Origin of the sequence: Microcoleus sp. Pol7_A1 (assembly GCF_036701085.1) — a bacterium.
GTDB lineage: Bacteria > Cyanobacteriota > Cyanobacteriia > Cyanobacteriales > Microcoleaceae > Microcoleus > Microcoleus asticus.
In genome coordinates, this window is sequence record NZ_JAUBQD010000035.1 from 4474 (window position 1) to 62144 (window position 57671).

49 protein-coding genes (1 of these 49 running past the window's edge) are annotated in these 57671 nt (G+C 46.3%); 24 read left to right on the top strand and 25 right to left on the bottom strand.

All coding sequences use genetic code 11. The features are described 5' to 3' along the window. The 4 genes from QUA20_RS19255 to QUA20_RS19270 form a co-directional block, all read left to right on the top strand. Positions 1-185: hypothetical protein (locus QUA20_RS19255; RefSeq protein ID WP_333190670.1), on the top strand; the 185-nt coding region annotated here is incomplete at its 5' end. A 27-nt stretch (positions 186-212) separates the two neighbouring features. Next, positions 213-536, top strand: coding sequence for a hypothetical protein (locus QUA20_RS19260; RefSeq protein ID WP_333190671.1), 324 nt, complete (start codon positions 213-215; stop codon positions 534-536). Next, positions 530-820, top strand: coding sequence for a hypothetical protein (locus QUA20_RS19265; RefSeq protein WP_333190673.1), 291 nt, complete (start codon positions 530-532; stop codon positions 818-820). Before QUA20_RS19260 ends, QUA20_RS19265 begins: the two co-directional genes overlap by 7 nt. A gap of 155 nt (positions 821-975) precedes the next feature. Continuing rightward, the gene (locus QUA20_RS19270; RefSeq protein ID WP_333190674.1) at positions 976-1866 is read left to right on the top strand and encodes a hypothetical protein; all 891 of its coding nucleotides are present in this window, start codon (positions 976-978) and stop codon (positions 1864-1866) included. 80 nt (positions 1867-1946) lie between these two features. Here the strand turns inward: QUA20_RS19270 and hisB are convergent, their stop codons facing one another. Then, positions 1947-2585 (bottom strand): imidazoleglycerol-phosphate dehydratase HisB, encoded by a 639-nt coding sequence (gene hisB / locus QUA20_RS19275; RefSeq protein WP_333190729.1) that lies wholly within the window; start codon positions 2583-2585, stop codon positions 1947-1949. Between the two features lie 207 nt (positions 2586-2792). Beyond that, on the bottom strand, positions 2793-3569 hold the full coding sequence (fabI, locus tag QUA20_RS19280) for an enoyl-ACP reductase FabI (RefSeq protein WP_333190675.1): 777 nt from the start codon (positions 3567-3569) through the stop codon (positions 2793-2795). 329 nt (positions 3570-3898) lie between these two features. On the opposite strand from fabI, the gene ntcA reads away from it, so the two are divergent. From ntcA to QUA20_RS19295, 3 genes are all read left to right on the top strand, one after another. Beyond that, the gene (gene ntcA, locus QUA20_RS19285; protein ID WP_006634020.1) at positions 3899-4564 is read left to right on the top strand and encodes a global nitrogen regulator NtcA; all 666 of its coding nucleotides are present in this window, start codon (positions 3899-3901) and stop codon (positions 4562-4564) included. A gap of 77 nt (positions 4565-4641) precedes the next feature. Continuing rightward, on the top strand, positions 4642-6333 hold the full coding sequence (locus QUA20_RS19290) for a DUF3084 domain-containing protein (RefSeq protein WP_333190676.1): 1692 nt from the start codon (positions 4642-4644) through the stop codon (positions 6331-6333). Between the two features lie 281 nt (positions 6334-6614). Next, positions 6615-7010, top strand: a complete 396-nt coding sequence (locus QUA20_RS19295) for a pre-16S rRNA-processing nuclease YqgF (RefSeq protein WP_333190677.1) — start codon at positions 6615-6617, stop codon at positions 7008-7010. A 133-nt stretch (positions 7011-7143) separates the two neighbouring features. On the opposite strand, the gene QUA20_RS19300 is transcribed toward QUA20_RS19295, so the two are convergent. Together QUA20_RS19300 and QUA20_RS19305 are read right to left on the bottom strand one after the other, a co-directional pair. Further along, positions 7144-7614, bottom strand: coding sequence for a hypothetical protein (locus QUA20_RS19300; RefSeq protein WP_333190678.1), 471 nt, complete (start codon positions 7612-7614; stop codon positions 7144-7146). 707 nt (positions 7615-8321) lie between these two features. Beyond that, on the bottom strand, positions 8322-9902 hold the full coding sequence (locus QUA20_RS19305; RefSeq protein WP_333190680.1) for a photosystem II high light acclimation radical SAM protein: 1581 nt from the start codon (positions 9900-9902) through the stop codon (positions 8322-8324). A 376-nt stretch (positions 9903-10278) separates the two neighbouring features. Between QUA20_RS19305 and QUA20_RS19310 the strand changes: the two genes are divergently transcribed. Beyond that, the gene (locus tag QUA20_RS19310; protein WP_333190681.1) at positions 10279-10668 is read left to right on the top strand and encodes a DUF1830 domain-containing protein; all 390 of its coding nucleotides are present in this window, start codon (positions 10279-10281) and stop codon (positions 10666-10668) included. 237 nt (positions 10669-10905) lie between these two features. Next, a complete protein-coding gene (locus tag QUA20_RS19315) occupies positions 10906-11496 on the top strand; it encodes a hypothetical protein (protein ID WP_333190682.1) in 591 nt (196 codons plus the stop codon). A gap of 409 nt (positions 11497-11905) precedes the next feature. Here the strand turns inward: QUA20_RS19315 and QUA20_RS19320 are convergent, their stop codons facing one another. The 4 genes from QUA20_RS19320 to purL all read right to left on the bottom strand — a co-directional run bounded on the left by QUA20_RS19320 (position 11906) and on the right by purL (position 20472). Then, positions 11906-12991 (bottom strand): DUF3474 domain-containing protein, encoded by a 1086-nt coding sequence (locus tag QUA20_RS19320; RefSeq protein WP_333190685.1) that lies wholly within the window; start codon positions 12989-12991, stop codon positions 11906-11908. 734 nt (positions 12992-13725) lie between these two features. Continuing rightward, positions 13726-15192, bottom strand: a complete 1467-nt coding sequence (gene purF / locus QUA20_RS19325; protein ID WP_333190686.1) for an amidophosphoribosyltransferase — start codon at positions 15190-15192, stop codon at positions 13726-13728. Between the two features lie 731 nt (positions 15193-15923). Next, positions 15924-17654 carry a bifunctional serine/threonine-protein kinase/formylglycine-generating enzyme family protein gene (locus tag QUA20_RS19330; RefSeq protein ID WP_333190687.1) on the bottom strand — a complete coding sequence of 577 codons (1731 nt, stop codon included), beginning with the start codon at positions 17652-17654 and terminating at the stop codon, positions 15924-15926. Positions 17655-17865: 211 nt separating this feature from the next. Next, the gene (gene purL / locus QUA20_RS19335) at positions 17866-20472 is read right to left on the bottom strand and encodes a phosphoribosylformylglycinamidine synthase subunit PurL (protein WP_333190688.1); all 2607 of its coding nucleotides are present in this window, start codon (positions 20470-20472) and stop codon (positions 17866-17868) included. A 135-nt stretch (positions 20473-20607) separates the two neighbouring features. On the opposite strand from purL, the gene QUA20_RS19340 reads away from it, so the two are divergent. Then, entirely contained in the window at positions 20608-21213 is a 606-nt protein-coding gene (locus QUA20_RS19340; RefSeq protein WP_333190689.1) for a pentapeptide repeat-containing protein, read from the top strand. A gap of 160 nt (positions 21214-21373) precedes the next feature. On the opposite strand, the gene QUA20_RS19345 is transcribed toward QUA20_RS19340, so the two are convergent. Next, complete coding sequence (locus QUA20_RS19345; RefSeq protein ID WP_333190691.1) at positions 21374-22000, bottom strand: Uma2 family endonuclease; 627 nt, start codon at positions 21998-22000, stop codon at positions 21374-21376. Positions 22001-22114: 114 nt separating this feature from the next. On the opposite strand from QUA20_RS19345, the gene QUA20_RS19350 reads away from it, so the two are divergent. Next, entirely contained in the window at positions 22115-23869 is a 1755-nt protein-coding gene (locus QUA20_RS19350) for a DUF3352 domain-containing protein (RefSeq protein WP_333190692.1), read from the top strand. A gap of 153 nt (positions 23870-24022) precedes the next feature. Here QUA20_RS19350 and mrdA read toward each other — a convergent pair whose 3' ends face one another. Then, positions 24023-25849, bottom strand: coding sequence for a penicillin-binding protein 2 (gene mrdA, locus QUA20_RS19355; protein ID WP_333190694.1), 1827 nt, complete (start codon positions 25847-25849; stop codon positions 24023-24025). 553 nt (positions 25850-26402) lie between these two features. Between mrdA and QUA20_RS19360 the strand changes: the two genes are divergently transcribed. Next, positions 26403-26885, top strand: coding sequence for a hypothetical protein (locus QUA20_RS19360; RefSeq protein ID WP_172185671.1), 483 nt, complete (start codon positions 26403-26405; stop codon positions 26883-26885). Between the two features lie 222 nt (positions 26886-27107). Next, complete coding sequence (gene cysE / locus QUA20_RS19365; RefSeq protein ID WP_333190695.1) at positions 27108-27914, top strand: serine O-acetyltransferase; 807 nt, start codon at positions 27108-27110, stop codon at positions 27912-27914. Between the two features lie 91 nt (positions 27915-28005). Here the strand turns inward: cysE and QUA20_RS19370 are convergent, their stop codons facing one another. Then, complete coding sequence (locus QUA20_RS19370; protein ID WP_172185667.1) at positions 28006-28587, bottom strand: Npun_F5749 family FMN-dependent PPOX-type flavoprotein; 582 nt, start codon at positions 28585-28587, stop codon at positions 28006-28008. A 199-nt stretch (positions 28588-28786) separates the two neighbouring features. Here QUA20_RS19370 and QUA20_RS19375 point away from each other — a divergent pair, with 199 nt between their 5' ends. Together QUA20_RS19375 and QUA20_RS19380 are read left to right on the top strand one after the other, a co-directional pair. Continuing rightward, complete coding sequence (locus QUA20_RS19375) at positions 28787-29905, top strand: tocopherol cyclase family protein (protein WP_333190698.1); 1119 nt, start codon at positions 28787-28789, stop codon at positions 29903-29905. A 65-nt stretch (positions 29906-29970) separates the two neighbouring features. After that, complete coding sequence (locus tag QUA20_RS19380; RefSeq protein WP_333190699.1) at positions 29971-30447, top strand: biphenyl 2,3-dioxygenase; 477 nt, start codon at positions 29971-29973, stop codon at positions 30445-30447. 7 nt (positions 30448-30454) lie between these two features. On the opposite strand, the gene QUA20_RS19385 is transcribed toward QUA20_RS19380, so the two are convergent. The 4 genes from QUA20_RS19385 to QUA20_RS19400 all read right to left on the bottom strand — a co-directional run bounded on the left by QUA20_RS19385 (position 30455) and on the right by QUA20_RS19400 (position 33213). Next, positions 30455-31360: an MvdC/MvdD family ATP grasp protein gene (locus tag QUA20_RS19385; RefSeq protein ID WP_333190701.1), complete on the bottom strand. Its 906-nt coding sequence runs from the start codon at positions 31358-31360 to the stop codon at positions 30455-30457. A 203-nt stretch (positions 31361-31563) separates the two neighbouring features. Further along, positions 31564-31932, bottom strand: coding sequence for a hypothetical protein (locus tag QUA20_RS19390; RefSeq protein WP_333190703.1), 369 nt, complete (start codon positions 31930-31932; stop codon positions 31564-31566). Between the two features lie 136 nt (positions 31933-32068). Continuing rightward, a complete protein-coding gene (gene clpS, locus QUA20_RS19395; protein ID WP_172185659.1) occupies positions 32069-32362 on the bottom strand; it encodes an ATP-dependent Clp protease adapter ClpS in 294 nt (97 codons plus the stop codon). Between the two features lie 248 nt (positions 32363-32610). Next, on the bottom strand, positions 32611-33213 hold the full coding sequence (locus tag QUA20_RS19400; protein ID WP_333190704.1) for a superoxide dismutase: 603 nt from the start codon (positions 33211-33213) through the stop codon (positions 32611-32613). 489 nt (positions 33214-33702) lie between these two features. Between QUA20_RS19400 and QUA20_RS19405 the strand changes: the two genes are divergently transcribed. Beyond that, on the top strand, positions 33703-34242 hold the full coding sequence (locus QUA20_RS19405; RefSeq protein ID WP_333190705.1) for a phosphate-starvation-inducible PsiE family protein: 540 nt from the start codon (positions 33703-33705) through the stop codon (positions 34240-34242). Positions 34243-34602: 360 nt separating this feature from the next. Here the strand turns inward: QUA20_RS19405 and QUA20_RS19410 are convergent, their stop codons facing one another. After that, a complete protein-coding gene (locus QUA20_RS19410; RefSeq protein ID WP_333190706.1) occupies positions 34603-35154 on the bottom strand; it encodes a peroxiredoxin in 552 nt (183 codons plus the stop codon). 119 nt (positions 35155-35273) lie between these two features. Here QUA20_RS19410 and QUA20_RS19415 point away from each other — a divergent pair, with 119 nt between their 5' ends. Beyond that, the gene (locus tag QUA20_RS19415; protein WP_333190707.1) at positions 35274-36623 is read left to right on the top strand and encodes a peptidylprolyl isomerase; all 1350 of its coding nucleotides are present in this window, start codon (positions 35274-35276) and stop codon (positions 36621-36623) included. Positions 36624-36729: 106 nt separating this feature from the next. Here QUA20_RS19415 and QUA20_RS19420 read toward each other — a convergent pair whose 3' ends face one another. Then, positions 36730-37443: a tetratricopeptide repeat protein gene (locus tag QUA20_RS19420; RefSeq protein ID WP_333190708.1), complete on the bottom strand. Its 714-nt coding sequence runs from the start codon at positions 37441-37443 to the stop codon at positions 36730-36732. 590 nt (positions 37444-38033) lie between these two features. On the opposite strand from QUA20_RS19420, the gene QUA20_RS19425 reads away from it, so the two are divergent. Together QUA20_RS19425 and QUA20_RS19430 are read left to right on the top strand one after the other, a co-directional pair. Beyond that, complete coding sequence (locus QUA20_RS19425) at positions 38034-38750, top strand: pentapeptide repeat-containing protein (protein WP_333190709.1); 717 nt, start codon at positions 38034-38036, stop codon at positions 38748-38750. Positions 38751-39280: 530 nt separating this feature from the next. Then, a complete protein-coding gene (locus QUA20_RS19430) occupies positions 39281-40015 on the top strand; it encodes a cytochrome c biogenesis protein CcdA (protein WP_216670185.1) in 735 nt (244 codons plus the stop codon). Positions 40016-40181: 166 nt separating this feature from the next. On the opposite strand, the gene QUA20_RS19435 is transcribed toward QUA20_RS19430, so the two are convergent. Beyond that, positions 40182-40322, bottom strand: coding sequence for a hypothetical protein (locus QUA20_RS19435; protein ID WP_333190710.1), 141 nt, complete (start codon positions 40320-40322; stop codon positions 40182-40184). Between QUA20_RS19435 and QUA20_RS19440 the strand changes: the two genes are divergently transcribed. Next, complete coding sequence (locus QUA20_RS19440; RefSeq protein ID WP_333190711.1) at positions 40316-41728, top strand: cytochrome c biogenesis protein; 1413 nt, start codon at positions 40316-40318, stop codon at positions 41726-41728. The genes QUA20_RS19435 and QUA20_RS19440 overlap by 7 nt on opposite strands. A gap of 436 nt (positions 41729-42164) precedes the next feature. On the opposite strand, the gene queF is transcribed toward QUA20_RS19440, so the two are convergent. Continuing rightward, a complete protein-coding gene (gene queF / locus QUA20_RS19445; RefSeq protein ID WP_172185639.1) occupies positions 42165-42584 on the bottom strand; it encodes a preQ(1) synthase in 420 nt (139 codons plus the stop codon). A gap of 145 nt (positions 42585-42729) precedes the next feature. On the opposite strand from queF, the gene QUA20_RS19450 reads away from it, so the two are divergent. Beyond that, a complete protein-coding gene (locus tag QUA20_RS19450; RefSeq protein WP_333190712.1) occupies positions 42730-43329 on the top strand; it encodes a hypothetical protein in 600 nt (199 codons plus the stop codon). Positions 43330-43413: 84 nt separating this feature from the next. Here the strand turns inward: QUA20_RS19450 and speD are convergent, their stop codons facing one another. Next, positions 43414-43836 carry an adenosylmethionine decarboxylase gene (speD, locus tag QUA20_RS19455; RefSeq protein WP_333190713.1) on the bottom strand — a complete coding sequence of 141 codons (423 nt, stop codon included), beginning with the start codon at positions 43834-43836 and terminating at the stop codon, positions 43414-43416. A 533-nt stretch (positions 43837-44369) separates the two neighbouring features. Here speD and QUA20_RS19460 point away from each other — a divergent pair. Next, complete coding sequence (locus QUA20_RS19460) at positions 44370-49295, top strand: ATP-binding protein (protein ID WP_333190714.1); 4926 nt, start codon at positions 44370-44372, stop codon at positions 49293-49295. A gap of 166 nt (positions 49296-49461) precedes the next feature. Here QUA20_RS19460 and QUA20_RS19465 read toward each other — a convergent pair whose 3' ends face one another. From QUA20_RS19465 to QUA20_RS19485, 5 genes are all read right to left on the bottom strand, one after another. After that, on the bottom strand, positions 49462-50523 hold the full coding sequence (locus tag QUA20_RS19465) for a pentapeptide repeat-containing protein (RefSeq protein ID WP_333190715.1): 1062 nt from the start codon (positions 50521-50523) through the stop codon (positions 49462-49464). Positions 50524-50869: 346 nt separating this feature from the next. Further along, positions 50870-50992 (bottom strand): hypothetical protein, encoded by a 123-nt coding sequence (locus QUA20_RS19470; protein ID WP_333190716.1) that lies wholly within the window; start codon positions 50990-50992, stop codon positions 50870-50872. A gap of 1009 nt (positions 50993-52001) precedes the next feature. Continuing rightward, positions 52002-53210, bottom strand: coding sequence for a general stress protein (locus tag QUA20_RS19475; protein WP_333190717.1), 1209 nt, complete (start codon positions 53208-53210; stop codon positions 52002-52004). Positions 53211-53606: 396 nt separating this feature from the next. Beyond that, a complete protein-coding gene (locus QUA20_RS19480; protein WP_333190718.1) occupies positions 53607-54089 on the bottom strand; it encodes a BON domain-containing protein in 483 nt (160 codons plus the stop codon). A gap of 475 nt (positions 54090-54564) precedes the next feature. Beyond that, a complete protein-coding gene (locus QUA20_RS19485) occupies positions 54565-55110 on the bottom strand; it encodes a hypothetical protein (protein ID WP_172185625.1) in 546 nt (181 codons plus the stop codon). Positions 55111-55175: 65 nt separating this feature from the next. Here QUA20_RS19485 and QUA20_RS19490 point away from each other — a divergent pair, with 65 nt between their 5' ends. Together QUA20_RS19490 and QUA20_RS19495 are read left to right on the top strand one after the other, a co-directional pair. Next, positions 55176-56582 (top strand): S-layer homology domain-containing protein, encoded by a 1407-nt coding sequence (locus tag QUA20_RS19490; protein ID WP_333190719.1) that lies wholly within the window; start codon positions 55176-55178, stop codon positions 56580-56582. Positions 56583-57121: 539 nt separating this feature from the next. Next, positions 57122-57671: the 5' portion of a histidine kinase gene (locus QUA20_RS19495; protein ID WP_333190720.1), read on the top strand. 485 nt of this gene lie beyond the right edge of the window; the window shows 550 of its 1035 coding nt (coding positions 1-550); the start codon lies at positions 57122-57124; its stop codon lies beyond the right edge, outside the window.

Sequence of the window (57671 nt, forward strand, 5' to 3'; positions counted from 1 at the left end):
CCAACTCATCACTAAGGACTAAAGTCCTTACTACAAACCTATTCCACTTTTCCAACAAGTCTAGTCAATTCAATATAGAAAAAATTATGATCGAGGTTGCTACAATAGCATATAACAACGTTGCGATTCAGTTGTCGGTCGAAGAAGTAGAAGTTTTCCTGAAACTTGTTCAGGAAGTGCAATAGGTAATACCAAATAGTTTTACAACAAGAGTGGCTGTATCTCCCAGACAAGCTAGAGGTTTTTTTGAATCTATTCTTCAAGAGATTAAACAGTCCGGTGAAAGCTTGATGACAATTAGCTTTTTGTTTCAGGAAATGTTTCTATTACAGCATTTACTTAATGAAGCTTGTAACGGGATAGTCATCAATGATTTTGAAATAAAATTAGGGAAGTCTAAAGAAGAAGCAAAAAAACTTTTAGAGTGGGTGTGTAATGTGACAAAAGAGATGCAAGCTCTTAAGGAAGCCAGAAGAGCTTCATATATGCCCTCTCCTTCAAATCTACCGAAATTAAAGGAGGCCAATAAATGCTGAATAAAATTGGGGCGCCCGAATACCGACAAGTCAATATTGAGGCGCTGATGGAGTTGGCGGCAATTGGCCAGCGCAATCCAGAATTGCAAGTAGAAGAATACATCGTTTTAGATGTATTAGTCGGTCACGCGGTGCGGCTGAATTGGCTGGGTAAACACTTGGAAAGAGCAGATAAATACGACGAAGATAAAGCGACGGCTTGGCAAGCTTTTTACAATACTTCCCCTTACGTTTGTGCGAGTCATGTACTGGATGCTTTCCGATTCTTGACAAAGTTTGGATAGATGGAATGCGACTGGTTAGTAAAAGTCTTGATTAACTTGTTTGTAGTAAGGACTTCAGTCCTTTCTTTGCCAACTCATCACTAAGGACTAAAGTCCTTACTACAAACCTATTCCACTTTTCCAACAAGTCTAGTCAATTCAATATAAAAAAAATTATGATGAAGGTTGCTACAATAGCATATAACAACGTTGCGATTCAGTTGTCGGTCGAAGAAGTAGAATTTTTCCTGAAACTTGTTCAGGAAGTGCAACAGGTAATACCAAATAGTTTTACAACAAGAGTGGCTGTATCTCCCAGACAGGCTAGAGGTTTTTTTGAATCTATTCTTCAAGAGATTAAACAGTCCGGTGAAAGCTTGATGACAATTAGCTTTTTGTTTCAGGAAATGTTTCTATTACAGCATTTACTTAATGAAGCTTGTAACGGGATAGTCATCAATGATTTTGAAATAAAATTAGGGAAGTCTAAAGAAGAAGCAAAAAAACTTTTAGAGTGGGTGTGTAATGTGACAAAAGAGATGGAAGCTCTTAAGGAAGCCAGAAGAGCTTCATATATGCCCTCTCCTTCAAATCTACCGAAACTAAAGGAGACGAAGAAATGTTGCCTTGAGGCTGACGGATACCTGATTACTTTTTATATAACAAAACTTATGTCTTCTAAAAATGTTGTTAATCTATTTATCGTCTTAAACATTGGCACCACTCAGCTTGTTGCATTTTCCATTAGTTCTGTGCCCAAACCAATTGAGGTTGAAGATTTATGCGATTTTATCAAAAATTTTGAACAATACATTGAGCTTTCTGACCAAGAGTTGGCAGCTTTAGAAAGCCCTTTTCAAATTTTTCATAGTAGCATTTTTCAATTGCATACTTTAGAAACAGATATTACCTCAGACAATGAAAAGTATGCTATTGTGAATTTTATGCTACCTTTAGCTAATTCTAGACATAGCATTGTGAAGCCTTTTATAGGTGTTAAAGGAGCCATTACTTTCAGAAATATTTGTAGCTTTACCTCATCAATGCGAAAGATATTAACTGAGTAACGCTCAAAAATCCGAGAGTGATATCCCTATTTTGATTTACAGGTTCGTAGTAGCGCCCAAACGCTACTACAAGCCCCATACTACAAAACTCCTTTAGAACTCGGAATCCGACTGGCACGCCGGGGATCGATTTCTACCGCCATCCGCAGAGCTCGCGCAAATGCCTTAAACGCCGCTTCTACAATGTGATGAGAATTGCCCCCCTGCAACTGTCGAATGTGCAGCGTCATCTGAGTGTGGTTCACCACCGCTGAAAAAAACTCTCTCACTAATTCGGTATCGTAAGTGCCGATCCGCTGATTGGGAATTTCCAAGCCGTAACTTAAGTGAGGCCGTCCCGAAAAGTCTAGCACTACTTCAATTAAAGCTTCATCCAAAGGTGCGATGAAATGGCCGAAGCGAGAAATGCCCGATCGATCCCCGACAGCTTTTGCTAGCGCTTGGCCTAAGGTAATTCCCACATCCTCGTTCGTGTGGTGGTCGTCAATCTCCAAATCCCCGATCGCCTGCACGTCCAAATCGATCAATCCGTGAGAAGCAATCTGGTGCAACATATGGTCTAAAAACGGAATCCCCGTAGAGGCCTTGCAAGTTCCCACACCGTCGAGATTGAGGCTGGCCGTGACATCCGTTTCCAGTGTCGTGCGTTTCACTAAGGCGGCCCTACCTGGTTGAACTGAAGTTGCAGGAGGCACAGAAGGGCGATCGATTATCTCCATAATTCGCAATTGGTCATTCATTAGCTATTGATAATTAGTAATTGAAGATTAGAGCTTGATCGGCGCTGATTCTCAAGTGTTTAGTTAAGAGAATTATGCAAAACTCAAAACTATCGAAAGGGGCGGTTGTTGAATAAAACTTACTTGTTAAAGTAAAAGTTTATTGTCTAAACCCGCCCCTACATAACTCAAAACTCTCGACTACCGTTACATTCCCATGATTTCGTAACCGGCATCGACATACAAAACTTGACCCGTAATTCCGCTAGCGAGATTGCTGCACAGAAAAGCCGCAGCATTTCCCACTTCCTGCTGAGTCACCGTCCGCCGCAGCGGCGCCACTTCCTCAACGTGGTGGATCATATCGAGAATACCCCCAACTGCTGAGGAAGCAAGAGTCCGAATTGGGCCTGAAGAAATCGCATTTACCCGAATATTTAACGGGCCCAGTTCAGCAGCTAGATACCGAACATTCATTTCCAAAGCCGCCTTAGCAATTCCCATCACATTATAATTAGGAACTACCCGGACGCCGCCCAAATAAGTCAGCGTCACAATACTGCCGCCCTCGGCCATCAGGGGTTTAGCAGCAGCACAAAGCCGCACCAGCGAGTAAGCGCTAATATCTAAAGCATTGGAGAAACCTTGGCGCGAGGTGTTGGTGAAATCTCCCGAAAGTTCGTCCTTGCCGGCATATGCCAGACAGTGGACCAGGATATCTAACTTGCCCCACTTGTCGGCGATGGTTTGAAAAGTGGACTCAATTTCGCTCTCGTCTTGGACATTGCAGGGCAAATACAGACTGGGATTGAGCGGTTCCACCAGTTCAGCGACTTTGCGCTCGTGCTTGCCTTTCTCGTCCTTCAAAAAAGTTATGCCGAGATTGGCCCCAGCTTTGTGGAGCTGCTGAGCGATGCCCCAGGCGATCGAGCGATTGTTGGCAATGCCCGTAACAAGAGCATTTTTTCCGGTCAAATCTATCATCTGTATTTCTTCTAGAAGCAACTTGCACCGTTCTCATTGGCTCTATGCGACAACCCCGCCAGTTTAGACACAACTGATTCAGATTTAACTGATTCAGACACAATTGAGACACAAGTGAGACACAATTGATATTAATTTTGCTGTGGAGCTACATGGAGGCGGAATTGAAAAAGTTAAGAGAAGGGCTAGATTTAATCATACAGCGTGTGTTTACCTTAACATTAGATGGAAGTAACAGAATCCTTGCATATTGGAGGTTGGGAAGTATATTTACTCAATAAGCTTAATCGGCAAGTTATAAAGTATTGATTAGTACAAAGGATCTAGTCGTGACGCATGATAGACCGCTAGCAGCCGTGTTCCGCCAAATCAGCGGCGGGGCGTTTCCACCCATTGTGGAAACCTTTGAACGGGGCAAGACAATTTTTTTCCCTGGAGACCCGGCTGAGCGCGTCTACGTTCTCATTAGAGGTGCTGTGAAGCTCTCCAGGGTTTACGAAGCAGGGGAAGAAATTACAGTCGCCCTCCTGCGCGAAAATAGCGTATTTGGCGTGCTGTCTCTGATTACGGGACACCGATCGGACAGGTTTTACCACGCGGTAGCCTTTACGCCGGTGGAATTGATCTCGCTGCCGATCGAACAAGTCGAGAAAGCGCTCAAGGAAGACCCGGAACTGTCGATGGTGATGCTGCGGGGACTGTCGTCTCGGATTTTGCAAACCGAGATGATGATCGAAACGCTGGCCCACCGAGATATGGGTTCGAGACTCGTCAGCTTTTTGCTGATTCTGTGCCGGGACTTTGGCGTACCCGGTACAGAGGGGATTACGATTGATTTGAAGCTGTCCCACCAGGCCATCGCCGAAGCGATCGGCTCGACACGGGTAACGGTGACTCGTTTGCTGGGGGATCTCAGGCAAGAAACAATGATCTCGATCCACAAGAAAAAGATCACAGTCCACAACCCGGTGGCCTTAAGCCAGCAATTCACTTGATGCCGAGAAAGTATCGGATTTTGGATTTTGGATTTTAGATTCAATCCAAAATCCAAAATCCAAAATCTAAAATCGGAATGACTGCTGGATACATCCTGGTATTTGTAATTTTAGTGTTGGGGGGTGTGATCGCCACTGTCAGCGATCGCCTTGGGACGAAAGTCGGCAAGGCAAGGTTGAGCTTGTTCAAACTTCGCCCCCGCGATACTGCTGTTGTTGTGACAGTAATGGCCGGCAGCATCCTGTCGGCACTGACTCTGGGCATTTTGTTTGCTACTAGCAAACCGCTGCGAACGGGAGTTTTTAGAATAGACGAGATTCAAAAAAGGCTCAACAACGCCCGCAGAGAAATCAACCAGGCCACTCAAGAAAAAAATCGAGTTGAAACTGAATTAGCTCAAGCCAGAGCCGCTCAAGCGCAAGCTAGAGCCAATTTAGAGCAAATTAATCAATCCCTCCAAGCCGCTAATGCCGAGCAAGCTCGGACGCAAACAAAATTAAACTCGCTGCGGGCCCAGCTTAACAGCGTGCAAGCAGCCAAGTCTAAAACTGAAGAGCAGTTAAGTCAGGTAGAAGCGGCTAAATCTCAGACAGAAGAACAGCTCAGCAGTGTGGAAGCGGCTAAATCCCGCACCGAAGAACAATTGAAACTGGTTGAAACGGCCCGATCGACTACAAAAGCTCAGCTCGATCGCACTGAGAACCAATTGAAAACTGTTTCTGCTCAAAAAACGACTTTAGGCTCGGAAATCGCTCAACTGCAAGAAGAGCGCCAACAGTTAATCGAGCAGCGAGAGCAGGTAAAAGCTCAAATTGCCCAGCGAGACGCAGAAATTGCCAAGCGAGAGCGAGAAATTGCCAAGCGAGACACAGAAATTGTCGATCGCAACGAACTAATTGCCCAGCGAGACAAGGAAATTGCCCAGCGGGTGCAAAATCTCGCCGAGCGCGATCGAATAATTGTCGAGCGCGACAAAGTAATTGCCGAGAGGGAAGCACTCTTAGAAACCTTGGCACAGCAACAAGCTCAACTCGAACAGCAACAAACTTTATTGCAGCAGCAAGTGCAAGTTTTGGAACGGGACTTTCAGGCAATCCGCGAGGGTACAGTTGCCATCAGGCGCGGTCAAATTTTAGCTGCTGGCGTCGTTCGCATTATCGAACCCGGTATGGCGAGCGGCGCGATCGATCGACTTTTGCGAGAAGCAAATAAAACCACCGTCGGACTCATGCAGCCGGAAAATAGGAAGGTTAGAGACCAGGTTATTCAAATTACTAAAGCAGAAATCGATCAACTAATTAGTCAGATTAAAGACGGGCAAGACTACGTGGTGCGGATTGTCGCCGGCGCTAATTACCTGCGGCAAGAAAAGGTAATTAAGGTATTTGCAGAAGCAGAAATCAATCGAGTTGTGTTCCGGGCTGGAGATGTGATTGCAGGGGTTGCTGTCGATCCGGTGACTTTGACCGACGAACAGGTGCGGCAGCAGTTGCTGCAATTGATAGAAGCTTGTCAATTTCGCGCTCGCCTGATCGGCGTTGTCGGCGGTAGAGTCCAAGTAGCCGACAATCGGGTTGAAACTTTAGCGGATTTTATCGATCGGTTGCAGCAGTACGAGAAACCGGTGGATGTTCAGGCGATCGCCGCAGATGTCACTTACATCGCCGGCCCGCTTAAAATAGATTTAGTTGCTCGTGAAAACGGAGCCGTTGTTTTCCGCACCGGACAACAGAATCAAGGCCAAGGAGACTTAAAAATTAAAAAATAAATTTGGTAACTGGTAATTGGTAACTGATACCAATTCTGAAAATTAGTGAAACAGATAGATTGTATGCGAGCATCTGTAGGGACACGGCAATGCCGTGTCCGGCGCGGGGAGTAGGACACGGCAATATAGATTGTATGCGAGCATCTGTAGGGACACGGCAATGCCGTGTCCGGCGCGGGGAGTAGGACACGGCAATGCCGTGTCCCTACGGTTCCCTTTGACTTTTAATAATTGGTATAAGATTGAGGATTGTAGCAATATTTTTTTTAATTGATCTGACTATGATTTTAGGTTTCGATCCAGGTAAAGACAAGTGCGGTATCGCCGTCATGAGTACAGATAACAATGTTTCCTACCATGAAGTTGTACCCTCCGAGAGTGCAATTTCGACTATTCAATCTCTGTGCGAACAGTTTTCAATTGAGTTATTGGTGCTCGGAGATCAAACGACTTCTAAGAGTTGGAAACAAAAATTGACGCAGAGTTTGTCGCCTGCGCTCAAAATTGTTCGGGTGGACGAGAGGTACAGCAGTTTGGAAGCCAAGGAACGCTACTGGCAAATGTACCCTCCGACGGGACTCGACCGCTTGATTCCGAAGGGAATGCGGACGCCGCCGAGACCGGTGGACGATATTGTGGCGATCGTCCTGATTGAGAGGTATTTGAATAAAAGTTAGTCAATTTTATAACCGTTACCACTGATTCTCTTTGATTATTAAGGAATCAATATATTTTTGCTGGTCTTGAATTTTTCACTTACATAAAATACACCCTAAATTTAGAGGATCGATCGTTGAATCACAATTAGTGCTACTTGATAACACCTTCGGTTAAAATTACCTTACCATTCTGCCGGACTTGCAGCCGTTGGGGGTTAATCGAATAGATAATATTGCCGTTAGTCGCTTCATAAGTTCCGTCGTCACCTGTAGTTACTTGCATGACATTGATTTGGCTGCCATTTATTTTGCTGAAGCCGCGGTAAAAAATATCGCCTTCCTGGGTTTGGCAAATGTATATAGAAAAGTTGGGCGTTGCGAAAGATTGCACCATTTCGGCCCTCGGACATCCCTCAACTTGAGCAATTTGCAGCGGTCGATCGTTGCCCAAAGTCTTCGGTGCGATCGCCAGAACCTTCCCAATCGGTTCATTTAGTGCAGTTGCTTGTGCTGAAGCGGTCAAAAAGCCGTGAAGCGAAGCTATCCCGAAGGGAATCGCACTAATGCCAGCCATAACTAGAACTACTCCTTTAATGCCCTTAAATCTATCTTTATCAAACATCTTGTCACTCCTGGTTTTAACTATATAATTACATCTTAAGCGATCTTTCTGGATATTAATAATATTTAATATCAGAGGTGAAAGATGCAGGAACACGGTACACCGTCGGTTTAAGTAAGGTGCGAACTGTGCACCTTACACCAGTGAAAATACACAAGTATGTCAATGCGATAGAAGGAAAGCAATCTCTTGCATTGAGGAGATTTTTAAGATTTTATGACTTGTTCACGCCGATCTGAGAAACCGGGTTTCTTCATATATAGCACTCCTAAATCATTTGTGAAATTCTTACTCCCTCCCCTTACTAAGGGGAGGGTTGGGGTGGGGTAAAAAATTTACGACTCCTGCAAGGATTGCTATATTTCTCGTTACTAAACCTTTTATTTTCCTAGAAACCCGGTTTCTCGCCTCCCATGCGATCGCTAACTGACCGAAAGCATCTAGGATACAAGCCCCCGGATTCATCCGTCCAGAAATAAAAAACCTGTATCTGATAAAGGAGCCCCCGAATTTATCCGTGGGGTCAATGCTTCAATTCTTTAATCTTTAATCTTTAATCTAAAATCTAAAATCGATTGACTCAGTTAGACGGTAATGTTGATTTGCGTTTAGCTATTTAGTGAATAAAAAAAAGGGAAACAGAAGATACATTCTTTCTCCATTTCCCATTTTTCAAATAACCGTCGTCCTGACTGCGAACGTGGTAATTAATTAACGGCTGCCAACTGTTTGTCTTTGATTTCCACAGGCGCGGTTAATGCCTCTTCCAAATCCGCACAGCCGAGTTTTTCCTCCAAAATAGCCATCACTTCGCGGCCGAAATCATTGGAATTGCGCTGCCAAGCTTCTAAACAAATTTGCCCGAAAAACGAACCCAAAGGCTCGGGATTCCACAGCAATTTGCGCGCTGTCCAAGGCATCAAACTCATGGGATCGTACCCCGGTTGCAGAATATCCTTTTTAAAGGCGTATTCTTCCAAAATTGTGTGCGGCTGCAAGCCGATAAAGAAAATAGCTGGTTCTACTTTATCGGCTCCGAAAATTCGCTCTAATTCTCGGTGATAAGCAATAGTTTGCCGGATGGTTTCAAAGGTTTCATCAATGACGTTAAACGAGTAATTCACGGAAACCACATCGTTGTAACCTGCTGCTTTTAAATCGCGGCAATTTTCCAAAACTACTCGCAAGTTGTAGCCCATCCGCATTTTGCGAACCAGTTCCTGGGAACCGCTGGTGATGCCGATTTCAAAGTAATTCATCCCCGTTTTTACCATCAAATCGCACAACTCTGGTGTGAGATTATCCGCACGGATGTAAGCAGCCCAGTGTATGTCAGTCATGCCGGCGGCGATGATTTTTTGCAATAATTCGATCGCATCGTCGATGAATTTGCGTGCAGGGATAAATTGAGCGTCGGTAAACCAGAAATTGCGGATACCTCGATCGTACAATTGCCGAATCTCCGCCACCACCTCATCCGCCGGATTGATCCGCACTTGTTTTCCTTCAATCACCGTATAAATGCAGTAACAGCAATTGTGAGGACAGCCGCGCTTGGTTTGGACTCCCACATAGAAGTCCATATCTTGTAGATAATAAGAAAATTCCGGCCAAATCGTTTCGATGTAGTTGTAATCGCAGGCAGTTTTCTCAATGTTGGCTGGCTTTTCGTGAATTAGGCGATCCCGCGGCACGGTTTCTCCCACCACATAACATCTTTCCTCGGCCAAATCTTCGCCCTTAATCAACTTCTCCAGCAAAGCTTCGCCTTCCCCCACCGAAACCACAGTTCCCGCCGGCAAACTGCGTCCCAACTGCTCGTAAAACACGCTCACAGCACCGCCACCGACCACTGCACGAGCTTCAGGGCGGTATTTCCGGGCCCGCTTCAATCCCCGCTTAACCAGTCCCAAATTGCGCCAGAGTTCGGTATAGTAAGACACGGCCAAACGCAGTCCTCCGAGTGCTCCCCGGAACTTGATCAGCAGATTTTGGGCGTAGTAAAACTCGAAGGCATTTTGCAGCGGATTGCCGCCCCTGCCGCCCACGGGCGCGTAAATTTGAATGTCCCGCCAAGAGAAAACTAGCAGCGTCGGCTTAAACTCGTCTATGCTGGTATCCAAAGCTTTAGCGAAATCAAGGGGGGGCACCGCACCTAAATCGAAAATGCGCTGTTCGACATCGGGAAACAGCTTGTGTACGTGATCCGAAAGATACACAACTCCGATCGGAAAAATCGGATTGCAAGGGAGGCGAACGTACAGGACTCGGTTTTCTCGGCTTTCCATAATTGCCATATCCTAAACTGGAACTTTTTCTACTATGTTAATATTCTTTTAATATAACTTTACAATCGGTCTAATTTTCGCAATTTGATATTAAATATTCTTAAATTTTTCGATTCGGCTCAAGGCCCAGCGTGTTGGTGTCGATCGGCGACAGCAGCAAAAAAAAGCTAATTTTTAAGCAAATACAGCGTATATTGACCGAATATCCAACCTGGGTGTCAAAAAAACAATATTTATACGAGTAAATTATAAATTAAAGTTCGATCGGTCTCTAATGTGTTAGGGAGTTGGTAGTCGGCTTTACAGTTGGCTGGGATCGCCTAGTGTTAGCCTGAGAAGATAACTAAAACTTTTAGGCAAGGCTCCCTCAGCAGTTATGGCTCAAATTCTTGACCCCCTACCCTCAGACACCGACAGCAAGATTCTGTGCTGCTACGTCAACGCCACCAGTCAGATTCAGATTGCTCGCATCGCCAACATTCCTAACTGGTACTTTGAACGAGTGGTGTTTCCCGGACAGCGCTTAGTGTTTGAAGCGATGCCGGCCGCAGCATTGGAAATTCACACCGGGATGATGGCCAGTGCAATTTTGTCGGATAAAATTCCTTGCGATCGCTTGCAGATTAACGAAGGCCCCTATTCAAAGGTTAATCCTAGCAGATCCCCAGAGGCAGTTCAGGGCGATCGAACAGCAATGGCCGGCCGCCCCAAATCCCGAGAAATCTCAGAACCTTTGACTGTACCGGCGCTAACCGCCGTCGATTAATCGGAGTTGTGAGTTTTGAGTTATAAATTGTCAGTGAATTGATAACTCCGCGCTCAAAATTCCAACTTCAGCAAAGTGGTAAAAACTCAACACTTAAGAATCAAAGTTTCTGAAATGAATTTTAGATCGAAACTCGCGACTGCAAATATTATCCGGTTTTTCGTATTTCCCTGAGTTTTGTTGGCGGGTCCGACAACTGTGTAAAAATATCATTAAACAGCTTGTCGAATTTCAGCCATGTCAGCACAACCGATCGCCTCTTCCCCATCTTCTGCCCCAGTATTTGAGCCGGCGATATTCCGGCTTTCTCCCCTGATTAGAATCACGCTGTTGAGCTTGTACGCGGCCCTGACAATTCCATTGCCGTTTTTGTCGGAAGTAACGAAAGCACCCGTTCCGCCGGCCGCACTCTGGGCGGCAATTGTTGTCGGCGCTGTGGGCCTGTACGGCGCGCTCAGTGAAAGGGTAATTGTCAGCGAAGAAGGGATTGAAATCACATATCCCAAGTGGTTTCCGCGTTTTTTTCGCAAGGGTTGGTCGCTACCTTGGACTGAGGTAAAAGCTCTCAAACCTCGATCGACCGGTCAAGGAGGTTTAGTTTACTATTTTTTGAGTCATTCGGGTGAAGGTTATTTGTTGCCAATGCGAGTGGCTGGGTTTGGTAAATTAGTCGGTTTGGTGGAAGCAAAAACAGGTATTGATACTAGAGATGTCCGCCCTTTGTCGCAGCCTTGGATGTATCTTATTTTACTTTTATGTACGCTGCTGCTGCTGTTGGTGGATGCGTGGACTATTGTTACGGCGATCGGGCTTAAAGGTAATCTGTAATATTATCTCCGGTATAATAACCGTTATAAAGTTGGTAGTGAGCACTTCAGTCCTCATAAAACTTGCTCGGACTGAAGTCCTAACTAAGCTGTACTGCATTTAGTTTTTACCTTTGGGGCGGGCTAGGAGCAACGGCCCACAAGAGTTGCAATCAAAATAAGTATATAGATTAAACGTGTGACAACTTACAAACCTCTTTGATTGTGTTCTTTTCAGCGGATACGCTCAGCTAAAAAACATTTAGTTAGTTTGCATTTTTAAAACTATTAAATTTCTTTTGGGCTGGGCATCTTGCCCGCCCCAATATGCAGGTTAAATGTGGAACATCTTATTATCAAACACGCGCAAAAAAGAAAAACCTGGTTTCTTTAAGAAGCCGGGTTTTTGCATATTCTATTGTTTATTTAAGCTACTTAACTTCAGCCGATCGCCGAGTGCTAGGCGATTCGTAGCAAATTCCAGAACCTGTATCTGAGACAAAATGACAATCCCAGTAAGAGCGAATAAAGCTCTTCCAAATTGGATCGGTTGACTTGCGATAATAATCGCCCAACACGGGCTTGATGGCTTCCGTTGCTTCCCTCAAGTGATAGTGCGGCATCGTCGAGAAAATGTGGTGGGCTACGTGAGTCCCGATGTCGTGATGGATGGAATTGATGATTCCGTAGTCGCGATCGATCGTAGACAATGCACCTTTCAAGAAAGACCAATCTTTACCGCGATACCAAGGAATATCGGCTTCTGTGTGGTGCAGGTATGTTACCAAATCCAGCCACATAACGAACACTACATAGGGAACCAAGTAGAACTTGAGTAAAAACAGCCAACCAAACTGATAGGTTAGGGCGCCTAAAAAGCCTACCATCAGTACCAAGGATGCGGAACTCGTCAACACCTCCCATTTTTCGGAGGGACGGAAAAGCTGGCTACCGGGCATGAAGTGAGAACCTGCCCGAACGCCCGATCCGCGAAACAGATAAATTGGGTAGGCAAATAACATCAAATAGAAGCGTCCCAGCTTTTCGTACCAGCGCATTTGTTCGTAATGGCTCTCCGACACGGGATACCAGCTTTCATCGTTATCTAAGCTGCCTGTATTCGCGTGGTGGGTTCTGTGACTGATCCGCCAACCGTGGAAGGGCACCAGAATTGGAGCGTGGGAGAGGTGTCCGATCAGGTTGTTGAGCCATTTGCTCTTAGAAAATGAACCGTGTCCGCAGTCGTGGCCCACTACAAACAATGCCCAAAACATGGTTCCCTGCATCAACCAAAAGATTGGGTAAAAGAGCCAGGAATCGACGGTGTAGGCGATCGCATACAAACCTGCGATAATTCCAATATCTAAAAAGAAGTAAGCCAGAGATTTCCATGCCGAGGGTTCAAAACAGTGGGCTGGAATGGCTGCCTTGATATCTTGAAGAGTAAAAGGTAACTCTGTTGTACGAGAGGATGAGCCTTGATTGCTCGGGGGATTGAGAACAGTGTTTGATTGCACGAAGTTTCCGATTTAAGCTGACTTGAGAAACCGCATTCCGCCTTCTTTGAACAGTCAATCGATTTTAGATTTTAGATTTTAGATTTTAGATTCACTCCACAGATGAATCTGGGGGCTTAAACTAAGATCTAAATTTTTTGGCTCTCCCCGACTCATGTCGGAGGGTTGTATCCCTATGCAGGTGAGGTAACATTCAAACTGCAAGGAGCCATATTTTTACTCTGCAAGGGTTTCTAAAGTTCTTTAGTTCGCATGAATAGCCCGTCCGCGATTCTCAAGCAAGTTGGCTTGCGGAATACTTGTGTGGGAAAAATTAGTGCGATCGACCCTGTTATCTGAAAAAATCTCATGTGCCCGTTGTTGGTGCGAAATGCGACTTCAATCTGAGAGTGGACATCTGGAGGAACTACCTCCAGTCTGCAGGTAGCATACAGCGCTTCGAGCAGGAATAGTGAACGAGAGTGTAGGGAAAAACCCATCAATTTTAGATTGGCGATTTTAGATTCAAGCACAAATCTCAAATCTGCAATCTCCAATCTAAAATCCGAGTGTTGGGTTTCACACAAGTTCTACCCAACCGACTGTTTACTACAGTTCACAAATTCTGCAATTATTGCTACAGCTAAGTTAATGTAACATTTCTACACACACTCTGGCAATGACTTACCAGAAAAACTTGAAAATCCATAAATTGCGGAAAGTGACGGGCGATCGCTTTCTCGCTTTTTGATTTTCTAGGTTCCAGCTTTTTCTAATATGAGCTTAGACCGTTTTACCATTTCTGGAACGTCGATCGGATAATCACCAGTGAAACACGCCGAACAAAAACTCATCGGGTCTTCGTTAGTCGCCTTCAGCATTCCATCCCAACTCAAGAAAGCCAAAGAATCTACCCCAATTTGGGCGCCGATTTCTGCGACTGACTTAGTAGCAGCAATCAACTGATCTTGATTGTCGGTGTCGATCCCGTAGAAACACGGATGAGTCACCGGCGGCGAGGAAATTCTCATATGAACTGCGGTCGCGCCAGCATCCCGCAAGGCTTTGACGATTTTGCGGCTGGTAGTGCCGCGCACGATCGAATCGTCGATAATAATTACCCGCTTCCCTTCCAACACATCTTTGAGAGGGTTTAGTTTCATGCGGATTCCTGACTCCCGCATTGTCTGAGTCGGTTGAATAAAAGTGCGCCCGACGTAGCGGTTTTTAATCAATCCTTCGGCGTAAGGAATGCCGGAAGCTTGAGAAAAGCCGATCGCCGCCGGAATTCCAGAATCGGGAACGCCGATAACTATATCAGCCTCAGCCGGAGATTCTGCGGCCAACAAACGCCCGATCCGCAGCCGGTAGCTGTATAAACTTTCACCTTCCATCTGGCTGTCGGGTCGAGCAAAATAGATCATTTCAAAGATACAAAGTTTGCGCTTCTGCTGCTGGCTCCAGTGGAAGGAAGCCATACCTTCCTCTGTAATCCAAACTAATTCTCCCGGTTCTACGTCCCGCAAAAATTCAGCACCGATAATATCCAAGCCGCAAGTTTCCGATGCTAAAACGTACCGTACCGGAGTTGTGGGGAGGATGCCAATTACCAGCGGGCGGACGCCCTGGGGGTCGCGGACTCCCATCACGCCTTTGGGGGTCGCGATCGTCAAACTAAAGGCTCCTTGGCACATACCAAAGGCACTGATCGCTGCTTCCAGCCAGTCTTTGCCCTTGTCTACCTCGGAACCGATCGCCACTGCGATCGCCTCTGAATCCGTCGTGCTGACAAACTCGCACTTCCGAGACAGCAATTCTTCCCGCAATTCTTTGGTATTGACAAGATTCCCGTTATGTGCCAATGCCAGACTTCCCAAACGAGTTTCGACGACAACAGGTTGAGCGTTGACAACCCGCGACGAGCCGGTAGTAGAGTAGCGAGTGTGGCCTACGGCTAAGTTACCGGGCAAGTGACCTAAACTCGATTCGTTGAAGACTTGGGAAACCAGTCCCATATCTTTGTGCAGGTAGACTTTTTCACCGTCAAAGGTGGCAATCCCTGCGGATTCCTGACCCCGGTGCTGCAAGGCATACAAACCGAAGTACGTCAACTTGGCTACATCTTCACCCGGTGCGTAGATACCAAAAACGCCGCAAGCTTCCTCTGGCTTGTCGGGTTTACTAGAATGCTCGTCAGCCGCGAAGGAATGGTTGGGAATCATAGATGGGTGGGTTCCTAATGGGGAAGGTGGGTTAGGGGGACAGTTTCAGCGGGAAATCTTGTTTGCGAAAGCGTCGCATAACTTAACATTCCCTTAATCTTGCCACGGATCTGTCATTATTTCCAACTCGTGTAACATTTCAGACAGAAGCGATGCGGCGTTTAATGGCATTGTAGTATCGATCGCCCCCCGATCCTATATTAACCTTGATGAGTGGTGGGCGATGGGGCGATGGATTGGGCGCGATCGGGCGATCGGGCTATGGGGCTATGGATTGGGCGCGATCGGGCGATTGAAATCGCTTCTATACACACTTTCGTCTGAGCAGAGGGGGACTAAGAGATAGGCGATCGTGCAACGGGAAATGAATTACAAAATTGCTTCACTGGCTTTTTCAAATATTAGAATTTAAGCGCGATCGATCTTGACTTTTTCATAAAATTGACCTACTATATCATCATCGGAATCTGTGCGGCCATGTAAAGTCATTTTTGGCGTGGCAAGTTATTGAAATAGCACGGAGCAGATAAGTTTTTCAGTTTAATTTGTAGGGTGCGTCGCTGCGAGATTCTCGATCGAACTTGCAGATTTTTCGGACGACGCACCTTACTAATTTGTGGTGCGTGGGTGTGAAATAGTCGATCGAACTTGCAGATTGTTTCGGGCGACGCACCCTACGGCTTCAACCCGCTAAAGGGCTAGAGAGCAAAGAAGAGTCCTCGCCGGGAAAACTAGGACGAGGAAGAAACCGACGCTACCGCAACGCGAAAACCGAGGTGCCTGCTGCGATGGACCGCCCAATTCCTGCCACGATAGGCACTACGGCAATAGACCGTATTGCAGTTCCAGGCAGCACCACGCAGCACTCGGTTATTGTCTGTTCCAGTTTCCCAAGAACTTCCATCAGTCGGTGCGCCGTTATAATTACCATGCCATTTATCGCTGCACCATTCCCAAACATTCCCGTGCATCTCGTATAAACCAAAGGCATTAGGTGGAAAACTCCCCACATCCGTTGTTTGTTTGCGGTAAAGTCCCTTCGGCGCAGCACCGTAGGGATAATTGCCATCATAATTAACTAAATTCGGGGTAATCGTTTCGCCAAAATAGAAAGGCGTTGTAGTTCCGGCGCGACAAGCATATTCCCATTCGCCTTCCGAAGGTAAGCGATAAATCTTGCCAGTTTTTTGAGAAATTTTCTGGCAGAATTCCAGAGCATTATTCCAGCTTACTTGTTCTACAGGACGTTTCAAACCTTTGATATCAGAAGGGTTATTCCCCATCACTACTTCCCACTGTTCTTGAGTAATGGCATATTTACCCATAAAAAAAGGAGAGATATTAACAGTACGCTGCGGCCCTTCATTGTTACTTCGCCCTGCTTCTGTACTGGGGGAACCCATCACGAAACGGCCGCCAGGAATTGCTACCATGTCTAAGATTGCACCGCTACCTAAATTTTCCCTGAAAAATTGTGCTTGACGGTGTTGACGGTTAGTTATATTACCCCGCACATCAACTGTCGCGGTGTCAAAGTCCAACCTTTTTAAAGTCTGTATAAAATTTGGCGTTGACTGACGTTGAAAATCTATTAAAACTTCCTCTGCTGATTGATAGCGCTGCTGGATATCTTTTGCCAACAACTTAGATAAAATCACTTCCAATCCCTTATCTATGGGGCTTTTCAAATGTTGCTGCCAATTGCCAGTCCAGCTATAACCGTGTTCCGTCCACAAACCATCAGGATGTACCCCCGTCATTAGATGAAAAGCCGTCGCCCCCAAGCTAAACAAATCGCTGGCTTGATAAGCTTCACCCCATTTCATTTGTTCAAATGGTGCATAACCATGCGTACCAATTTGCGTTCCCAGTCTCGACATCACTGTTCCCGACAACTGTTTGGAAACTCCGAAATCAATGAGGACTAACAAACCGTCGCTGCGACGGCGCATAATATTCTCAGGCTTGATATCTCGGTGAATGATTTTTTGTTCGTGAATAAACTTGAGAACAGGTAGGAGTTCTAGTAACAGTTGCTTAACTTGGCTTGCTTGCCAAATTCCCTGATTTTGGAAAAGCGTCAACAAATTATCTCCATCGACAAACTGCTGTACGAGATACAAATAGTTTTCTTCTTCAAAACAGGCATCTAGTGATGGAATTTGCGGATGTTGTCCTAGCTGTTGCAGTTGTCTGGCTTCTTGCTGAAATAATTCTACCGCTTTGCTAAGCGCCCAACTTCCCTGGACATTAGGTGCTAATTGTTTAACGACACAGCGTTGATTTAGTCTGTCAATATCTTCTGCTAAATAGGTTCTGCCGAAGCCACCTTGACCGAGGAATTTGATCGTGCGGAAACGATTTCGCAGGATGGGTACGAGTTCAAGACCACAACTGATGCAAGATGTTTGTCCGTCTGGGTTTTCAGGATTGGGCCAGTCGGGATTGATACAGCAAATCATTTATTTTATGAATGATTTTGTTCATATTATATAGATGAATTGGGTGATTGACACCGCGATTGATTGGGGGATTGACCCGGAAATTGAAACGGCGATTGAAATCGCTTCTGCACAAACAAAGTCCGCCTTCGCGGACTCAAGAAATGCAACCCGCGTCGGCGGGTTTCGTCTGTGTAGACGCGGTTTCAACCGCCCTGTGTATGGACTGCGATTAGACAGATGCAATCCGACGCTCGATCGCATTATAGAATCGATCGCCCATCTCACCCATCGCAACCTTAATTAACGCTTGATTGTCAGCACTCAGCACCCGCAAAGGTGATTCAGCACACCCAACTAAACCGATTTTATGCCACATTTTAGTCAAATGTTCTTGCAGGTAAGCTTCCCAAACTCCTTGATTTTTCGGTGCGACTGAAACTACAATGCAGTTGCCCATTTCACCAAACAAAATTTCATCCCAGCGGCCGACCTTTGCCGAATTGAAACTGAGATGAATTTCCGCACCCAGTTTACCAGAAATACAGCATTCCGCGAGGGCAATCGCAATTCCACCCTCAGCACAATCATGGGCAGAACCTACCCAACCTTGTCGAATTCCATCGCGGCAAACCGATTGCACTTTTCTTTCTAACTCAAAATCTATCCTTGGCGGTTTCCCCGCTACAATCCCGTGAATTGCCGCTAAATATTCCGAACCTCCGAGAGTAGCAAAAGCAGGAATTTTTGGCTTTTCTGTTTTGAGTTCAGAATTGGAAAAATGAAAAAAGGTAAGTTCAGAATCTTGAGACTTTTCTGCTTCCTTTGCATCACCAATTCCCAACAGATAAATTAAATCACCTTTCTTGAGCCAACCTTGCCCGCAAATTTTCTTCAAATCGGGAATCAACCCCACCATTCCGATTACCGGAGTCGGATAAATTGGTTGAGGATTTCCATCAGCATCAACCGTTTCATTGTAAAGAGAAACATTGCCGCCAGTAACAGGCGTTCCCAACTCCCGACAAGCATCAGCAATCCCGCGACAAGCTGACGCTAACTGCCAATATCCGATCGGCTTTTCGGGACTGCCAAAATTCAAATTATCAGTAACTGCCAGAGGTTCAGCACCCACACAGCTTAAGTTTCTCGCTGCTTCCGCTACGACTGCTTTTGCACCTTCATAAGGGTCGAGATAAACATAACGAGAATTGCAATCAACCGTTGCAGCAACTCCAGGAATCATCCCCAGGGGCGCTTCCTTCTTGCTAAGGGGGGGAGAAACTTTTGGAGTTTCCCTACCTTGTGCCTTTTTAAATAGAGGAATTACCTCTTCTTCCTGTTTGCTTTCGGAAGCTAGAGAAATAGCATTTTCTCTCTGCAGATCTCCCTTAGCAAGGGGGTGTACTTCTAGCCCTTCAGCAAGAGAAGATTGGCAAGGTTCTAGCGGACGCAATCTGACAACCGCAGCATCAGCCCCTCCCGGTAAAACAACAGTATTGTTTTGCACTTGATGGTCGTATTGGCGATAAACCCAGCGTTTAGAAGCGATGGTGGGAGTATCTAAAAGCGTCAGCAAAATCTGATTCCAAGTTTGAAAATTACCGTTAATTTCGATACCTGCCAGTGTGGATGCTGGCAGCGAATCCGCCGTCCATTCCCATGCTTTTTTAGCATATTCTGGCGGCTCTGTCAACAGTTCTCGGTGATAAATTGGCGTGTTATCTGCCAAAGCAGTTGCGGTAATTTCGGCAGCGATTTCGCCTTTAAATAGAATTCGGACGATCGGCTCTTCAATCACTGTACCCGCGACTACGGCGTGCAATCCCCAGCGGTGGAAAATATCAATTAATTCCTGTTCGCGTCCTTTTTGGGCCACAAACAACATCCGTTCTTGGGATTCCGAAAGCAGGTATTCGTAGGGAACCATACCGCTTTCTCGAACGGGAACTTTGTCTAAATCGAATTCAATACCGACGCCGCCTTTGGCTGCCATTTCTGATGTCGAACAGGTGATTCCGGCTGCACCCATGTCTTGGGCGGCGACGACTGCACCGGTTTTGAATGCTTCTAAACAAGCTTCAATTAAGGATTTTTCTAAAAATGGATCTCCTACTTGGACTGCGGGGCGATCGTCCATAGATTTGTCTGTCAATTCTGCACTGGCAAAACTTGCTCCTCCCATGCCATCTCTGCCAGTAGTTGAACCGACATAAAGCACGGGATTTCCGATGCCGGATGCCCCGGATTTTACGATTTCTTGAGTTTCCATTAAACCCAAGGCCATGACGTTAACTAATGGGTTGCCGGAATAAGCAGGATCGAAGTAAACTTCGCCGCCTACTGTGGGTACGCCGATGCAATTTCCATAATGGGAAATTCCCGATACTACGCCTTTGAACAATCTCTGAGTTTTAGCATCGTCTAAGTTGCCGAAACGCAGGGAATTTAAAAGTGCGATCGGGCGAGCACCCATTGTGAAGATATCGCGGAGAATCCCGCCGACACCGGTTGCTGCACCTTGGAAAGGTTCGACTGCTGACGGATGATTGTGGGATTCAATTTTGAAGGCGAGTTGCAAGCCGTCTCCCAAGTCTACGACGCCAGCATTTTCTCCAGGCCCGACGAGAATTCGATCGCCCTCTGTGGGAAACTGTTTTAATAGCGGTCGCGAATTTTTGTAACAGCAGTGTTCGCTCCACATGACGCCGAACATTCCCAATTCAGCTTTATTAGGATGGCGACCGAGACGCTGAACGATTTCTTCATATTCTTCAGGTGTGAGTCTTTCACCGGCAATTTGTTCGGGGGAAAATGGGGATTCGGAGATGGGAGACATGGAAACTCGTTATAAACCACAGGCTTTATTCTAAATGCCCTGTGCTTGCTTAATCTACAATCTATAATCTAAAATCTACAATCCTAGGTCTTTGGGTTGTGAATCTAAAATCTAAAATCTAAAATCTAAAATCGAATGACTTTACCTCGAAATCTCAATTTTGCTAACCAAAACTTGCGGAACCGTTCTTTTAAAGGGCTTGACTTGTCAGGGGCGAATTTCAGCGATTGCGACATTCGAGGCTGCAATTTCACCGGGGCGATTTTGAGGGGGGCAAATTTTCAGGGTGTCCGAACCGGACAAAGCCGCAGGCGGGTGAGAAATTTGATTGCTAGGGCTGGGGTAACTGCGGTGACAGTGACGGCCGCTGGGGCTTTGACTGGACTGATAGCCGGGGCGGATGCGGGGGCTGTGGCTGTGGCCGGAACGGCTGCTACGGCGATTGCTGCGACTCGGGGCGAGGCGGGAATTGTGGCGGGGGCTGTGGCTGGGGCTGCTGCTGCGATCGGGGCTAGCGGTATTGTGACATTTTTTGGCGGAGATACTATTAGGGGAATAGTCTTATTTTTGGTTTCTGGGGTAATTCTTGGGTTAACTGCGATCGGATTTTTTATTGCTGTTGAAGAAATAGAAAAATTGTCGATAACATCGTTTAGAAAGGCTGATTTAACTGATGCTGTATTCGATCCGGGGGCGGTTATAGATGCAGATTTTTCCGACGCGCGAGGAGTGCCGTGGTAGACTCCACAATTACTGATTTTTTACCGAAAGCATCCAGGATACAAGCCCCCGGATTCATCCGTGGAGAAATAAAAAACCTGTATCCGATGAAACTTGCCCCCCAAATTTATTCGTGGGGTGAATGCTTCAAATCTAAAATCTAAAATCTAAAATCTAAAATCTAAAATCGATTGACCCATTCCCGGAATTCTCGCACTGCTGCAGTTGCGCCTGTAGTTTGACAGCGATCGATAAATTCGTCAACTTTTGCAGTCGGTAGCATCGGCAAAGCCTGGGAAAAATTGCACTCGGCATATTCGCCATTTTGCAATTGATAAAACTTGATGCTTCGTCCGTCGTACCGCCAAATTTCTGGTACGCCTAAATCTGCATATAAATCGAATTGATTTAAGGAACTGCTGGTAATATCAATTTCCAGTGCTAAATCTGGCGGCGGATCTTGAGCAAAGTCTAATTCTGTTCTCCCTCTGACCAATGCTTCATTCTGGATATAATAGCAGGAATCTGGTTCTTTACCCGCTGCTTTTTGGCGTTTTTTAATAGTCATCGAGCCAAAGGGGTTGTACTCAAGATTGAGTTCTTCTATGAGATTTACAATTAAGCGATCGATCAGCCTGTTGCGATTTTCATGTTCCGGTAGCGGCACCATAATTTCTAATTGACCTTGATGATAAGCAATTCTGGTGGAACGTTGGTTGCCCAGTTCCGCTAGCAGGCTTTCATATAACTGCCAACTAATATTTGGCAGTAAAACTCGCTGTTCGGCGGGCGTTGATATTGTTAGCATTTTACTTGGGTTTTATAGTTTGAGAATATTTTAGTTTATCCTTTTTTTCCCGAACAGCACAAAAAGTATCTGCCGACAGCTACGGTCATGCGCTACTCTAGTTAATAATAGACTGTGGTCATTAGTCCTTGTTGTATGAAGCTGCGATCGTTCTTTTCTTTCCTCATTGCTGGCGTCTTGGCACTCTTAGGCTTGAGTGCCGGCGGTTTTTACTGGCTGACAACTCACACTCCCCTGAATTTGCTCGCCGGCGGGCCGACAACTACTCCGGCTGCGGCTGTGTTTGTCTCGAAACAAGCACCTTTGTTAGCTTCAATGCTGGTAAATCCCGATCGCCTCGAAGCATTGCGGCAAGTTTTTGCCAGTCCCGAAGAAAGAAGTCGATCGCACGCAGAATTTGAGCAAATCAAAAAAAGTTTCCTCGCCAGTACAGGTCTCGATTACAGTAGAGATATCCAACCTTGGATAGGTGACGAAATTACCCTCGCCGTCACAACGCCAGATTTCGATGGCGACAGCAGCAACGGCCAACAAACCGGGTTTTTGCTGGCGGTTTCCTCCCAAAAGGTCGATCGCAGCCAACAATTTCTCGACTCCTACTGGCGCCAACAATCTCGTGCCGACAAAACAGTTCATTCGGAACTATATAAAGGCGTGAAGATTAATTATAAACAAGCACCAATAGCCAAGAAACAATCTGCTTCACTTTCGCCTTTTAACCCGTTTTCTCTGCCGAATTCAAAGTTGCCATCCAGCTTCGCAACAGCAGCCATCGGCGGCAGTTCAAATTCAGGAAATAACCAAAATTTTGTTTTATTTTCCAATAGCCCGAATGTGATTCGAGATGCAATTAATAACGTTGAATTAGCCAGCCTAAATCTCAATAATACCCCGGAATATCAAAAAGCTTTGCAGCAGCTAACTCAAGGCAGAATCGCTTTAGCATTTGTCAATCTCCCGCAGTCAGAAACCGAGCAAAATTCCCAAGTTTCTCTTAATTCTCTCGCAGTTGCTGTCGGAGTTAACCGACGGGGATTGCTGGCTCAAACTGCTTTAGTCACATCGCGAGAAAACACAGCTTCTCCAACACTCTCCGAACCTGTGCAAGCCTTGCAGTACATTCCCTCAGCCAGTCCTCTCGCGGTCGCCAGCACCGATTTAAGAAATTTTTGGGCTGATTTGTCATCGGCGGTGTCAGCTAACGTTGAAGTCTCAAATTTAGTCGATCGCACCCTGGCAGATATTCAGCAAGTTTGGGGCGTCAACCTGCCGCAGGATATATTTGACTGGGTACAAGGAGAATACGCTTTAGCAGTGCTTCCGAATTCGTCAAATAGTGCCGACTGGATTTTTGCCGCCGAAAACTCTGCTGATTCCCAAAAGGCGATCGACAAACTCGATGAAATTGCCCGCAGCAAAGAATACAGCATCGGCAGCTTCACTCTCAGAAACCAGAAAATTACCGCTTGGACGCAGTTGACAACGAACCCAAATTATGGAAAAGAAAATAATAGAAAAAGTGCGATCGAAACCGAGGCAAAAGGAGTTCGAGCCACCGTCGGCAAATACGAAATTTTCACCACTTCAGTAGAAGCAATGGACGCAGCACTAGAAGCAGCCGAAACAGGCTCTTTAGTTGTAAATCAAGATTTTCAAACCAGCATTGAACCGCTACCGCCATCTAACGACGGCTATTTTTATTTAGACTGGCCATCCAGCAGGGCAATTTGGGAAAAACAAATCCCGCTGTTGAGGTTAATTGAACTTTCGGCAAGACCATTGTTCGACCACTTGCGATCGCTCACTGTCACCAGTACGGGAGAAATAACAGGAATTCGCAAAGCTACAATATTTATGCGGCTGAATTAGTCAGAAGGAAGAAGGAAGTTCGGCAGCGGATTCTGTAACGGATGTAACGGATGTCAGGAAGAAAAAAGGAAGAAGGAAGAAGAAGGAAGAAGAAGGAAGGAAGAACAAGAAACTACTCCCAATTCCCAATTCCCAATTCCCAATTCCCAATAACTAAGGACTAATAACTACTGGCTTCTTCACCTTTTTCGGTTGCCCAAAATAAGCTTGAAACACCTCTTTCGCGATCGGGGCCGCGGCAACAGAACCATAACCGCCATTTTCCACAACCACGGCGATCGCAATTTCCGGCTTGTCAGCAGGCCCGAAAGCCACATACAAAGAGTGATCCTCCTGTCCAATAACCTCCGAAGTCCCTGTTTTGCCCGCCGTCATCGGAATCGTACCGTCATTCATTCCCTGTCCAGTACCCTCGGCAACCACCGCGATCAGTCCTTCCTTAACCACCTGAATTGTTGAAGGTTTCATCCCCGTATTTACCCGTTTAGTCTCCGCTGTGCCGGTCATAGAAGTCAAAAGATGAGGCTTCACCCGATAGCCGCCGTTAGCGATCGAACTCACCATCACCGCCGCCTCCAAAGGAGTCACCAACACCAACCCCTGGCCGATCGACATCGTTACTGTATCACCCGCATACCAAGGTTCTTCATACATTTTCTCCTTCTCCTCCGGCGTCGGGATTTGACCGTGATTGCCACCGCTTAGCCCCAAAAGATTCAAATCCGTATCCTTGCCAATTCCCAAGCGGTGTCCCCACTTAGAAATTTGCTCCGGCCCCGTACTCATCCCCACTTGATAAAAAAACGTATTGCTGCTGAAAGCCAAGGCATCCCGAAAGCCTATGTAGCCGTAACCGCCGCTGTGTTCGTTAAAATCAATTCCCCCCACAGTAATGTAAGACGAAGTACCGAGAATTGAGTCCGGCGAAAACTTGCCCGACTCCATGCCCGCGACGGAAGTCACAATTTTAAAAGTGCTGCCGGGGGGATAGCCTTGCATGGCCCGATTCAAAAATGAATTTTCCTGGTCTTGAAGAGTTGCCCAGTCATCCTTAGTGATTTTTCGCGTAAACAGATTGGGGTCAAAAGTCGGGTGGCTGGCCATAACTAATACCGCGCCAGTTTTCACGTCCAGGGCCACTACTGCCCCCCGGCGGTTCCCCAAGGCTTTTTCGGCTGCTTTTTGCATGGATAAGTCTATGGTTAGCTGCACCGCCTCGCCCGGTTTGGGCGGTGTCTCTCCCATCAGCCGCAATTCTTGATTTTGAGCATTTACCTCGATCAGCCGATCGCCCCAAACTCCCGCAATCTGCTTGTTAGAACTCGCTTCTATGCCCATCTGACCCACAATCATCCCCATCGGATATTCCGGGTGATCTTCCAAGTCTGCTGCGGTAGCTTCGCCAATATATCCGAGAACGTGAGCCGCCAAACTGCCTTCGGGATAGTAGCGGTTCGCTTCTGGCCGCACTTCCACTCCCCGCATTTGTCCCACCTGTTCTGCTAGCGGCACAAACACCTCTGGCGGCATCGCTTGCTTGATGCGCACCGGTCTGTAAGATAGAGGATCGACCTGTTTTAATTTTTGTAAAATTTCTTTGGCCGGAATTTTAACCAGCGGACTCAATTTTTCTGCTGTCGCTTTCCACTCTTCCGGGGTTTGTTCTTTCGGCCACAAATATACCGATCGAGCTAAATTGTTCGCCGCTAGCAGCTTGCCGTTGCGATCGACAATGTGTCCGCGATTCGCCGGCATTGGCACTAGGCGAACGCGATTGTTTTCGGCTCGTTCCCGGTTTTGCTTCCCTTGTACCAGTTGCAATTCCACCAGCCGACTAGCGTGCAGGCCCAGCAAACCGGTTGCCACCAGCATTAACACGATCGCCCGGTGTATCGGACGCTCCTGTTTTTTAGGAGTTTCCCCCAGGGTTTTGTCAGAAGAATGAAATCCTGAGATCGAATAAAATTGTCGTTGCATCATTCTATAGGTAGATGTCAAGTCCTAGATTTTAGATTCCTGATTGTCAATTGTGAAGTATACATCATCAGGCCGGGGAGGCTCGGGCCTCGATCGTTGGGGGAAGCGGAATCATTGATAATTAGTTTTTGACTAATAACTAATAACTCATGAATGCTAACTGCTGACTAATCCCCCAAGCACCAAGAAATAGCCAGCAAAATCAAGGTCAGGCTCAGCCAATTAGGGAAGTGGAGCCAGCCAGATAGACCCATAGGTAACAATACCAAAACCTGTGTCAATAGGGAACAGATCGCCAACACCAAGGCTAGGAGTATCAAAATAATCATGTTGACGCCGTACAATTTCGGATATGAGTCGATCGCCTGTGGCAGAAATTGGAGTGGCACTCGCAGCGCGATCGCACACGGATTGTTCTGATAGACATAAACAAGAGAAGCCAGGAGGTTTTGAATAAATTTAAAAAAAGTTATTTTTCCTCCAGAGTTATGGTTGTAGGGGCTGCGATGGGTAAATTCTGAGTTGTAATTTTAAGTTGTGAGCGAGGAATATTGCCATGTTGTTTAATCAGCGAGCCAATTTCAAAAACGGTGCAGTCTTGGCGGCGATCGCCGCGATCGCCGCCCTACCAGTTTTAGCAGAAACAGCCAATTTCGGCACTTTAACTTTATCGCGAGGTTTTGGAGCCCCAACAGCAGTTTTGAGAGGTTCCACAGGCGGATCGTACTCTCTATCTGCCATTGCCAACGCCGATCGGCACAAAAACAAATGTTTGGGTTTTGCCACGCCAACTCCCGACCACATCATCGTCTTGCAGCAAAACTTTTCAAAACTCGCAATCAAAGTCAACAGCGGAGGCAAGGACACAACCTTACTCGTACAAGGCCCCGGTAATGCGGTGCGCTGCGGAGACGATGCAGGCCAGAATAAAGATGCTGGCATTGTTGATTCTGAGTGGCAAGCAGGCTCTTACAGGATTTGGGTCGGTACTCTCGAACCTGGAGTCAAGTCTAACTATACAATCTCAGTACAGGAATAGAACGCCGCGGCGCTGTGGGATGGAGACAATCAAAAACGATCGAATTCTCCCCCAATCTGCCAATCTCCCAATCTCCCACTCCCCCAATCTCCCCCAATCTCCCCAATCTGCCAATCTGCCAATCTGCCACTCCCCAATCTCCCGATCGGTCTCTCACTTACGCCATCCAGTAAAATGTAAAATTGAAAGTGGCGTGTTTAACCAAAATTGGTAAATCCGAAAGTGCTAAAGACTCTTAGAGCTGACTTCAGTATAATTTTTGATCGCGACCCTGCCGCTCGCAACTGGTTGGAAGTTTTATTTTGTTACCCCGGTCTTCAGGCCCTAGTGCTGCACCGCCTCGCACATTGGCTTTACGTGCTGGGACTTCCCTTCATCCCCCGCTTTATTTCCCACATAGCTCGCTTTTTGACCGGAATTGAAATTCACCCAGGGGCAACGATCGGCAAAAGCGTATTCATCGACCACGGTATGGGGGTTGTGATCGGCGAAACAGCGATTATCGGCGATTTTGCCCTGATTTACCAAGGTGTCACCCTTGGGGGCACGGGCAAAGAAAGCGGCAAACGTCACCCTACCGTCGGCGAAAATGTAGTTGTCGGTGCCGGCGCCAAGGTACTAGGCAATCTGCTAATTGGCAACAACGTTCGCATCGGCGCCGGTTCCGTCGTGCTGAGGGACGTACCATCTGACTGTACGGTGGTAGGGATTCCCGGCCGCATCGTGTATCGATCGGGAGTGCGCGTCAATCCCCTAGAACACGGCAGTTTGCCGGATTCGGAAGCTGTGGTAATTCGCTCTTTGCTCGATCGCATCGAGTCCCTCGAACAGCAAGTAAAAAGTTTGCTTCCTCAAGCATCTGTCTCCTTAACTTCTGTTCCCCATTCCCACAATTTCCACTCAGTATCAGAAGCTTTAAACCAATCCAGCAATGTAGCCTTAGCCGAAAAAACAGAGCTAGTTACAACCCCTAGCTGCAAGTTAAAAGATAAAGCAATTCAAGAATTTTTCGACGGCACCGGCATCTAAAAATAGTTTTGAGTGTTGAGTTTTTCATTGGGAATTTTTCAACTTAAAACTTTCCTACTGACAACAGTCAACAGTTAACAGTCAACTGACTTCAAGGATTAACCGATCGCACGGACCAATTTCCCTCCCCGTCGCGCCGATAAAGCGATCGGTTCTGCGGTTCCCCCCGCAACTCCAACAAATCCACCGTTTCCGGTTCCAACAACAGCAAGCAAAAATTAGGCAGCGGCTCGATCGCATCTGGGGAAGCAGAATCAAAAGCACTAGCCGGGGCTTTGTCTTCCCCCGGATGCGGCCAAGCAAACTGCGATCGAGCAGCCTCAGAAAGCTCCTGCCAAGCTGTGCGGCGCGATGAGCACAACTCTGCCTCTGGATAATCTGCCCCTACTAAAACTAGCTTTCCAGCAATCCGAAATTGTTCGCGAGTTTTGGGGAAATACCAGCAAATTTCCCCCCAAGGATAGAGGTTAATTTCCTCTGCCTTTTCACTGCGAATATCTGTAATAAATTTCAACTGATTAGTATCTGCTAAAAAGCCTCGAAACACCACAGTGCGGTTGGCCGGACGCCCGGTAGCCCGAACAGTTGCTAGTTGCAAGTAGCGAGCAAAAGCAAGACTGCGGTTGCGGTGGAGCGCGCGAGCTAAGGGCGATCGCCAAAGTGCTAAAGACATAATTAATAACCTATCATATTGGTAATGGGATTAGTCAGCAGTCAGCAGTCATTAGTCATTGGAAAAAAGGGAATTGGGAAAAAGGGAATTGCGAATTGGATCAGGTGTGCACACCAGCACGCTACTACTGACTAATGACTGCTAGCTAATAACTAATGACTGCTGACTAATGACTCTTCTTTCTGCTATTGGTAATTTTATGTCAAATTCACTCTCACAACTCAAAACTATTGAAACTCCTCACAGCGGCTACCACTGGGACGGCAGTTCCCGGCGCTTTTTTGAAGGCTGGTACTATCGAATAACATTACCGATTCACGGGCAATCTTTTGCATTCATGTATTCAATAGAAGACCCCAGAGGCGGTCAACCTTACAGTGGCGGTGCAGCTCAAATTCTCGGCCCCAAAGATAGCTATTTGTGCCGCACCTTCCCCGATGTAAATAAGTTTTGGGCGCACCGAGAAAGCTTGGGTTTCGGACATTGGGGCAAAACAGATTTACAAATTAAACCCCAATATTTAGATCCGCAAGTATTCGACAGCAGCGTCGAAGAAGGCTATCAAGCTACTGCTACTTTGAATCAAGGTTATCTGCACGATCCGGGAAGCAGCACTCGCTGTTTTTGGCAGTACGAAATTCAACCTATTTACGGCTGGGGAAACTCCGATGATCTCCAGAAATCTACGGCGGGAATGCTATCTTTTCTGCCCGTATTTGAACCGGGATGGCAAATTTTAATGGCTCACGGTTTAGCCACGGGCTGGATCGATTGGAACGGCCAACGCTACGAATTTAAAGATGCTCCCGCTTACAGCGAAAAAAACTGGGGCGGTGCTTTTCCGCAAAAGTGGTTTTGGATTAATTGCAATTGTTTTCAAGGCGAAGAGGATTTAGCTTTAACTGCGGGCGGCGGCAAGCGGGGCGTGCTGTGGTGGATGGAATCGGTGGCAATGATTTGTCTGCATTACCGAGGCAAATTTTACGAATTTGTGCCTTGGAATTCGCAAGTTAGTTGGAATATTGAACCTTGGGGAAGCTGGAAAATGCAGGCTAGAAACAGCCAGTTTGAAGTTGAGTTAATTGGCACTACAAAGACTTCTGGTACTTATGTGCGAACTCCTACCGAAAAAGGCATGGCTTTTTGCTGCCGGGATACGACGCACGGCGAATTGCGCTTGCAACTGCGAGAATTGTTGGGGGGAAATGTTGAAAAAAATGGCAAGCAGCGTTCTAAAATTATCTTAGAGGCTCAAAGTTCTTTATCGGGTTTGGAAGTTGGGGGCGGGCCTTGGGATGAAGTTTGGCGATCGAATTAAGTCAGTAGTCAGCAGTCATTAGTCCGTTAACAGTAGTCAGAACAGCCACGATCCATTTACTCGGTTTGCAATTAAGTAAAGTTTACAGCAGCCAGCGGTTACAACGAGCTCTCAAGGTGATTTGGGGACTAATTTTATGTTTGGGAACAATCTTGGTGCCAGCGGCAATTGCTAGTGCTGCAGGTGATTTGTCTCGCCAACCTGTCACCGAAATTACTGTTAGTTTAGGTAACGAAGTGGGGGAACTTAAGTTTTTCCCCAATCTGCTAGAGTTTGAATCGGGCAAGCGCTATAAATTAGTGCTGAAAAATCCCAGTTCGCAGAAACATTATTTTACTGCTAAAAACTTTGCTGATGCGAGTTGGACTCAAAAAGTTGAAGCTGGTAATGTGGAAATTAAAGGAAGTATTCACGAACTGGAACTTAAACCGGGCGCTATGGCAGAATGGGTGTTTGTTCCCATGAAATCGGGAAGTTACAACCTGCGGGTAGCCGGACATACAGAGGCGGGGATGATTGGGAAAATTACGATCGCCTCTTAAATCCCAGTTAATACATTAACAGATTGACTAATTTTTGTGTAATCGGAAAACCAGTCTGACGCTCAAAGTGTATAAACATCGGACTAGGATTTGCCTCTAAAAATACATACTCACCCGTTGGCTTGACACGCCAATCAATAGCAGTCCACTCTAGCATAAATGCCTTTAATATTGCCAAACATTGTTTTTTAACTGATTCTGGCAAATCTATCGGAATTAGCTGTGCCTCTAAATCTTCCCGAAAATCCAAAGCTTGACTGCGAATTTCGGCAGAATAGACTGATTCACCAATCACATAACTGCGAATGTTTGTCCCAGGAATATACTCTTGTATTGTGACAGGAGAAATACTCAAAGCCAAGTCCAGGCGATTAGGTTCTAAATGCGTCTCTGTGACTAACTTCGTATGAGCGCCACCATAAACAGGCTTAAAAATTGCTTTTTCATGATTTTCGACAAATTCCCTAACTTGCTCTGGATTGTTACTGATTAAAGTTGCAGGAATGGTCACTCCTATTTGCTTTGCCTTGCTCAGTTGTAGGGGTTTTTCTTTATGAAATTGGTAGGCCTGCCAAGAATTAATCCAGCGAGCCGGACAAGCTTGCACGAGCGATCGCACTGTACTCATGGAATCGTTCAATGCAACTTGCTGTTGATGTGCATCTTTTAACTGTGGAACGTAAACACCGGAGAAATTGCGCCAAAATACACTGTGAATATCTTGAAAATTCAACTGGCGACCTCCTGGTAGCGTCAAGCACCCTACCAGGGTATCAGGTTGCCAAGACAGACGTAACTGTCTTGGAAACAGATAGGTATCTAAATAATCTACTTCTGCACCGGCTTGGGTGAGAGCATCTTTTATATGAGCAGCATGAGCATCTGAATCATTACCCAGAATTAAAATGTTCATGGGAAAATTGAAAATTAAAAATCTGCTAAAATGCAAGTTAATAAATGAAAAGTCGCATCACTTGTTTTGAGAGTGTTGCAACTTTTTATGTATTAAAAAAACTGTCGAATGAGGCTGAATCTTTGAAAGTCTCATTACAGAAACAATTTCAAGAGTTCAGGAATTAGGCAGAATCTCTTCTACAATTGTCACCACGAATGAGATTACGAAGGAATAGGACCTCCACCCTCTTCACCGATAGCCATAGTGGTCATCGGAGGACCTCCACCCTCTTCACCCAGAGCCATAGTGGTCATCGGAGGGCTTCCACCCTCTTCACCCAGAGCCATAGTGGTCATCGGAGGGTCGAAAATAGGCGGGGGAGTAAATCCTACTCCTCCTCCTCCTTCATTTCCCGGACAGGGAGCTGAGATACACTGTATCGGATGACTCCCACCTTCTTCACCCATAGCTAGAGTCGTGAAAATGATTCCACCTCCGATGGGGGCGATGAGTGCATCACTTAGGGTCTCTTCAAAACCAAAATTAATTGCTTCGAGTTGAGCAGCATCTAAATCAAAAGGATGATCCATAAAATTCTCCTAATTGAGTAAAAGATTATGCAGGTTTACATATAATCTAGCTCAGGAGAACCGAGTTATTTAACCCTTTTGGCAGGTTTCAAATTGAGTTAACGAAACTTAAACAAGCCTTCAACCCTACAAATTTTTATGTAGACTCTAGCGGAGCCATTGTCAGTCCAGCACGGCTCAATTGCATATGATAAAGTTCTGCTTGCTCTTGCGGCCCAACCCAGACAGTGGCCTGGCCTTCGTGGTGGATTTGGTTGGCGAGTTTCCAAGCTCGATCGCTCGTCATCCCTGGAATGTATTTCGTCAAACATTCCACAACGTGCTGAAAAGTGTTGAAATCGTCGTTGAGGACTATTACCCGATAGTTGGGATAAGGTTTGCGGGTAACTTGACTCGATCGAACGGGTGCTATGGTTGGTGAAGAGGTCATCGCGCGAACAGCCACTAAAACTACAAAATTTGTAAACCAGTTACCGAGTGCATTATAACACAAATTCAGAAATTTTTAACTAATACGAAGTAGTTCGATCGGCTTCGGCGTTTATTTTCACTGCTGCGCCCAGCGTTGCACCGCGCCCGTCAAACTCAAGTTAATACTCATCTCAAGAAAGACTAAAGTCCTCACTACGAACCTATGAAGTTTGTAGTGAGGACTTTAGTCCTCAAACTCAGATGCTACTAAGCCGCAGCCAAATTTGCTGCTGCGAAATCCCAGTTAGCCAAATTATCCAAGAAATTAGTAATGTAGTCGGGACGGCGGTTTTGGAAATCCAAATAATAAGCGTGTTCCCACACATCCAAAGTCAGCAACGGAGTTTGGCCGTGTGCTACCGGGGTGTCGGCGTTGGCAGTTTTGGTAACTTTCAAAGTACCGTTATCTAAAACCAGCCAAGCCCAGCCGCTACCGAACTGAGTTGTCGCAGCATTCTTAAATTCTTCTTTGAATTTGTCGAAGCTGCCGAAGTCGGCGTTGATTTTCTCAGCTAAAGCTCCTGTCGGAGCGCCGCCGCCACCTGGTGCAAGGGAATTCCAAAAGAAATTGTGGTTCCAAACTTGACCTGCATTGTTGAAAATGCCGGCTTTGGATGGGTCTTTAGCAGATTCCTTGACAATTTCTTCAAGGGATTTGCTCGCCATTTCCGTCCCTTCAATCAGTTTGTTGAGGTTGGTCACGTAAGCAGCGTGGTGCTTGTCGTGATGGAACGAAAACGTCTCGGCAGACATATGATCTGACTCTAGGGCGTCAGCGGCGAAGGGTAATGGTGCGAGTTCAAATGTCATTGTGTTCAATCCTCTCTGGATTACTTTTGGTTTTTCGGTTGACTTTCCGGCTTTTGTTTGATTAAAGCCGAGAGTCGCTAACTTGAGTTTATCAACCTGTGGTCAATAATTCTTTACAATTTTCATATTTTATAGCAGTTGCAGCATTTTAGGATTTTGACCTTCATCAGCCAGGCTACAAGCCCCCGGATTCATCCGTGAGGTCGCTTTCTTCAATTATCCCATTCTTCAATCTAAAATCTAAAATCTAAAATCTAAAATCGATTGACTTCTGCTTTTCACCAGTCAAATCTACTAATAGCAGGTGTCGATTATCACAAACTTTGGCAAAATGTCAACCCGCCTGCGCGGTAAATAAAAGTTTATGGGAAATTGTCAACACAGGGAATTTTTATAATGGTTATAAATAAATTAAACCGATTTTTTTTCAAAGATAAGCTAACTTTAACTTAAGCTGTAAACAAGTCAAACAGATTGCAGGAGCCGTCTATGCAAAACCGTTCAAATAACCAGATCAATCACCCCCCGCAATGGTTGAATCTGAAACTAATAGTCAGCGCTCTCGAAACAGTTCAAGATTTAATTGTAATTTCTTTGTGTATCGGTTTGTTCTGTTTCATGGTACTCGAACTGCGAGAAATGTTTTTCTCGCTGCTTCCTCCTTTGAATTTTAAGCAAGTGACTGCCGACATTCTATTTTTATTAGTTTTGGTAGAATTATTTCGGCTGCTAATTATTTACTTGCAAGAGCAGCGCGTTTCGATAGGGGTGGCTGTAGAAGTTTGTATAGTATCTGTTTTGCGAGAAGTCATCGTGCGGGGAGTGCTGGAAACTCCCTGGGTTCAAATATTATCAACAGGCGCTTTTTTGATAGTTTTGGGAGTGTTGTTGGTAGTCCGAGTTTGGTTGCCACCAACCTTCGAGGGAATTGACCCGGAACGCCGCCTTGCTAACAGAAATAGAAAAATTTACGAGCCGGAATCTGCTGCCGATCCTGTTGCAATCAATAGCCAGTTTAATTCTCATTGACGATGGCGGGACAGGCGATTTTAGATTTTAGATTTTAGATTTACTCTTATATCGCTTGTCACGTTACCAGCTATCATTTCCCGTCAAACAGAGATGTTGCAGCATTGTCAACAACCGGCTCTGAGACCTGTTCCACAAAGAGTAGATTTTCTTGTGGGGAGTAGGGGTTGGCCAGGATAATTCACCCAAAAAAGGATTATTGAGAATGGTGCAAGATGTGAGTTCAAATCAACCTGATAACGTTTGCAGTGAAAACTAAAATACTCTGAAAATACAGAGGAATGTAGTCTTCACTACCAAGACAACGTTCATCAGTCATTCCCAATTATTCAAATCTAAAATCTAAAATCTAAAATGGTATTACCCGTTAGCCTGCAATTCCCCCAAACGGGCTAACACTTCTTTAGAATGAATCGCCGGATTAATCTTCACAAAAGTTTCCCGTAAAACGCCTTCAGGGTCAATAATAAAACTGTGTCGCGCCGAGATAAAACTCATCCAAGAACCGTAAGCTTTACTCACTTTACCATCCGTATCAGCTAACAGCGGAAACTTCAAACCTTCGGAATCGCAAAATTCCGCATGGGAATCGACATCATCCGCGCTAATACCGATTATTTGAGTATTCTTTGCCAAGTATTTCGGCAAATCTTGCTGAAATCTCCGCGCTTCGATCGTACATCCCGAGGTAAAGTCTTTGGGATAAAAATACACTACCAGCCACTTACCGCGAAAATCGGAGAGCGAGACTTGTCCGTCGCCGCTGTTTGTCGGCAAACTAAAATCCGGTGCGGCTTCATTCACCGCCGGAAGCTTTCCACCTAGGGCAAATGCAGGCGCAGCAAAATTGAAACTTAGAAAAACTAGACAAATTGCCAATAAAGTGCTAAAAAACTTGCGACGGGACATCATAAATTTAGAGCTAGAACTGTACTTCACACAAGTTTACAGTTTTCTGATTAAATGGGTAGGGGCAATTCGCGGATTGTTCCTAAAACCCCAATATCACTCACTCAAATAGCAATTTACCCATGAGCGCTGCACTTCCGTTAACAGGCAAAGTTATAGTAGTCCAGGTAATTAACGGTCAACCCGTTACGATCGAAGTAGACGGCACTAATGCCCCGCTTACTGGAGGAAATTTTGTTGACTTAGTTGAACGCGGTATTTACGACGGGGTGATGTTTCACCGAGTTGTGCGTCAGCCAGATCCTTTTGTGGTGCAAGGAGGCGATCCGCGCAGCAGAGATACTTCTATTCCAGCCAGTCAATTGGGAACGGGTAGTTTTATTGACCCGGATACCAATCAGGCGCGTTTTATTCCTTTGGAAATCAAGCCGCAAGGGGCCGCGCAACCTGTTTACAACCAAGTTGTAACCCAGACGCCGCAGTTGCAGCACACTCGCGGTGCCGTGGCAATGGCTCGTTCTAATGCTTTGAATTCGGCTTCTTCGCAGTTTTATTTTGCTTTGGATGATTTGCCGTTTTTAAATGGCAATTATGCTGTTTTTGGCAACGTTATTCAAGGTTTTGAAACGGTGGATGCGGTGCAGCAGGGCGATCGCATTTCGACTGCAAAAGTCGTTCAAGGAATCGTTCCCAGTCGGGTTTCTAGCATAATTAGCGATGTTAATGTGCTCAACGATTTAATCAATAGTACCAATTTCGTAAATCTATCTTTGCGAGCGCTCAGACTGCCAAACACCCCCAACAACTATCAAGTCACTTCCCAAGACTCTCAGCAAAATCCCAGCGGTGTAGTGGGAGGTAGCGCAAACGATCGCATTATCGGTTCACCGACGGATGATGCAATTAACGGCAGCCAAGGCAACGATACCCTCACGGGCGAAGCAGGCGACGACTTTCTCAGAGGCGGCAAAGGTAACGACTCCATTAGCGGCGGTGTTGGCAACGATATTCTGATTGGCAATTTCGCTGACGATATTCTCAATGGTGATGCTGGTAACGACTTTTTGCGAGGCGGTCAAGGGGATGATATCTTAATTGGTGGTGATGGCAATGATATTTTGATTGGAGATACAGGCAACAATACTCTCACAGGAGGTAGTGGTGCAGATACTTTTGTTTTGCTCGGAGTAGATCCTGCTTCTCTTCCTTTTATTCTCCTACTCCCGACAAGTCATACAATAGTTGATTTTAGACCAGATGAAGGCGATCGCATTGCTTTGACAGGAAATTTATCCGATACTACATTCACTCAATCTGGAAGCAATACTGTCATTAACTTGGCAGGAGCTTCTACTGTGGTACAAAATTCTACTGTCGCCTCTGTTCAAAATGCAGCCTTTGCAATTCCTTTATCTACGATTCCTCGTCCTGACGATCTACCAACTGGCGATGCAGCCTTGAGAATTGGCTAACTTTAACTATAGGTGTAGGGTGCTTGTGGCGCACCTTACAAATTCCCCAATTGCCAATTCCCAATTCCCCAATTGCCAATTGCCAATTCCCAATTCCCAAATTCAACTAATACCATAGCTTTCTAATTTTAGAAACCGCATCTCGATAAGAATCCATTCTGCCCTGCTGCTTAAAAAGCCCTGCCGCCTTCTGAAAATCCTCAAATGCTCCCTGAACCTCTCTCAATTTATATCTAGTCACTCCTCGGTTGAAGTAAGCTTTAGCAAAATCGCGATCGAGGCGAATTGCTGACTCAAAGTCAGCTAGTGCTGCCAGGGAATTTTCCATTTGTAGGCGGATAGCACCTCGGTTAAAGTAAGCTTGGGTTAAATTGGGGTTGAGCAGCAGTGCTGAGTTGTAATCCGCGATCGCCTCAGTATAATCTTTTAAACGAGTCAGCATAAATCCGCGATTGGTGTAATAATTGGCTCGGTAAGGATTGAGTTCGATGGCTGTAGTTAAATCTTCGATCGCAGATTGCTTGTAGCCTAATTTATAGCGAACCAGACCGCGATAGCTGTAAGCGGAAGCGCATTGCGGATTAATGTTAATTGTGACAGTAAAATTTTTAATTGCACCGTGCAAGTCTTGTTGTTTGAGATTTTTTAAACCCTGAGTATAAAACTTTCTGGCAGTAACTTTTAAATTTACCTCTTGTCGGGAGTCAGCTTGCTCGCCCGAAAATACTTGACCTGCAATATTAGCTAATCCCAAAGATTCGATCGAATTTAAAATAGTTGTAACGACTAATTGGCTGGGGAGAATGGGGATAGTAGGCATGGCAGGATTGGTGTTCAACTGTATGCTTTCATTTTGCTCGATATTTCAGCTAGTGACAGTGATATGCGTACTCTCAGAAACGTGATAAGTTTGATGAGATTTGGTGATGGTGGGGCATTCGCTTGTGTGATGAAAGTTGGGCTTAGTTAGTGATGGCGATCGCAAATAAGAAAAATTGCGTCTATAATCGGCTAAATATCAGGTTTTCAGGCTAGATGGGCGGTTTCTTCCTTGCCATATTGAGAAGTTTCTACCGAGATGGTTTTGAGGTAAGCCCCTGCGGCATCGATCGCAACTGCGCGCCACAAGTATTACTTTGTAGAGATATTGCACTGGCAAATGCCGATCGAACTTGCGGCCATCTAAAACCCGGTTTTAGCGAAAAATCTTAGTTTTGCAGCGAGGCATCTGTGAAGCAACCTGGTTTTTAGCTCAAAGCCCGTATAAGACTACCGGAGTTAAGTTTGTGGCTGCGCTAACGCCCGATTAACATTTCATTAATATTTTTGAGTAAGATTGGTGAGGAAAGTTCCCGATTGTTTGCTATGCTTTGAGTATACATCAAGAATCTATTGCGCAAATTAGTGTCAATGAAAAGAGTCCTGAAGTTGAAAAAAATCTTCGCTACCGTGTTGGCGATCGTCCTGTTCACTCTCTACTTAACTCCTCCTGTAATGGCCGCGAAGGCGGACGATTTGAGTCAGCTATTAAAAGATAATTGGTGCGTCAGCTTTCTGTGGAAGCAGTGCGATTTAAGCGCTGTCGATTTGCGGGGAGCTAATCTCCAAGAAGCCAATTTGAGTGGCGCTAATTTGTCCGGCGCCAATTTGTCCGGTGTCAATTTTAAAAATGCTGACCTTTCGGGTGCAGATCTCAGCGGCGCTAATTTAGCCAATGCTGATATTTTAGGCACGGATCTCAGCCGCTCAAATTTGACCGAAGCTAATTTCAACGGCACGAAATTGTGGGACGCTAATCTGACTTTGGCAAATCTGACTCGCGCCAATTTAAAAGATGCTAATTTCTTAGATTCTCGACTTTGGGGAAGCAATCTCACGGAAGCTAATTTAACTGATGCGACGCTGCACGGTGCTGACTTGCAATATGCTAATTTGGCTGAGAGTAATTTGACAGGTGCTGACTTGCACAGTTTCTTTTTTCGAGGTTCAAAACAAGTCACAAACTTGAGCAATGCTAATTTAGAAGGCGCTATTTTAACAGGCGCAAATCTCAGAGGTGCGGTGCTGGCAGGGGCAATAATGCCAGACGGCTCTATTAATGAAGAAATTGGCTTTAATTTAAAGTAAATTTAAATTAAAGTCTGTATGAATAATCTCAATAATAGGGTTTACGGCCTGTTTCCCAATCAATGAATTATCAGGTGCAATACGCTCCGCCCGTTGCAAACAGATTGTTGAAAATAGTGTCAATATATCAGAAGATAGTGTCAAGATATCAATTTAAACCGGGGTGCGATCGACTTTTCTACTTCCAACAAGTCAATCTCGCTAAAATTTTAAATCTTAAACCGAACCTGCGCGCATCTGTTACAATTTGAAATAGAGCCTGAACAGCACCGAGCCTGAACTCGCCTGCCGAGGGATACAAGCCTCCGACTTAAGTCGTGAAGCTCTAAAAAATTAGATATTTAGTTTAAGCTCCCAGATTTCTCTGTAGAGTCAATCTAAAATCTAAAATTGACTGTGGAGATAAAAAAATTAGATATTTAGTTTAAACTCCCAGATGCCTCTGTGTAGTCAATCTAAAATCTAAAATCTAAAATCTACTGTGGAGTCAATCTAAAATCTAAAATCTAAAATCTAAAATCTAAAATCGACTGATGGAAATCCTGCAAACCCAACTTTACGAACTCGCACAATTTGCTAATAATTTAGTAAATACTCAACTGACACACCTCAGTTTAGTCAGCGTCGGAGTCATCTTTATGGCAGGGTTGCTAACGAGCTTAACGCCCTGTATGCTTTCAATGTTGCCGATCACGATCGGCTACATCGGCGGATACGAAGCAAAAAGCCGCCTGCAAGCCGCCGCCCAGTCGGCGTGGTTTTCCCTGGGATTGGCGACAACCCTTGCGGGTTTAGGTATTGTAGCATCATTTGCCGGACAAGTTTACGGCAAAATTGGCTTGGGTTTGCCGATTCTTGTCAGCATTATCGCTATTCTAATGGGGCTGAATTTACTCGAAGCTTTACCCTTGCAAATGCCCTCTTTCGACGCTGTGGGGTGGGTGCCGAAAGATTTGCCTGCGGGCGTGCGATCGTACTTATTGGGCTTAACTTTTGGTTTAGTAGCGTCTCCCTGCAGCACTCCGGTTTTAGCTACACTCTTAGCTTGGGTTTCCAAAACGGGAGATACAGTTTTAGGTGGTGTGTTGCTGCTGTTTTACGCTGCTGGGTACGTCGCTCCGCTAATAATAGCAGGTACTTTTACTGCGAGTATTAAAAAGTTGTTAGAATTGCGTCGGTGGTCGAGTTGGATTACGCCTGTTAGCGGCGTTTTGCTAGTAGGATTTGGCGTTTTCTCCCTGCTTTCCCGGATACTTCCGGCGTAAGTTTCGTAGTAAGGACTGAAGTCCTTATTTAGAGATATAGCACTCACTACGGAATGCGTGAATTAAGTTTTTTTACCAAACGCTAAGAACACGAAGGAAGAAAGAAATAAAAGAGAAAGAATTCAAAATTGATTGATAATTGCTAGATCAAATAATAATATTTTATTCATTTTTTGTTTTTCCGCCTCTTTCTTCCTTCTTCCTTCTTCCTTCTTCCTTCTTCCCTTTTCCTTCTTCCTTCTTCCTTCTTCCCTCTTCCTTCTTCCTTCTTCCCTCTTCCTTCTTCCTCCATAATTACCAATGACATCAAAAGAAGTATTTCTATCAAAACTCTCAAGCTGGGCGACTGCCCCTCAAAGATTTTTCAAGCGAGAAATCTTGCCGGTGCTAGCAGATTTGCGGTTGGCAATTATCTTGCTGCTGACGATCGCATTTTTCAGCATTTCCGGCACTGTCATCGAACAAGGCCAATCAGTACCGTTTTACCAATCTAACTATCCAGAACACCCCGCTTTGTTCGGCTTCCTTACTTGGAAAGTTGTGCTAATTGCAGGACTAGACCACGTATACCGCACTTGGTGGTTTTTGTCAATCCTAATTTTGTTCGGCAGCAGCTTAACAGCTTGTACATTTACCCGACAATTTCCCGCATTAAAAGCCGCCCGCCGCTGGAAATTTTATGAAGAACCAAAGCAGTTTGAAAAATTAGCTCTCAGTGCGGAATTAGAAACAGTTGCTTTAAGTTCGTTAGAACCACTTTTGCAGCAAAAAAACTACCGCATATTTCGAGAAGGCGAAAAAGTTTATGCTCGCAAGGGAATAATTGGCAAAGTCGGCCCGATTATTGTTCACGCCAGTATGCTAATTATTTTAGCTGGGTCGATGTGGGGCGCGATGACGGGATTTCTCGGTCAAGAAATGGTTCCCAGCGGCGAAACATTTCAGGTGCAGAATATCCTGGATGCGGGGCCTTGGGCGGGGCCGCAAATACCGAAGGATTGGTCGATGCGAGTTAATCGGTTCTGGATCGATTACAGTCCCAGCGGTGCGATCGACCAATTTTACTCTGACCTGTCAGTTTTGGACAAAACAGGCCAAGAGGTCGATCGCAAAACCATTCACGTTAACGAGCCTCTCAGATACCGGGGAGTCACATTTTATCAAGCAGATTGGGCAATAGCCGCCGTGCGAGTTCGCCTCAACAAAAGCCCGGTTTTACAATTACCAATGGCTCAGTTAGATACTCAAGGTAAAGGCCGAATCTGGGGAGCTTGGATTCCGACAAAACCCGATTTGAGCGCAGGAGTTTCTCTGCTAGCAAAAGACTTGCAAGGAACGATGTTAGTCTACGGTACGGATGGCAAATTGTTAACTACAGTTCGCGCAGGCACAGCGGTAGAAGTTAACGGAGTCATGCTGACAATTGACGAAGTTGTAGGCAGTACGGGATTGCAAATTAAAGCCGATCCGGGCATTCCGATCGTTTATACCGGCTTCGGGTTGCTGATGCTCAGCGTGCTAATGAGCTATATGTCTCACTCGCAGATTTGGGCTTTGGAAAAAAACGGCAAACTATACGTCGGCGGGCGCACTAATCGAGCTCAGGTAACTTTTGAAAGAGAAGTTGTGGAGATTTTGGACAAGTTGGCAGAATCGAAAACAGCAGAGGAAAAAAGTGCGATCGCCCCGAATTCTGTTGCAAGTCAAACCTAACCGTAGGGTGCGCATTGCGCACCTTACACCAACGATAAATATCAAAAAGATTAGTTGAGTTTGTAGGGTGCGTATTGCCCGATTTGTCGAGGTGGTTAATGTGAACCGGAAAACCGCTATTACACGTTCGGATTTTTCCAATTTCAACCAATGAAAATTGCTATACGGAGTTGGGTTTCAAAATCAAAACGCTGAAATGCCGGTCAATCGGTACTCTCCGGTGGGCGACAAACTCAACCGCCGCGCAGTGCACACCCTACAAACTAAGAGATTTTAAACGTTGGAGGGAATTTTTGACTACCTTGAGAGGGCTGCCCTGACGCACCCTACAATTACTTACTAAATTTAACAATTTTATTTCTTACGACTTTGGTGGGGTGAGCTTCTACGCCGCCCCACAATTAAATCTCAATGCCACACCAGCTTAATACCCGCCCTACTTCTGATGCGACACCTCAATCACGGTGTGGACGTTCCCCCGCGGCGAAAAATCGCCCTTAATCGTCGCTTCTAGCGGCGCGCAAGCGGCCACAAAATCGTCTAAAATTTGATTGATCGATTCTTCGTGAGAAATGTAGCGATCGCGATAACTGTTAACGTACAGTTTCAGCGCTTTCAACTCTACCACCCGCTCGTCGGGCACGTAAGTAACGTGAATTGTCGCAAAATCTGGATACCCAGAAAACGGACATTTGCAAGTAAACTCCGGCAAAGTAATGTTGATCGAGTAGCGCCGCCCGACTCGCGGATTTGGGAAAGTAATTAACTCCCCTTCCAAAATCTGGCGTTCGCCGTATTTAATTTCCTCGGTGCTTGACTTTTGGGACATACTTTGTTCGGCTGCGTAGTTGTTCATAGCGATTGACTAATAACTTGTAACATTTAATTAAATTTACGCTCGATATCTGTAACAAATATCTTGACGAATTGTGTTGCGATCGATCTAATTATAAATACTCTCAGGCTAAACTAAAACAAGTTCACCCTCGCCATCTACAATTATGCAAAATACTACCTTATCTGACAATACTTCCCCTGAAAACTCAAATAGTTACTCTCCATCCGTACCAATTTCGCTTTATCGAGAAGTCACGGCAGAGCTGCAAGCCGCCCAAGCGATGCTCGACTCCCTCAAAACGCACAACCAGCAATTAGTCCAACAAAATCAACAATTGCGGCGAGAAGTAGAAACAGTAGTTCAAGTATCCCAACAGCTACAGCAAGTAGTCAACTCGGCTCAGAGCCTCACCCAGACTGGGATGCCTCAAATGCCCCCTGTCAAATTCAATTTCAGCGTTGAACCTGCGCCCCTAGCACCTGCCACCTCGCTGCAGACTAACTCTGCCATACCTCAACCACCTCAGACAGTAGCCTTCCCTTTCCCCCTACCGGAAGCGCAGCCAACACCCGCCTCGATGCCGCAGCCACTTCCAGAAAAATTATTTGTAGAAGTGCCGGAAACTCCTTACCGCGTGCGATCTCAATCCAAAAAAGCCTCAGACTTAAGCGGATTGTGGTTGGCTATCGCAATTTTTCTGATTGTCATTGCAGCTTTTGGCGCAGGTTATTTAGTTGTCCGCCCTTTATTAATGAAAAAGTAAATTCCAACAAGAATCCCACGGTTCGAGCCGTGGGATTTTAAACAAAACCTAGCATAAAATGTTCAAAGTTACGCTAATTGGCCATCATCCTCTGGCGGCAATCGTTTCTACTGAACGAGGCGCATACTGCTCTTCACAAGCAGAACCTACGATGCCCACCCCAGGCTCGAAACCGCGCGTAAACTCAGTGAGTTTTACCTGTTTAGCTTCCAAAGCTGTCTGTAGCACCTTCATGGCTCGGTGAGGGTCGCCGGCCCCGCAGAAAAATAAGTCTGCAGCAAAATAACCGTGTTCAGGCCAAGTATGGATTGCTATATGAGACTCTGCCAAAGTAGCAGTAGCTGTCACTCCGTGAGGACTAAACTGGTGGACGCACAAATCGATGAGAGTAGCTCCTCCGGCTTCGATCGCATCGAGTATGGCGCGGCGGATACGTTCAGGATCGTTGAGCACGTCTCCAGGAGACTGCCAAGCATCAGCGACCAGATGGGTTCCCAATTGTTTCATTCTGCGGGGTTTTACCTCTAACTCATAATGTCTCAAACCTTCTTACAGTAGCACCACGTCCAAAATTTTGCAAGTATCTTTCACAAAAAAAGATAAAGATTACCAGAAGTACCCATCATCAACCGCTGGCGGTATGGTGGGGCCGAGCTGTCTCACAGGCAGAGGTGACTAATGGAAGAAATGTTGTTTTAGCGCTGCCTTGTTCTTCTCAAACAAGCTTCTTTGATTAATAGCGATCTCTTGTTTCCATTGGCAGCTAAAAACCAAAGCTCGATCGTTCCGGCGGTGGCGGAATTGATATGATATCGAAATGCCAGTGATGGACGGCTATGCTCTCATGCGTAAAATTTCACAGATCCTAGACGATCGCCCGGCGGGCAGATTCCAGCGCTCGCTCTAGCAGCCTATGCTGTAAAAGTTGACCAGCAACAGGCCATCCCCGCTGGGTTTCTGGCGTCATCTAGCTAAACCCGCCCGGTCAGCCGAGATAGTATCGTTGCCCGTTTGTGTGGGCCCAATGGAAAGACAAGCGCATGATCCAGCAGTCTCAACTCGTTGAACAGATTTTTGCAGGAAATAGCGAGATGGCGATGCTGATGCGATCGCACGATTGGTCGCTTTCGGCCTTGGGGGCTGTAGAAACCTGGCCGCAAAGCTTGAAAACCGCGATTCGGATCATCTTAGGCTCTCGCTACCCCATGTTCGTCTGGTGGGGACAGCAGATGACCAAGTTTTATAACGATGCTTACATTCCTATCCTCGGCAAGCGACATCCGCAAGCACTAGGTCAGCCTGCCTCACGGGTATGGGCTGAAATCTGGGACACGCTAGGGCCGCAAGCAGAAGCGGTTTTGAACCAGGGACAATCGACGTGGAATCAAGAATTGCTTCTGGTAATGGAGCGCAACGGGTATACAGAGGAAACCTACTTTACCTTTTCCTACAGTCCGGTGGCGAATGATGATGGTCCAGTGGGGGGCGTTTTCTGCGCCTGTAGCGAGGACACTCAGCGCGTTTTGAGCGATCGCCGCTTGGCAACGCTGCGCGAATTAGCAGCAGAAACAGTCACTGCCAAGACGCAAGAAGCAGCTTGCGAGATTTCCGCCACCGTATTGACCCATAACGCCTATGACATCCCGTTTGCGCTGTTTTATCTACTCGATGGCGAAAGCGAGATCGCACGACTCGCGGCTACAACAAGGTTAGCAGCCGGAACCCTTGCCTCTTGTGAGGCGATCGAGCTTACATCCGCCCAAAAGTGCCAGTGGCAATTGAAGCTTGTCATGGAGACGGGCGAAAGCAGAATCATTGAAGATTTGGAGGCGCAATTTGGACTTTTACCGGGCGGCGCGTGGTCCGGGTCTCCTCATCAAGCGGTAGTTCTACCACTAGCTCGATCGGGAGAAATCTTCGGATTCCTGATTGCTGGGGTGAGTCCGCTTAGAACGTTTGATGATGATTACAAAGGTTTTTTTGACTTGATCGCAGGGCAGGTGACAACAGCGATCGCCAACGCTCAAGCCTATGAAGCAGAACGCAAACGCGCCGAAGCATTAGCTGAGTTAGACCGTGCTAAAACCACGTTTTTTAGCAATGTGTCTCACGAATTCCGCACGCCACTCACCTTAATGCTGGCTCCCTTAGAAGACACGATCGCAAATTTGAATGGAACAATTCCACCTCAAGAACGCGAACAATTACAGTTGGTGCAGCGCAATGGAATGCGGCTGCTCAAACTCGTCAATAGCTTGCTCGATTTCTCACGCATCGAAGCAGGTCGAGTCCAAGCATCTTATGAACCTGTAGATTTGGCAACCTATACGGCGGAACTTGCCAGTACCTTTCGATCGCTGATTGAACGGGCCCGAATGTCGCTGATTGTTGACTGTCCAACCTTGCCCGAAGCGATTTATGTCGATCGCGAAATGTGGGAAAAAATCGTTCTCAATCTATTATCAAATGCCTTTAAGTTTACGTTAGCGGGAACCATCACTGTTCGATTGCGGTGGATAGACTCTCGCGTTGAATTATCAGTTGCAGATACAGGAATCGGTATTCCCTCCCAAGAACTACCGCATTTATTTGAGCGATTTAATAGAATCAAAAACTCGCAAGGGCGGAGTTTTGAAGGCTCCGGCATTGGGCTGTCGCTAGTGCAAGAACTCGTCAAACTACATGGGGGAGCGATCGATGTCAGCAGCACTTTTGGGCAGGGAAGTTGCTTTACGGTGACGGTTCCCGCCGGAACAGCTCATCTGCCGCCGGAGCAAATTGGTGTCAGTTGCACGTTAGCATCAACGGCGTTAGGCGCGATGCCATATATCGAAGAAGCTCAACGCTGGTTGCCAGAAGGCGATTTTAGATTAGAAGAATGGAGCATGGCTCCATCCACTCATGAACTCGTCAATCAACCCGCTCAATCTAAAATCCAAAATCTAAAATCTAAAATTGTCCTGGCCGATGATAACGCTGATATGCGCGATTATATTCGGCGACTTCTGAGCGGTTCTTATATTGTTCAAACCGTCGCCGATGGCGTTGCCGCTTTGACTGCCATTGAGAAGAATCCACCCGATTTGGTATTGACAGATGTGATGATGCCGGAGATGGATGGGTTTGAGTTGTTGCGATCGCTGCGTTCTAATCCCGCAACCCAAGACATTCCCATCATTCTATTATCAGCCCGCGCGGGCGAAGAAGCGCGTATTGAAGGACTCGCAGCCGGAGCCGATGACTATCTGATTAAACCGTTCTCGGCGCGTGAACTGCTGGCAAGGGTAGAAGCAAGTTTGAAGCTGGCACGGCTGCGGCAGGAAGCAACAGTGCGAGAGCGAACCATTCTGGGGCGCGTAACCGATGCGTTTATGGCAATGGATCTCGACTTTCGCTTTACCTACGCCAACGAAGCCGCACAACGAGTGTCGCGAACTCCCCTAGAAGCAATGCTGGGTAAAACGATGTGGGAAGCCTTCCCAGGCACGATCGGCAATCAGTTTGAATTCCAGTATCGCCGATCGCTCAGCGAGCAAATCGCGGTGGACTTTGAGGAATATTATGCTCCGTTTGATTTGTGGGTTGATGTTCGGGTTTATCCTTCACCGACGGGGCTGTCTCTTTTCTTCCGGGATATAAACGATCGCAAAAGAATTGAGCAGGAACGGGAACGGTTTCTTGCCGTCGGTTCGGATTTGCAAGTGATTGCGGGCATAAACGGCTATTTCCACTGGGTCAGCCCGACCTTTGAACGAATCCTCGGCTGGACACCAGACGAAATGACATCCCGCCCCTGGACTGAGTTTGTCCACCCGGACGACCTCGGCACCTCCATTGCAGAAACCGACATTCTGTTCTCGGGTAACGAAACCTTTACGTTTGAAAACCGTTACCGGCACAAAGACGGCTCCTACCGCTGGTTTCTCTGGAATGCCCAGCCTTACCCAGAAGAACAAGTGATTTACGGGGCTGCCGTTGACATCACCGATCGCGTGCGCGTCGAAAACGAGCGCCAACGGGCGGAAGCAGCCTTGCGTGAAAGCGAGGAGCAGAGTCGGAATATTCTGGAGAGTATTGCTGAAGCATTCTTTGCCCTAGATGAGAACTGGCGGTTCACCTACGTCAATCAATTCGCCGAAAAACTGCTCGATCGCATTCCGGGTGATTTGATTGGCAAGAATTTATGGGAAGAATACCCAGGGCTGATTGGCAACGAGTTGGAGCCGATCTATAGGACCGCAATGGGCGATCGCGTGGCTGGGTCACTGACGGCGTTTTATCCCGACCACGATCGTTGGTACGAAGTCCGCACCTACCCTGCCGCAAATGGAATCACCGTTTATTTCAAGAATGTCACCGATCAAATTCAAGCCGAAGCAGTCCTGCGCCAAACGTCCGCCGAACTCGAACGGCAACTGCAAAAGTTCAACGCGTTTAAGTCTTCGGTGCCGGACTTTATTTATACGTTCGATTTGTCCGGGCGGTTCATTGATGTCAACAAGCCGTTGCTCGACCTTTACCAAAAATCCTTCGCTGAAGTCATCGGCAAAAACTTGTTTGAATTAGATTACCCAGTGGATTTAGCTGTCAAACTGCACAATCAGATTCACAAAGTGATTCAGACGCGCCAACCGCTTAAGGATGAAACGCCATACACCAGCGCGTTCGGTACAAGAGCTTACGAGTATATTTGGGTGCCCGTTTTTGATGCAGAGGGTGCTGTGGAAATGGTAGCGGGTGTAACGCGCGACATCACCGATCGCAAGCAAGCCGAAGCTGAACGCGAGAAGCTTTTGCAACAGGAGCAAACCGCACGAGAAGCCGCCGAAACCGCCAACCGCATCAAAGATGAGTTTTTGGCGGTGCTATCTCACGAGTTGCGATCGCCGCTCAATCCGATTCTCGGCTGGTCGAAGCTGTTACAGCAGGGGAAACTGGGCGCTGCAAAAACGGCTAGCGCCCTTGCCTCGATCGAACGCAACGCCTTACTCCAGTCACAACTGATTGATGACCTGCTCGACATCTCCCGCATTCTGAGCGGCAAACTGAGGTTGAACGCGATGTCCGTTGATTTGAATATGGTGATCTCGGCCGCGTTGGAAACCGTTCGACTAGCAGCAGAAGCCAAGTCGCTGCAAATTAAAACAACCTTTTCACCCGGCATCGGAATGGTAATGGGCGATTCCGGGCGTTTGCAGCAAGTAATCTGGAATCTTTTATCCAATGCCGTGAAATTCACCCCTCAAGGCGGGCAAATTAGCGTTAGGTTAACCCAAACTGGAAGTTATGCCCAGATTCTTGTCACCGATACTGGAAAAGGCATCAATCCTGAGTTTCTGCCTTATGTGTTTGAGCATTTTCGGCAAGAGGATGGAGCCATAACTCGCAAATTTGGGGGTTTGGGATTGGGGCTGGCGATCGCGCGTCAAATTGTGGAACTGCACGGCGGCAAAATTTGGGTTGAGAGTAGGGGTGAAGGACAGGGAGCCACCTTCACCGTCGAACTTCCCCTCTTGCCTACCGCGAATCCGGTTGAAGAAGTTGTCGGCCGGGCTGAAGCTCGATCGGACGATCTTGACCTGGCAAATCTGCGCGTGTTGGTTGTGGATGATGAACGCGATTCACGGGAGTTTGTGGCGTTTGTAGCGGAACAAGCGGGAGCCAAAGTGACGGCCCTTGGGTCTGCGAGCGAGGCGTTGCAACTGCTCTCAACCACACCCTTCGATATCCTCCTGTGCGACATCGGAATGCCAGATATGGATGGCTATATGCTAGTGCGGCAAGTGAGAACTCTACCACCAGAGCATGGCGGGCAAATTCCGGCGATCGCCCTGACTGCCTATGCTGGAGACTTTAATCAGGAACAAGCTCTTGCTGCTGGGTTTCAACGTCATGTTGCAAAACCTGTCGAACCGAATGAGTTAGTCCAAGCAATCGTGACATTGCTAAGGAAACTGAATAGCTGACTGCCAATTGTAATAGATTGTCGATCGGCGACAATGTATTAAAACCCGTCCCCCACAACTGAATTATGACTCTTGAATCCTGAATTCTTTATTGTTAAAAGTTTTGAGTTTTGAATTAAAGATTCTTTAACTTAAAACTCAAAACTTTTTTCTCTTAATCAACTCATCAATCCCGGCTGTGAGTAGCTCCATTCGGCAAAATCGCCCCGCCCAAAGCTGCTTCATTCAAATTATCAACATTCAAGCTCGCCCCAATCAAATTAGCCTCCGACAAATTAGTTCCTGTCAAATTCGCCCCTGTCAGAGAACTCAGCAGCAAACCCGCTCCCGACAAATTGGCGTGACTCAAATTCGCCCCCCGCAAATCCGCTTCCAGCAAGCTAGCACCTGACAAATTCGCACCGCTCAAATTAGCTCCCCGCAAAGAAGCTTTGTTCAAATTCGCAGCCCTCAAATCAGCATTGTGCAGAATCAAACCATTTAAATTAGCTTTACTCAAATTAGCTCCCTGCAAGTGGGCACCGCTCAAATTTGAGCCATTTAAATTAGCGGATTGCAAGTCAGCACCGCTCAAGTCAGCACCGCTCAAATTAGCAGCGCAAATAGAAGCCTCCCGCAGACTTGCTTCGCTCAAAGAAGCTCCAACCAAATTGACACCGCTGAGATTTCCGCGATTGAGATAAGCCCGAATTAGAGTTGCTCCGCTCATGTTCGCCCCGTTCAAATCTACCTCGCTGAGAATCGCTCTAGTCAGATTTGCTCTGCTTAAATCAACCCCGCTCATAATTGCTCGGCTCAGCGTCGCCCCGCTCAAATTAGCCTCAGTTAGTTTCGAGCCGCTTAGCAAACAAGCTCCTACTAAACTCGCTCCCGTCATCACAGCTTTGCTCAAGTCAGCCTGAGACAATATTGCTCCGCTGAGATTTGCTCCGCTAAAATCGGCTCCGATCGCCACAGTTCCAGTTAAACTAGAACTCCCGAGGTTAGCTTCTATTAATTTCGCCTTAGACAAATTAGCCCCGCTCAAGTCGGCCCCGTTTAAATTAGCTCCAATCAGTTTGCTTCTAATTAAGTTAGCGCCTTTCAAATTAGCGCTGCTCAAATTTGTTCGGCTGAGATTAGCTTCACTCAAATGAGCTTGAATGAGGTTAGCCCCTCGAAAATCTCGTTCCCCGTTTCTATGTCTCGTTAAAAGTTCATCGGCACTTAAAAGCTCAGTGAAATTCATAAAAAAAATGAGTGAGTTTCCTTAATTTCTCGATGTTCTATGTTGTCTGAAAATTTGTACTATCGTGTTTGGCAGTAAGTTTCTTCAACCAATACTGCCACATTAACAATTGTCAAAACTGGTTGATTCCTAGCATCACCCTGCTCACCTAGTTAGAACTCCCGAAAAACCCCGTTTTTCGGAAAAAATCTGGGTGTTTTCAGCGCGGCAGTCATGAATAAACCGAGTTTCTCGCCGCCTGTAAGTCCTGTAAGTCTATAATTGGCTAGTAATTAGTTGGCGGTTGATGTTAGTTGTTAATTGTTAGTTGTATTTATACTAACTGCTAATCACTAACTATTAACTGCTAACCATTTACCAAAATACCGAGAAGTTGTCGATCGATCTTGTCAATATCGATCGAATATTTGGGGTATTGCTGGCGGCATCCGCGCCGCATTCTGACCGGAAAAATTGCTGGTACAGGCAATCGAATTTATTAGTGCAATCAAGAAACAAGATATCGGAGCTTCAACCCCGAAAGCCTTCTACATAAGTGCCTTCTATCTTCGATCGCCCATGAAAGCAGAGCCCGGTCAGCTCAGCTAGTTTCACCTCCCCCCACTGTGCTGCGCGCCAGTGAAATCCAACAGGAAGGCTGTTTCCCTCGGAGTGCTGAGCGAGTCGCAGGCAAAGCAAACAATACGCTGCGCTGAGCCTGAGATTTCGCGAAAAAATGAGCCGCGAGCCATTGTGCTCCCGCGCTGCTGTGCTTGCTGTTAATCTTTACTCGATCCATGAGCGCTTGCGGTTCTAATTAACAGAACACCCGACACCAGACACGCTCCCGGACATAAAAGCTGTCCCTGGGCTTCTCAAATGCTTCGCTGAGGCATTCCCAGAAAAACTGTATTCCTGTAGCAGGTCTTGCCAACGGCAATTGGGCTGCTACAGCCAACCAATGACCAGCCTAAGTCTCGCGGGAAGGCGACGACAATATTATTATTCTAATAGTTGCCGACCACCGCAGGCTTTTCTGGGCGCGCGGGACAGGCTACTTGACCTGTATAAGTTGCGGAAATTAGCCGCCCCATAATTAAAGATAGTCGCTCTTGGACTAACCGGGCAATATCTGCTGTAATTTATGTCATCAAATTTGATAATACTGGGGGGTTTGCAATCGAGCAGTAGTGAGTGTTACAGACTAAAAAAACACTGCGAATTTAAGGTGTAAAAGTTAAGGGAGCCGATCGCTGGGTCCGCACAAAGCCCAGCTTGCGGCCTGGCTGATTAATCAAAATTCAAATTGTGACAGGTCGCTTTTTTTTCCCAAAACAAAAGCCGACTTTCAGAGAAAAAGCCGACTTTTGAGAGAATTTTACCGACGAAGTGCAAAACCCCTAGCTCGCTCGTGTTGGTTGCATCACTTTCGACAATCCGAGTGGGCGAGTGCGATTAACGTGCTTCGTAGAAACAATACCCAAACAAAGTCTGAAGTATTAAATCAGAGGGTGGCGGTTAACGCCCTGATTGGGATCGTAAATATTAGGCGTAGTATCAACGCCCGGAGTACCAGCAGCGCCGTAATCAGCCCGAGCACTATCGACGCTGGGATAGTCGTAGGTGTTCCACTGCTGAATGCCTCCGCGGCTCAGAATGGTTTCAGCTTTAGCGACTTCTGCTTCGCTGCCGTCAAGCAGTACCAAGTAATCTCCCCTGGCTACCCGATCGTTGTATACTTTAGCTTCTTCTTCGGGAATTCCCAAACCGACTAAAGCTCCGATCAAGCTGCCTGCCGCCGCACCCAAAGCCGTACCGGCGAGTGTAGTGGCGATCGCCGTAGCTGAGGCTCCTGCGAGCATAATCGGCCCGATTCCCGGAATTGCCACTAGGCCCAGACCTACCAACAAGCCTGTCAAACCGCCCAAAGTGCCACCTGTGAGTGCGCCCTTAGTCGCCCCTTCATCCGCCTTGTTTTCCGCGCTTTCCTGCACGTCAATGCCTGCGATGTCCCCTTTAGAGTCAGAATCCTTAGCGATGACCGAAACCCGGTCCATGTCAAAACCCGCAGATCTAAGTTCTCCCAGCGCTTGTTCTGTCTCGCGACGGGTTGAAAATACGCCCACCGCGCGCCTGTGGCGGGCCGAAGCTCTGTGACCGGTGTCTGCCGGCACATCGTAAATGCCCCAATCCTGAATGCCCCGCACGCTCAGAATTCCTTCGGCTGTGGCAATATCCGAATCTGTGCCTTCTACGAATACCAAATATTCTCCGCGCGAGACGCGATCGCTATAAACTTTAGCTTTTCCTTCAGGAACTCCCAAGCCAACCAAACCGCCGACCAAACCGCCCGCAGCAGCCCCAATCGCACCTCCGACCACAGTATCTGCCAGCAGAGTGGCGAGCGCGCCCCCCGCCATCACCGGGCCAACTCCGGGAATCGCCAGCGCTCCAATGCTTCCGAGTAACCCAATCAAACCGCCCGTCACGACTCCCGCTGTCGCGCCTGCTTTTGCGCCGCCGCCCACTTTGTCGTCAGTACCCTTACCAGCGCTAGCGCCCGCAATTTCGTTGCCATCAAGATTGTTTCCAACTACCGAAACTTTATTCATCGGAAACCCGCTACTTTGCAGTTCCGTCAGGGCTAGTTCCGTATCTCGGTAATTAGAAAATGATCCTACAGCTCGCTTGTGTTGACCTAAAGCCATTTTCTTTCTCCTGCAAAATATACTACTTTTTCACAACTACAGAATTTATGCTCTGCTTGCTGTCATCAATCACATTTAGTCCTGCTTTCCCAACATTTTTCATCGGTCGCTGGGAATAACCTTGCTCTCTATCTTCTGGCTGGTTTCTAACTAATTCTCAGGAATTGAAAAGCTGAAATTGGGAATAGAAAATTGCAGGCAGTGCGCGAGCTTTGAGTGCGTAACTTTTTAAATTTAAACTTTTTAACTTAAAAGCCCGCTACCAAGAGAATCACGCAAGCGTTGCGCTCCGCTGCGGAAGCAATCTTAAAATGCACCAACTTTCCCTGTTTTCTATTCCCTGTTCCCTCTTCATCCTCTTTCTGCCTTCTTTCCCTGTTCTTTTTTCCTTCTAACTTATTGGCTGCTGCTAGGCGATGCGGGTGCAGCGGGGGCGACAACAGCCGTAACATTCACCGTTTTGACACCCTTAATCTCTTTAGCTAGCGGCTCAATTTTAGCTAAATCAGTTTCATTGGGAACTGTGCCACCTACAGTGACAACCCCGTCTTTTGCATCAACAGTTAGTGTACCTTTCGTGATGTTTACTTCTAACTTTGAGCGAACTTCACTTTGGAGGTCGCCATCTGCTCTTGTTGCATCGCCGCCAGTCACATTGTTGCGCTGTTCTCTGGCCCTGATATCAGAATTTGCTTGGTTTTTGCGAATATCGCTAGTGGCGTCACCCTGAGTTTTTTGAACTGTCTCGGCTGGGGGCGGGGTGGTGGTATTTTCTGTGGGAGAATTAGGAGAATCAGCGCTAGTTTTAGCCCCCTCGCTGCAAGCAGCAGCTCCAAATAATAGGATGCCGCTGAGGAGAATTGGTGTTAGTTTGTTCATAATTATGTTAATACCCTCCGGGTAAGCTTTCGATGAGCCTGACTTCCCTGACTTCGTTGAGCCTGATGGGAGCCAGTTCGAGCAAGACAGCATCTTTGTTTGTGCTTGCTGCGATTTGAAAATCATTATATTAAATATATAAACTTGAGGAAGTATGTACATCGCTCCACGGGTGTAAAATTTATCTATGTCGTTAGATAGAGTACAAAAAACTAAATAAGGTATTAGGTCAAATTTAACTTAATTACTTTTGACCGCATTATTCCTCAGAAACCCCGTAGATGGCTTTATTTTTCGTTGCCAAAGCCAATATTTTCTTATACACCCAGTTTAAAAGGGTAAGCTTTATTAATAAATTCGATCGCCACTGCCAACTAATTTTTCCCTAGAACCTCGAACCTCTGACTTCATCCTTCAATATCCATCCGTTGAATCCGTTAAATCCCGTACACTGCTCGTTGCCGAACTTCCTGCTTCAAAACAAACGAAAAGAGTCGAGAAATTTTTGAGCATTTTCTGGTTCGGGGGTAGTGGCTACCAGCCCGTAAACGCGCGTTTCCACCAAAAAAACTTGACCTACACCTACAGGTTCAGTGGGGGAAAGCGGCTGAAACTCAAACTCTTTTCCCGGATAGCCTCCTAGAGAAATATCTCGCACTTGCAATAATTTAGCATTCGCCCCCACGACAAAGAAATCAACGGCATTATTTAAAGTAATTTTAATATTATTGTTGCTTTGCCGGAAATCTAGGTCAAAGTATTGAAGTAAATAAGTTTCTTTGTTTTTTAAGATCGATCGGTATGTATGAGCGGTAACTTGAGTTGAAAAAGTTTCGGAATTAATTTTGGGAGTTCCCGGCATATCGATCGCAAACTGACCCATCGCCGAGCAAAATGGCTGCCACTCTGGCGTCTGAATAGCTGTCTGCAGCGGCGCTGGTTGAGATGCAGCGGGACGGGCAAACTTGACAGGAGAGAAAAGTAATGTAGCAGTAACTAGAAGTAAATATACCAATTTCATTTCGGTAAAAATTATATTTGCCCGATCTGCGCTAGCCTAGAAATATATCCGCAAAGGGGGGATTTATGCTGAATATTATATTTACTCAACGGCGAGGCAACTCTCAAGGGCGATCGCCAGCTAAAACCAGTAAAACCAATAAAACCAATATACTCCCTGCTGTAAATACTTGGCTGGCCGTGTGTCTGCTGGCTGCTGTCACAGCTTGTGCAAACAGCCCCAACAGCAAGGCACTCGAAGAATCTCTAGCCGCCGATCCCAAATTACAACAAAATCCAGTGGTTTTCTCTTCCCCGCCACCAGCGACAGCAGTTGAGACAAACTCTACCGCCAAACTTCCTCCCGATTTCCCTACAGAGATTCCACTCTATCCTAATGCTGAGTTAATCGAAGTTGGTGGGCAAACCGATCCGTCGGAAAAAAATGTGCGGCTGCGCTGGGAAAGCACAGATCCGGTTAATTCCGTTCAGAACTTTTACTCTACTGAGTTTGGGCGCGGCAACTGGGAAATAGTCAGCCGCCCAACCGCCGAGGGACAAGGTTCTTTGGTAGCAACCCGAGATAATTTGCGGGTAACAGTGTCGCTTTTTCCTACTGAGAAAGTAGGGGGTTCTACAGAATTTGCGATCGACTACAGCAAAGAGGCTTCAGAAATTGCTGCCAGTCCTCAACCTAATAATTCCGAGTCTAGTGCATCTCCAACACCTTCACCAACTCCATCTAATTCAGAGGGAACTACTCCAACGCCATCCCCTTCGCCAAAAGCAGCAAAAGTTAGCCAACAAGACGACCAAATTCCTCAACAGTTGCGGCAGTATGTGGCAGATTTAACTCAGTTAGAAGTGCTGAAAGTGCGATCGACAGAAAGTGCTAATTTAGAAACTGCCAGCACTTTGCCCAAACCCAACAAAATTGTCACTCGCCGCGACTACGCCCGCTGGTTAGTAGCAGCTAACAATCAGATTTATGCTACCCGTCAAGCCAAACAAATTAGATTAGCAGTAGACTCTAGCGAACCAGCATTTTCTGACGTACCCAAAACTGACCCCGATTTTTCAGCAATTCAAGGTTTAGCAGAAGCCGGTGTAATTCCGAGTTCGCTTTCTGGAGAAACTAAAGATGTAAAATTTCGCCCGGATGCACCTTTAACTCGCGAAACAATGATTCTTTGGAAAGTACCTTTAGATACTCGTCAAGTTTTGCCGACAGCTAACATTGAGGGAGTGAAAGAAAAGTGGGGTTTTCAAGATGCTTCTAAGATTGATTCCCAGGCTTCGCGGGCAGTTTTAGCTGATTTTAACAATGGAGATTTGGCGAATATTCGCCGCGTTTTTGGTTTTACTACTCTGTTTCAGCCGAAGAAATCCGTGACTCGCGCCGAAGCTGCTGCTAGTTTGTGGTATTTTGGGGTTCAAGATCAGGGATTGTCTGCTAAAGATGCTTTGGAAGCAAAAACTCAACCAGCTCAATAGAGTTGTTTGGAATGGTTAAAAGTTTTGAACAAAGCATCTACTTACCAATACCAATAAACCGGGTTTTTTCTATGTAACAAAACCCGGTTTTTACGTCCAAGACTGAGGAAATTGTACCAAGTTTTGACACATCGGCGTGCGATCGCACGCCACAAAAATTGCAGCTTGAGTTTCTAGGATTTGTGTGAATGTGGCTTACCCAGAAACCGACTTTTATCTACGAAAATGCCCAGTAAAACGCTAGGCATATCCGGTGAAAAACCCCGTTTCTTTAATTCCTATGGGCGAGTTGTGGTAAAAAATCCTTTCAAAAACTATACATCGGCTTTTCCGTTCTTGTCACCCACCCTAAGGAAGAGATTTTTTTTGCCTTAATCTTAATTTCTGTATCTTTCCACAAAACCGCAGCATTTTGCGGACAAATTTTCTCCATATTTTCACTAACACTTTGCTCAAAACTCTCAGTAGGATTCCGGATGCAGTAGCGGACTTAACGATAAATGAAAAAGAGTGTTTGAGGTCTGGGAGAGCGTTTTTTAATGTACGATATTACCCTATTTACCCCGCAAGACATGGCGAAATGCAGCTTAGTCCTGCGCCAGTTAGGTAGAAATACTGCTAGTATGGAAGCCAGCAGCCAGAAGATTGTTAACTATATTTACCAACATTTTTGCGATTCGCAAACTGGAGAAAATACCTGTGCCTTAGTGCGTTTGTTCAAAACTCATCCCTACGGGGAATTAGAAGACTCATTGCAACAATCCGCGCGCCGCTTAATGAACGGCAATTCCCCCGCTGCTGACATGAAATGTTGGACTCTGCTAGCAGCCGCAGGCACAGAACCGCAGTGGAATTCTCGGCACACAGCAGCAGAAAATACAGCTATTCCATTAGTTAGCCCAAAATTAGTGGCTCAAATGCCGGCGATTTCGGAAATAATCCGGCAGTTTGGTTTAGACATTCCTACATTCGTCGGAATTGAGCGAGAAAGGTTCCTGCAATTAGAGCCCGCAGTATTAAATATTTTTCACGTATCAGAGGCAAAAGACAGCCCCTTTATTCCTGAGCAAAATTCTTTAATTATCCCCT

What these genes read in the sequence shown, in the direction of transcription:
- queF (WP_172185639.1), bottom strand. Translation starts at nt 42,584, where the DNA reads ATGAACAACTACGCAGCCGAACAAAGTATGTCCCAAAAGTCAAGCACC.
- QUA20_RS19270 (WP_333190674.1), top strand. Translation starts at nt 976, where the DNA reads ATGATGAAGGTTGCTACAATAGCATATAACAACGTTGCGATTCAGTTG.
- QUA20_RS19345 (WP_333190691.1), bottom strand. Translation starts at nt 22,000, where the DNA reads ATGCTAACAATATCAACGCCCGCCGAACAGCGAGTTTTACTGCCAAAT.
- QUA20_RS19315 (WP_333190682.1), top strand. Translation starts at nt 10,906, where the DNA reads ATGTCAGCACAACCGATCGCCTCTTCCCCATCTTCTGCCCCAGTATTT.
- QUA20_RS19305 (WP_333190680.1), bottom strand. Translation starts at nt 9,902, where the DNA reads ATGGAAAGCCGAGAAAACCGAGTCCTGTACGTTCGCCTCCCTTGCAAT.
- QUA20_RS19290 (WP_333190676.1), top strand. Translation starts at nt 4,642, where the DNA reads ATGACTGCTGGATACATCCTGGTATTTGTAATTTTAGTGTTGGGGGGT.
- QUA20_RS19375 (WP_333190698.1), top strand. Translation starts at nt 28,787, where the DNA reads ATGTCAAATTCACTCTCACAACTCAAAACTATTGAAACTCCTCACAGC.
- QUA20_RS19385 (WP_333190701.1), bottom strand. Translation starts at nt 31,360, where the DNA reads ATGAACATTTTAATTCTGGGTAATGATTCAGATGCTCATGCTGCTCAT.
- QUA20_RS19310 (WP_333190681.1), top strand. Translation starts at nt 10,279, where the DNA reads ATGGCTCAAATTCTTGACCCCCTACCCTCAGACACCGACAGCAAGATT.
- fabI (WP_333190675.1), bottom strand. Translation starts at nt 3,569, where the DNA reads ATGATAGATTTGACCGGAAAAAATGCTCTTGTTACGGGCATTGCCAAC.
- QUA20_RS19460 (WP_333190714.1), top strand. Translation starts at nt 44,370, where the DNA reads ATGATCCAGCAGTCTCAACTCGTTGAACAGATTTTTGCAGGAAATAGC.
- QUA20_RS19360 (WP_172185671.1), top strand. Translation starts at nt 26,403, where the DNA reads ATGTTGTTTAATCAGCGAGCCAATTTCAAAAACGGTGCAGTCTTGGCG.
- QUA20_RS19435 (WP_333190710.1), bottom strand. Translation starts at nt 40,322, where the DNA reads ATGTCATTGGTAATTATGGAGGAAGAAGGAAGAGGGAAGAAGGAAGAA.
- QUA20_RS19480 (WP_333190718.1), bottom strand. Translation starts at nt 54,089, where the DNA reads ATGAACAAACTAACACCAATTCTCCTCAGCGGCATCCTATTATTTGGA.
- QUA20_RS19340 (WP_333190689.1), top strand. Translation starts at nt 20,608, where the DNA reads ATGACTTTACCTCGAAATCTCAATTTTGCTAACCAAAACTTGCGGAAC.
- QUA20_RS19370 (WP_172185667.1), bottom strand. Translation starts at nt 28,587, where the DNA reads ATGTCTTTAGCACTTTGGCGATCGCCCTTAGCTCGCGCGCTCCACCGC.
- QUA20_RS19440 (WP_333190711.1), top strand. Translation starts at nt 40,316, where the DNA reads ATGACATCAAAAGAAGTATTTCTATCAAAACTCTCAAGCTGGGCGACT.
- QUA20_RS19405 (WP_333190705.1), top strand. Translation starts at nt 33,703, where the DNA reads ATGCAAAACCGTTCAAATAACCAGATCAATCACCCCCCGCAATGGTTG.
- hisB (WP_333190729.1), bottom strand. Translation starts at nt 2,585, where the DNA reads ATGGAGATAATCGATCGCCCTTCTGTGCCTCCTGCAACTTCAGTTCAA.
- mrdA (WP_333190694.1), bottom strand. Translation starts at nt 25,849, where the DNA reads ATGATGCAACGACAATTTTATTCGATCTCAGGATTTCATTCTTCTGAC.
- QUA20_RS19485 (WP_172185625.1), bottom strand. Translation starts at nt 55,110, where the DNA reads ATGAAATTGGTATATTTACTTCTAGTTACTGCTACATTACTTTTCTCT.
- QUA20_RS19415 (WP_333190707.1), top strand. Translation starts at nt 35,274, where the DNA reads ATGAGCGCTGCACTTCCGTTAACAGGCAAAGTTATAGTAGTCCAGGTA.
- QUA20_RS19390 (WP_333190703.1), bottom strand. Translation starts at nt 31,932, where the DNA reads ATGGATCATCCTTTTGATTTAGATGCTGCTCAACTCGAAGCAATTAAT.
- QUA20_RS19410 (WP_333190706.1), bottom strand. Translation starts at nt 35,154, where the DNA reads ATGATGTCCCGTCGCAAGTTTTTTAGCACTTTATTGGCAATTTGTCTA.
- QUA20_RS19490 (WP_333190719.1), top strand. Translation starts at nt 55,176, where the DNA reads ATGCTGAATATTATATTTACTCAACGGCGAGGCAACTCTCAAGGGCGA.
- QUA20_RS19420 (WP_333190708.1), bottom strand. Translation starts at nt 37,443, where the DNA reads ATGCCTACTATCCCCATTCTCCCCAGCCAATTAGTCGTTACAACTATT.
- clpS (WP_172185659.1), bottom strand. Translation starts at nt 32,362, where the DNA reads ATGACCTCTTCACCAACCATAGCACCCGTTCGATCGAGTCAAGTTACC.
- QUA20_RS19295 (WP_333190677.1), top strand. Translation starts at nt 6,615, where the DNA reads ATGATTTTAGGTTTCGATCCAGGTAAAGACAAGTGCGGTATCGCCGTC.
- speD (WP_333190713.1), bottom strand. Translation starts at nt 43,836, where the DNA reads ATGAAACAATTGGGAACCCATCTGGTCGCTGATGCTTGGCAGTCTCCT.
- QUA20_RS19465 (WP_333190715.1), bottom strand. Translation starts at nt 50,523, where the DNA reads ATGAATTTCACTGAGCTTTTAAGTGCCGATGAACTTTTAACGAGACAT.
- QUA20_RS19400 (WP_333190704.1), bottom strand. Translation starts at nt 33,213, where the DNA reads ATGACATTTGAACTCGCACCATTACCCTTCGCCGCTGACGCCCTAGAG.
- purF (WP_333190686.1), bottom strand. Translation starts at nt 15,192, where the DNA reads ATGATTCCCAACCATTCCTTCGCGGCTGACGAGCATTCTAGTAAACCC.
- purL (WP_333190688.1), bottom strand. Translation starts at nt 20,472, where the DNA reads ATGTCTCCCATCTCCGAATCCCCATTTTCCCCCGAACAAATTGCCGGT.
- QUA20_RS19300 (WP_333190678.1), bottom strand. Translation starts at nt 7,614, where the DNA reads ATGTTTGATAAAGATAGATTTAAGGGCATTAAAGGAGTAGTTCTAGTT.
- QUA20_RS19475 (WP_333190717.1), bottom strand. Translation starts at nt 53,210, where the DNA reads ATGGCTTTAGGTCAACACAAGCGAGCTGTAGGATCATTTTCTAATTAC.
- QUA20_RS19425 (WP_333190709.1), top strand. Translation starts at nt 38,034, where the DNA reads ATGAAAAGAGTCCTGAAGTTGAAAAAAATCTTCGCTACCGTGTTGGCG.
- QUA20_RS19265 (WP_333190673.1), top strand. Translation starts at nt 530, where the DNA reads ATGCTGAATAAAATTGGGGCGCCCGAATACCGACAAGTCAATATTGAG.
- QUA20_RS19450 (WP_333190712.1), top strand. Translation starts at nt 42,730, where the DNA reads ATGCAAAATACTACCTTATCTGACAATACTTCCCCTGAAAACTCAAAT.
- QUA20_RS19330 (WP_333190687.1), bottom strand. Translation starts at nt 17,654, where the DNA reads ATGATTTGCTGTATCAATCCCGACTGGCCCAATCCTGAAAACCCAGAC.